This window comes from Desulfotomaculum sp. (assembly GCF_982386235.1).
The window spans coordinates 55,965-106,651 of the sequence record NZ_CEVWQM010000012.1 but is presented as its reverse complement, the minus strand read 5'-3'; the positions used below and the strand labels follow the sequence as shown (position 1 = coordinate 106,651).

Sequence of the window (50,687 nt, the reverse complement as noted above, 5' to 3'; positions counted from 1 at the left end):
ACCACCACAGTTTAGTTGTGAATCATGCGGTGGTCCAATGTATCCAGAGTATTATAAAGGGATACATGGAATTGAGTATAAAATTTCAGATGTTCTCTAGAAAAAGAAGACCGAGGCGCTTTTTGCCTCGGTTTATTTTATTTTCACCCCTTGACAACATTCCCGCCCTGGGCCTTGGGCTTTTTGTGCATATTTTGTTTAGGGGGTCTTAAGCTAACGGCTGAGGCTAAATCTTGACGACATACTATTATAGCATGATCGATTGTTTTTTGAAGGGAAAGGGTTTGAGTTTCGCGAATGATAGTATAAAAGCATTTGGGGGTGTTGTCATGATCTGCCCGAACTGTAAATGTGAATATAGAGAGGGTTTTTCCCATTGTGCTGATTGTAAGATACCATTGGTGGAGGAAGTAAGGGAAGAGCAAGATCGGATGGTCATCATAAAACCCGGTAAATTATACACGGTGTTTTCTTCGATGGACCTGGGACTTATTGCCATAGCTAAATCTCTTTTGGAAAGTTCCGGCATTCCATACTTTGCCAAGGGCGAATCTCTCCAAGGCTTATTTGGTGCCGGAAATATAGGTTTTAACCCCATATCCGGGCCTGTCCAGATACAGGTAAGGGAAGAGGATGTCCCGGATGCTAAAAGACTACTTGAGGAGCTAGCACCGTGAATGTAATTGAATGCATCAAGCAGCGAAGGAGTAGCCGTTCCTTTAAGGATCAGCCTGTACCAACGGAGGTTTTGCAAGAATTAATTACCCTTGGGACCAGGGCCGCCACCGGTTCCGGTAATCAACCCTGGGGCTTTGTGGTAATTCGTGATCAAGTGGAGCTAAAGAAAATCTCTGATTTATCCAGAGAGCATTGGTTGGCAAACCTGGAACATTACCCCCACATGAGGCAGTACCAAACCATGATGTCCAAGGAAAACTATAATATGTTTTACAATGCCCCCTGTTTGTTGATTATTTATGGAGATAGCCGTTCCCATTGGTATATTTATGACGCTTCCCTTGCCGCAGGCAATATCATGCTGGCGGCAAAAAACTACGGCTTAGGTACCTGCTGGATTGGTAATGCAGAAAATATTTGTGATACCGAAGCGTTTAAGGCAAAATACAATGTACCGAAAAGCTATAAGGTCGTCTGCCCCCTGATCATCGGTTACCCAAAGGCAGAGATCCCTCCCGCCAAACGCAAGCCAGCCTTGATTTTTCACATCTAAACTTTGGGCCATGGGAAAGAGCATCCGGCATAACGACAAAAGGCCCAAAGCCCAAGGCGATTAAGCCACAGCTATCATATTTTGACACAGCCATGGAAACGGAGATAAGACGATGGGAGTAAGCATACGCGATGCCTTGACCTTGGATGTTCTTAAAGACGCACAAATAATCGCGGGGCAAAGGGGTTTTGACAAGCTTATTAAGAGGGTCAGTGTGGTCGAATGTCCTGACTGTGAAGATTATAAAGGATTGTTGAGGGAAGGGGATTTCTTTTTAACAAGCTTTTATGCGGTTAAGGATGATCCGGCATGTCTGGCCATGACGGTCAAGACTTTGATCGAATCCGGTTCCAGTGGTCTTTGTGTGCTTGACCTGTACATGACGGATTTGCCCGAGGAAATTAAGGTCATGGCGGATCGAAAAAGGTATCCAATCTTAATGGTTTCCAGGGACTTGCCCTATGCAGAAATCATTACTGAAATTATGGATTTAATTATCCAAAACAAAGAGAATATCATTATCGAAATGCAAGTGGATAAACTTTTATTGGAGAAGGATATACATAACCTCAGAGGTTTAGCCCGACAGATTAATCCTAAATTCCAGGAGTATGTTGCAGCCGTTTATTGTACCGGGAAAAAAGGAATTTGCAGACTTACTTCGAAGCTAAGGGAAAGTTTTAAGGAACTGCCGGGCTGGTCACTGCTTTCTTATAAGGATGGTATTCTAATACTGATCAGTACACCCAAACAGCTGGAGCATAGCCATTTGATCAAAGAACAAAACTACCTAAGTCAAACCATCGAGGGCTATGTGAAGGAATTTAACCTGGGTATAAGCAGACATTATCGGGGACTGGAAAGTCTGGGTATATGCATTAAAGAAGCTCTTCATGCCAATAGCTTAGGTGAGAAGGTTCTCGGCCAGAAAATCACGAATTATAAGGACTTAGGCGTCTATAGAATTTTATCGGTTGTTAAGGAAGCTCCGGAGGTCAAGGAGTTTCATGATGAGATGATCTTACCCCTGCAGGAGTACGACAGTAAGAGCAATACCAATTTATTTAAGACAGCCCTCTCCTATATTGAAAATGATGGGGATGTTAATAAGACAGCCCAGGAGCTTTTTCAGCATAAGAATACCATTCGCTATCGTTTAACAAAGATCAAAGAGATATTGAATATGGAAGGTCTGGAAGGTAGTTTTTACGAACAGCTTGCGGTGGCGGTTAAAATTCATAAGATGCGATAGCACTTGTTTATTGTACAAAACAAGTGCTTTTCATTTTGTACTTTCGACAAAGGTTGCAGAATCATATTGTCGAAATATACCTAAGTGATCGTATATGTATAAGAAGATGTACATATTCATGCGGATGATGTAAAAACAGGATCAGAACCCAGGTTAATATTGGGGGTGACATCGGTTCGGGGTTGGTTCTGAGACTAGAAAAGGTACGGAGGTGGACTTGTGAATAAGAACAAAACAAGGTTTATAGCATTGATAATTTTTGCCATTTTTGCCCTAACCGTGATTACTGGTTGTGGTGGCGGTAATAAGGCTGATTCGGGAGCCCAGAAGGCTAAAATTGCCTATTATGCCTTTAACAGTGAACCAGTATTGGACTGGGACCCCAGTGTGGAATTTTCCAATGGTATTGTGGTGATGAACAACATTTACGAACCTTTGCTAAGGTTTGACCCCATGGAGAACAAGGTTACTCCCGTTTTAGCCGAGGAATACACCAAGTCCGAGGATGGCTTGACCTGGGTTTTCAAGCTTAGAAAAGGTGTTAAGTTCCATGATGGTACAGAAATGAAAGCAGATGCCGTTAAGTTTTCCATTGAAAGAACGAAGGAACTAAACCAAGGTGCTGCCTACATCTGGGATGCTGTCCAGGAAATAAATATTAAGGATGACTATACCGTAGAGTTCAAACTTAGTTACCCAGCACCCTTAGATTTAATCGCCAGCTGCGGCTATGCAGCATTTATCATGTCTCCCAAGGTGGCGGAACAGCCAGAGGATTGGTTCTCCCAAGGCAATGAAGCAGGCACCGGCCCTTATAAATTGCAAAGCACCAAGATGGGTGAAGAAGTGGTACTAACCAAGTTTGATGCGTATTGGCAAGGTTGGGAAGGTAACCATTTCGACAAAGTAATTATTAAAAAAGTACCTGAGACTTCTTCCCGTCGTCAGTTAGTGGAAAAGGGCGAAGCAGATGTAACCATTGAGCTGCCCTATGAAGATGTGGAAGCCCTAAAAAACAATGCCAATGTGCAAATTATGGATGCCCCGTCTTTCCAAAACCTGTTCTTCTGTTTTAATACGGAAAAGGAACCCCTTAACAATAAGCTGGTAAGACAAGCACTTTCCTATGCTTTCCCCTATGAAGATGTGGTCAAATATGCCATGGGAAGTTATGCTACCCAGGCCAAGGGACCGATCCCTTACGGTCATTGGGGACATGGGGAAAACCTGTTTCAGTACAAGTATGACCTTAATAAAGCCAAAGAGCTATTGGCCCAGGCCGGTATTCCCAATGGCGGCTTCAAACTGCTTTTGACTTATATGTCCGGGGATGAGGCAGAAAAGAAGGCGGCCGAGCTTTATAAAGCAGAACTAGCCAAGTTAAACATTGAGTTAGAGGTAAGGGGTATGCCCTGGGATAGTCAGTGGGAAATGGCTAAGAGCAAAGATCCCAAGAATAGACAAGACATTCTAGGTATGTACTGGTGGGTGGATTATGCCAGTCCCTACAGTTGGCTGTATAGCCTCTTCCATTCCGAAGAGGAAGTTTTATTTAACCTGAACTACTATAAAAATGACAAATTCGATCAGTTAATTGATGATGCCAATGCCAAGAGTGGTATTGATAGAGCGGCTGCAGAGAAAATGTATATTGATGCCCAACAAATGCTGATTGAAGATGTTCCGTCCGTTTTTGCCTACGATAAACAATATGTTTGGGTCTTTAACAAGCAGTTTAAAGGGCTTAAGAGCAATGCAGCCTACCCCAATACCATTTTCTTCTATGATACCTACCGTGAATAAATACCACGAACAAGGGGCTATTGAATAGCCCCTTACACTTTCGTTTTTCCAAAGGAGGGCAGCGAGGTGCGTTCATTTTTACTTAAAAGACTGGGTTTAGGTGTTTTGGTTTTGTTAGGTGTTATTACAGTAACCTTTTTTATTACCCGAGTCATTCCATCGGACCCCGCAGCAAAATGGGTGGGACCACGGGCCACCCCCCAGCAAATTGAAGCAGCCAGGGTAGAGTTAGGCTTGGATCAGCCCTTATACGTGCAGTTTGGCAAGTATGTGGTGGATCTTAGCCAGGGGGATTTCGGCAAATCCCTGCGCAGCCACCAGCCGGTGGCAGAGGAGTTAAAGTCCTATCTGCCGGCCACCATTGAGCTGGTTGTCCTATCAACGATGATTGCGGTTTTCCTTGGTATTCCACTGGGTGTGCTTTCTGCCAAGCGAAAGGATCAGATGGTGGATCACTTTAGCCGGATCTTTTCAGTGGGGGCGGTATCACTTCCCACTTTCTGGGTGGGCCTTTTCTTACAGTTATTGTTTTACCGCTATCTAGGTCTGCTGCCTCTGGGTGATCAGTTAAGCATGGATATTAAACTGTTGTATGAGATTCCGAATATCACAGGCTTTTTGCTTTTTGACAGTTTAATTACCGGTAACTTTGTTATTCTACAAGATGTCTTAATTCATATGATTTTACCCGGTATCACCATTGCCCTATATCCCTTGGGGCTGGTGGCTCGGATGACACGTTCCGCTTTGTTGGAGATTCTTAACGAAGACTATATCAGTGCCGCCAGATCCTACGGTTTGCCAGAGCGTTTAGTTTTATGGAAATATGCCTTAAAAAATTCCCTTGGTCCCACGGTTACAGTGGTTACACTGTCCATTGGCTATACCCTGGTGAACACCTTTTTAATTGAAGCCATTTTTAGCTGGCCAGGGATTGGCAGCTATATTTCTTCTGCTGTGATCAGTTTGGATTATCCGGCCATCATGGGTGTCACGATCTTTTCGGCCGTTGCTTACGTTATCTTAAATTTGGTTGCTGACATAATTATTGCCTTCGATCCAAGGGTTCGCACGTAAAAGGGGTGAAACAATGTCTTTAGCGATTGGAAAAGCTTTAAAACCAAGGATTAAGGAAATGAGATTTTCTTTATATCTATTAAATAGAAATAGGCTTACCAGGTTATCCCTGTTGATTGTGTTGGCCCTAATTGTCATCGCATTAGTGGCACCATTAATCGTACCCTATCCCCAACATATTAGCGTAGAGACCAACCCCCAGGATAAACTTCTGGCACCCTCTGCCCAATATTTTTTTGGCACAGATGAATTGGGCCGGGATATCTTTAGCCGTGTTTTGTATGGTACCAGGATCTCCCTGCAAACTGCCCTGTTGGCTGTTGGGCTGGCTTTGCTCATTGGCATTCCTTTGGGTGCCATAGCCGGGTATTTTGGTGGGTTTGTTGATGAACTGATCATGCGGGTTACCGATGTTTTTCTTAGTTTTCCGCCCTTGCTTTTGGCCATTACCATTGCGGCCTTCATGGGCCCCAGTCTGCAAAATGCCATGTTGGCCATTGCCCTATCCTGGTGGCCCTGGTATACCAGGCTCATTCGTGGTCAAGCAGTTTCCATCCGGGAAAGGCAATTTGTGAAGGCTGCCCGGGCCATTGGTACGCCGCCCTTTAAAATTGTTTTTCAGCATATTGTACCAAACTGTATTTCACCGGTGATTGTTCAGGCCTCCATGGATATTGGCGGCGTGATTTTAACCATTGCTTCCTTGAGTTTCTTAGGCCTGGGGGCGCAGCCGCCGACCCCTGACTGGGGTTTGATGGTGAGTACCAGTCGAAACTACTTTTTAAATGCCTGGTGGTACAGTATTTTCCCAGGCCTGGCCATCTTCGTTACGGTTTTAGTATTTAACCTGCTGGGAGACGGGTTAAGGGAAATAATGGATCCAAAAACCCGAAAGCTTTAGGAGTGGGGAATAAATGAATCATTACTTTGAAATTAAAGACCTCAAGGTGGGTTTTAAAACCTTTGAGGGATATAAAAGGGCCTTGGATATTGAACATCTAGCCATTAATAAAGGGGAGGCCTACGGCCTTATTGGTGAGAGCGGTGCTGGCAAAACAGTGCTTGCTTTAACCATTCTTAGACTGCTGGCCATGCCTCCCTCAGTGGTGGAAAGCGGCCAGATTATTTTTGCCGGGGAGAATCTCCTAACAAAAACAGAGCAAGCAATGAGGCTTTATCGTGGTAAAAGGATCTCCATGATTTTTCAAGATCCCATGTCCACCTTAAATCCGGTTTTCACTGTGGGTGAGCAGCTGCGTCAGGTGATTCAATACAATCGGGGGACTTCAAAAAGGGAAGCTGAAAGGATCGCTTTGGAGACGATCGATCTGGTAAAGCTGCCAGACGCCAAAAACATCATTCAGAAATACCCCCATGAACTAAGCGGCGGCCAACGTCAGCGGATTATTATTGCCATCGCCCTTTCCTGTGGCGCAGAGCTGCTGATTGCGGATGAACCAACCAGAAATTTAGATGTTACGATTCAAGCTGGCATTTTAAAACTGATTGCTGAACTGCAAAGGGATTTAAAAGTATCCGTATTGTTTATTGCCAATAACCCCGGCCTTATCTCTGCGGTCTGTCAGCAGGTGGCCATCTTGCACGAAGGGAGAATTGTGGAAAAGGGCACCGTAAGGGAAGTTTTGCGGGACCCTGTACATCCCTATACCACTGCGTTTCTTAGGGCCATACCAAAGAATAAGCAAGAAAAAATTGACCTAAAAAAATTGGTGGCCTTTGGTGAAGCGGTTAGGAATGGGGGATGTGCTTATTTCTCCAGGTGCTTAAAAAGGCAGGAGCCATGCAGCAGTGCAAGCCCCGCTCTAAAATTGCTGGGTGGCACCCATTTTGCTGCCTGCCATCTTGGTGGAGAAAGGGGTGAGCGATAAATGAGTACGCCTCTTTTATTGGTAAAGGATCTGAAAAAGCATTTTCCCCTTAGGGGTGGTTTTTTGTCCAAGCCAGTGTCCTGGGTCAAGGCTGTGGATGGGGTAAGCTTTGAACTGCACAAGGGGGAAGTGTTGGGTTTGGTAGGGGAGTCGGGCTGCGGCAAAACCACCCTGGTTAGTGTGCTGTTAAGATTGGCAGAACCGACCGCCGGTGAGGTTTTGTTCGAGGGCAAGGATATCTATCAGTTAAACCAGAGGGAATTAAGGGAAATCAGGGAACATTTGCAGATTGTCTTTCAAGACCCCTTTTGGTCCTTAAACCCCAGACTTTTGATCCGGGACATTGTGGGAGAACCCCTCAAGGTGCATGGCAACCCCACCGCCGAAGAAGTGGCTGAAAAGGTGGCCGAGCTTTTGGCCATGGTGGGTTTGCCCAAAGAAGGTGTCTATCGGTACCCCCACGAATTTAGCGGCGGCCAAAGACAAAGGATCGCCATTGCCCGGGCCCTGGCTTTAAAGCCAAAGTTTATTGTGCTCGATGAGCCCACCTCCTCCATTGATGTCTTGTCCCAGGCACAAATTCTTGATCTTTTAAAGGACATTAAGGAGAAATTTGGTCTAACCTATATCTTGATTTCCCATGATTTAAGTGTAGTTAACTACATGTCTGATAAAATTGCTGTCATGTATCTGGGCAAATTGGTGGAGTATGGCACCTCCGAGGAGGTATTTAACCACCCGGCCCACCCCTATACCAAGGCATTGTTTGCGGCTATCCCGGATATTGATACCGAGGGGATCGATTCGCTGGTGACCTTGGACGAGAATGTCCCCAGTGCCATTAATCCCCCCACTGGCTGCCGCTTCCATACCAGGTGTCCCGAAGTCATGGAAGTCTGCAGGGTTAAGGAACCTGAATTGAAGATGGTTGGCGAGGGGCATCAGGCGGCATGTCATTTTGGTGGTTAGTGGTTAGTCGTTGGCTATGTAGATTCTAGACTCAAGGGGACGGTTCTCTTGAGTCAGCAACCCCAAGTGTCTTAAGCCCAGAGACTCAAAAGAACCGTCCCCCTGAGTCGAAAGCCGATTAGAATGATCAGAAACGGAGGCAAAGGAATGACAAAATTATACGGATACGAGTTGCAGAGGGCAGCGGATGTCTTGATGAGGGATATGTTTCAACTTAAGAACGGCGAGACCATTGTTATTACGGCGGACACAGAGTCAGACGAAAGGGTGGTCAATGCTGCAGCCAGCAGTGCCTTTGTCCTGGGGGCAAAACCAATGGTTATTTGGCTGCCGGCACCTCAGGGTGTTGGTAAGGCAGCGGACCCCTTGTTGCCGGTGGAAGCATTGGCAGGGGCCCTAAGCCATGCCGATGCCTGGGTGGAGTTTAACAACCAATGGTTGCTGTACTCCAGTCCCTTTGAGATAGCCATGGAAAAAAACAAAAGACTGCGCTATATCTGTCTGGTAGGCATGGATGTTGACATGATGGTGAGAGTTATTGGCAGAGTGGATGCCAAGGCTTTGTCCGTATTTCAGCATAGGGTGACGGAGCGGAGTGCTCAGGCTAAAAAGATGCGTATTACCACTCCGGCGGGAATGGATCTGGCATTTGAGTTTTTGCCTACCAGAAACATCATTTGTGATGATGGGGATGTTTCACAGCCAGGGGTACATATGCTGGGCGGACAAATTTCCTTCTTCCCGGATTTTGATAGCATTAACGGTACCTTGGTCTTTGACGGCTCACTGGTTCCTCCTTGCGGCTTATTAAAGGAGCCAGTGGTGCTAAAGGTAGAAAAGGGCATGGTTACCGATATCAGTGGCGGGCCACAGGCAATGGAATTTAAAGCCTGGCTGGAGAGTTTTGATGACCCCAATATGTTCCGGGTGGCCCATGGTTGTTACGGCTTTAACCCTGGGGCAAAACTGACCGGCAATATTCTCGAAGATGAAAGGGTCTGGGGCTGCACAGAATGGGGTTTGGGTTATCTCAGTGCCGAAGATGGTCCGCCAGATGGTATTGATGCCAAATCCCACTGTGACGGTATTTGTTTGAATTCGTCCGTTTGGCTGGATGGCCAACAAATTATGGACAAGGGTGTCTTAATCGATCCAGAACTAAAAGAATTGGCGGATCGGATCAAAAAATAATAGAGGTGATGCTGCATGAAAAAGTTAACGAAACAGGATCTGTATGATATTTTATATGGCTGCACCATTCTGGGTACCGGCGGCGGTGGTGCCCTGGAGGAAGGCTTGGCCATGATTGATGATGCCTTGGCTAAGGGCAAGGAATTTATTCTGGTTGATCTCAATGAAGTGCCGGATGATGCCTATATAGCCACACCCTATATGTGTGGGGCCATATCTCCGCTAACGGAAGAAGAAGAAAGAAAATATGCCGGGCTGCCGGTGCTGGAAGAGGAATCTTCGGTTCGGGCCTTCCGGGCCATGGAAGAATACATGGGCAGGGAGTTTTATGGCGTAATATCCACTGAATTGGGCGGCGGCAATACGGCCAAGGCCTTTTATGTGGGAGCACTGACCGGTAAATACATCATCGATGCAGATCCGGCCGGCCGCTCGGTGCCGGAGCTACAGCACTCAACCTACTATATTAATGATTTACCCATCGCCCCCATGGCTGTGGCCAATGAGTTTGGGGATGTTGTGATCCTCAAGGAAGTTGTTAATGACCTGCGGGCGGAAGCCTTAGTAAGGGCCATGGCAGTGGTCAGCAAAAACTCCATCGGTGTGGTGGATCACCCGGCCTTGGCTAAAGACTTGAGAAAGGCTGTCATTCCAGGGGCCATTACCTATGCATTAAAGATAGGCCAAGCCTATCGAGAAGCCAAAGAGGAAAACAAGGATATAGCCGAAGCTCTGTGTCAGGCAGGAAAGGGTTATCTGTTATTTAAAGGAACGGTGAGGGATTTTGGTTGGGATACCATCGATGGTTTTACCGTGGGAGAGACTTTCCTGGAAGGAACCGGGGACTATGCCGGCTCCAACTATAAAATTTGGTATAAAAACGAGCATATTATCGCCTGGCGGGATGGGGAAGTAGATGTAACGGTACCCGATCTTATTTGCATGGTCTGTGAAGATACCAAGGAACCTGTAACGAACCCGAACTATCAAGCGGGTATGAATGTTTCGGTTTTTGCCCTGCCCGCCCCAGAGGAATGGCGCACCGAAAAGGGACTCCAGTGCTTTGGGCCGAAACACTTTGGATATAATATTGAGTATCTTCCCGTGGAGAAAAAATTTGGCTAGTTGGAGTGAGTACCGTGATGGATATAGAAAAAATTAGACCCGGTGTGATTTCGATGTTCAAGGTTAATATGGGGTTACAGGCTGGGGAAAAGGTATTAATTGTTAATGATGTACCCAACCCAGAGCAATGGCAACTTAGCTATGCTGAGATAAGCGATATAGCCACCCGATCCCTGTTTGCCAGGGCAGTGTATGATATTGCCCTGGAGGCATTCGCTGAAAACCAAATAGATTACCTGGTTTTCCCTTCCACCGGGCAAAATGCTACGGAGCCTGCCCCGGAGGTGGCCGAAAAATTCTTAGACTATGACGTTATTTTTCTGCTAACCAGCTTTTCCTTATCCCATACCAATACCCGTGAAAGGGCATCCCAAAAGGGCGCGAGAATTGCCAGTATGCCTGGCATAGAATATGCTATGTTCTTAGAAGATGGCCCAATGGCGGTGGATTATGAAGAGATACGCAGGGAAACCGAGGCCCTTGCTGAAAAATTAACCAAGGCCAAAATTGCCAGGGTTACGACGGAATGGGGTACAGATATTCGCTTCAGCATTGAAAATCGGGCAGGCGGACCGGACACTGGCATTTATGCTGTTAAAGGGGAATGGGGCAACCTCCCCGGCGGAGAAGCCTTTATTGCACCCCTGGAAGGAACCGCCAACGGAACCCTGGTAGTTCCTAAAGGATGGTATCCGGGTCTGGCAGAAGATATGACCCTGGCGTTTCAGGATGGTTATGTGGTATCCCTGGAGGGTGGCGGCAAAGTAGGAGAGGAATTTACCAAGCTATTCTCCTTCGGGGAGGCAGGCTATCAACACCGGAGAAATTGTGCGGAGCTAGGCATTGGCACAAATCCCAAGGCTAAAAAGCCCGATAATGTGTTGGAAGCAGAAAAAATTAAAGGAACGATTCATATTGCCGTGGGGGATAGTTCTCATATGGGCGGGTTAACGGAGTCGGATCTGCATGAGGATTTTGTTTTGCCTAAGCCGCGCCTATACCTAGATGGTGAATTAATTATAGGAAAATAAATAATAACCAGAAAAACTGTCGTCTCAGTGATTGGCAGTTTTTCTATTGTCCGGCCGGGGTTACTTGAGCAAAAAAGTTTCAGAATATACTGTCAGGCGAGTGACAACTTTGTGGCAATTATATATAATGTATGTATGTAATATAGAAAGAAGGTGCTGAAGAGAGATGTTATAAATAAAAAAATAGTTGCCCATGCAGCACTCTTTGGGTTCATCAATACCATAGGTGTTTCTAGCCTGCACTTTTCTCATAAATCATGGCTATTTTTAGCCATCGGTATGCTGTTGGTGCTTTTCAACGCTTGGTTCTATATGCTCTATTGCTACAAGCATGGATCCTATTTAAAGGATAAAGAAAAATACATACTAGGATCTCTTTTCGTTGGAATCCTTGCCCTTAGTAACATTATTTCAGGGAATAAGCTTTTTGCTGCTCAGGTTGCTGTAGACATGACACCCACGAATGTTCTTATGCAATTGATTTTAGGTCCAATCATATCTTGCATGGTAACTGTGCTGCTTTGCAAACAAGATTTTTTAATTAAGGACAAATAGAAGCAGGAGGGACTCAAGGGGACGGTTCTTTTGTGTCGTTGAAACGACACAAAAGAACCGTCCCCTTGAGTCCCCTTTTTGTTTACGATAAACAAAACTTTTCCTAGGGCATTTATCTATTGTATAATTAAGTTTATTGTTGGTATTATGGCTGCATAAATAAAAGAGCTCGTTCAAATGGAGGATAAAATTTCGCATGAATCAAGCAAGAAAAGAAATTCAAAGGCGCAGGACCTTTGCCATCATCTCTCACCCTGACGCCGGTAAAACGACGATGACCGAGAAGCTTCTCCTGTACGGTGGAGCACTGCGCTTGGCTGGAACAGTCAAATCAAGAAAATCCAAGCAACATGCTGTGTCTGACTGGATGGAGTTAGAAAAGCAGAGAGGTATCTCAGTAACCTCCAGTGTACTCCAGTTTGATTATAAAGATCATAAGATTAATATTTTGGATACCCCGGGTCACCAGGATTTTAGTGAGGATACCTACCGAACCCTAATGGCAGCAGACAGTGCTGTGATGCTTATTGACGCGGCCAAAGGGGTAGAGGAACAAACCAAAAAACTGTTCCATGTTTGCCGCAAGCGCGGGATTCCTATTTTCACCTTTATCAATAAAATGGACCGTCATGGTAAAGAGCCTTTGGATCTGTTGGATGAGTTGGAAAAGGTGTTGGATATTAAATCCTACCCGATGAACTGGCCCATTGGCCGGGGCAGTGAATTTAAGGGCATCTATGAACGGGCCACTTCAAAAATAGAACTGTTTACTGGCACCGGTCATGGCAGTACGATCGTAGCAACAAAGGTTGGTGACCTTGGGGACCCGGCCATTGTCGAGTCCATGAGTGAACCGATTTACAATTTACTAAAGGAAGATCTGGAACTTTTAGATTTAGCCGGGGATGCCTTTGATATGGAGCTTGTCTCCCGGGGAGAACTAACACCCGTCTTTTTTGGCAGCGCACTGACTAATTTCGGGGTAGGGGCCTTTTTAGACTCCTTTATCAAAATGGCCCCGGCACCCCATGAAAAGGAATCCAGTGTTGGCTTAATCCAACCTGAACAAGCGGAATTCTCTGGTTTTGTCTTTAAAATTCAGGCCAATATGGACCCGGCCCACAGGGACAGAATTGCCTTTATCCGCATTTGCTCAGGGGTCTTTCAACGGGGTATGACCGTAAAACACGTTCCCACTGGTAAGACCATTCGATTGGCCCAATCAAAACAATTTATGGCCCAGGATGCCACCACCATCGATGAGGCCTACCCAGGTGATATTATTGGTATTTTTGATCCGGGTATATTTAGTATTGGGGATACCCTAACAGAAAAAAGTATTTTTTCCTATGAAGCCATCCCCAAATTTCAACCTGAGCTGTTTGCCCGGGTAAACCTCCGGGACGCTATGAAACGCAAACAATTTGTCAAGGGTATTGAGCAGCTTACCAATGAAGGTGCGGTTCAAAGATTTCGCAACCCGGACATTGGCTTTGAATCACCGATTATTGGGGCGGTAGGCATCCTGCAGTTTGATGTTCTGGAATACCGTTTGACCCATGAGTATGGTGTGGATATTAGCCTGGATCACTTATCCTTTACCTTAGCCAGATGGGCGGTGGGGGAGAACCTAACCGTCCAATCCTTGAAAAGTATGGATAACCTGGTTTTACAGGATGATGATGATAACTTTGTGGTCCTTTTCCGCAACGAATGGGCCTTTAACTGGGAAGCCGAACGGAACAAACAAGTAACCTACCTGGAACATCCTCCTGCCAAAGGAACCGCCATGGCCGGTTAAAAAAGGCATCAGGAAACCCTGCCGTTGGAAATGACGGTAGGGTTTTCTAATGTGACAAAAAGAATCGTTCCGCTGTCGCAAAATGCATGAAAATAACTGTTGATATATGGGCAATAAGTTGATATTCTCATTTTAAGTTGTGGCTTTTCAGTCACCACGCGGAGCAGGATAGGATCAACTAGCCTGAGTCAATGATAGCAAAAGCCGCCTTCTGCTTTGGTGTTAAAGCATGAGACGGCTTTTATTCATTTGTTGTTGTTGTCATTCTCATTACCACAATTTTTCGCCCAGTGTCATGGAGCGATTCTTTACGACCGTATTTTTCAATTTGCTTAAAATAGACAAAATATTCAATTAAATTGATCCTAAAAGCATTTTTGAGGGGAGGTAATCGGCCATTCATAATTTAAATAATCGAAAAAGGGTTGAATGGGAATTACGGGAGAATCCCGAACTTGTGAGGGTTCTTATCGATAACCCCTATGAAGGCTTTATTGCTGTAAATAAAGGTGGTTTTGTAACCTTTATTAGTGACGTTTACCTTGATACGTTAGGCTTAGAAAAAGAAGATACCATCGGCAAACATATTACCGAGATACATTCCAATACGAAGCTTCTCCAGGTGCTGGAGACGGGAAAAGCGATTTCATATGATTATTGGGAAGTTAAAGATATGACACTGATCGTGGTGCGTTTTCCCATATTTAACAATAAAGGTGCGATAATTGGGGCAGTGGGCAAGGCAGTTTTTGTTGATGTACCCTCGGGAAAAAACCTGGGCAAGAAGTTACAGCAGCTGGCCAGGGAGGTGGAATTTTATAAGGAAGAGCTATATAAATTCTACAAAGCAAAATACACCTTTTGCGATCTGATCGGGGAAAGCGGTGCAATTAAAAAAATAAAAAGAATAGCCCAAAAGATTGCCTTATCTGATGCAACGGTATTAATAACCGGGGAGAGTGGAACCGGTAAGGAGTTGTTTGCCCAGGCCATTCATAACGCCAGTTACAGGTCAAGTCATCCCTTTGTACGGGTAAATTGTGCGGCTGTACCGGAAAACCTGCTGGAGACAGAGTTATTTGGCTATGTTGAAGGGGCCTTTACCGGAGCTAAAAAGGGTGGTAAGCAGGGAAAATTTGAATTGGCCCAGGGTGGGACAATTTTTCTGGATGAAATCGGCGAATTGCCCTTAACGATGCAATCTAAACTGCTTAATGTATTACAAGAAAGAGAAATCGAAAGGGTAGGAGGTATCCGAACCGTAAGGATCGATGTGCGGGTTATTACAGCAACCAACCGTAATCTCGAAGACATGGTAAAGCAGGGGACTTTTCGTGAGGATCTTTATTATCGATTAAATGTAATTTCTTTAAAATTACCTTCCCTGCGTGAACGTCAGGAGGATATCCCTCTTTTGGTGAATTATTTTATCGGTAAACTGAATCAAAAACTAAAGTGCAGTGTGGCGGGCTTTACGAAAGAAGCCATGTTGCTGCTTGTAAAACACCACTGGCCTGGAAACATTAGGGAACTGGAAAATACCTTGGAAAGAATTTTTATATTGGCAGAGGATAAAACCATAGCGGTGGATCATTTGCCCCTTTCTTTAAAGGTTAAAAAACGTCATGCGATCCAACCGAAAAACCTCACGTTAGACGAGCTGATCAATCAAACGGAAAAAAGAATTATTTTAGATACATTAAGCAGTGTAAAAGATGACCGTATTGCTGCTGCCGGACTCTTAGGGATACACCTTTCCTCCCTCTATAGAAAAATGAAAAAACATGGTATTAAAAATGGTTTCACCTCCTAGGGGTGAGACTTTTTTTATGATAGGCGAACCCCTCGCTTCTCAATAATAAGAATATTCCCAAAATTAAGAATGCTGTCTGAATCGAAGCAAGGGTACTTTTCCTTTGCAAAAATAAGAATATCTAAATAAATATTCTGAATTGACGGACATTTGGTTTTGCAAACATAGTGTTAAATTCCTTCTGATTTCTTGAGATTCCTTCATAATTTTAGGGATGCACGATTTCGGGCACAAAAAATGCGATTAAGGATTGTCATACAAGCTAATGGACCATCCATTCAATCAGGAGGGGAGGGTATTTGATTATCAACGATGACGTTGCCGATGGTCTAAACAGTAGCGTTTATATCACCTTTGTAAATAAACAAATATGAAGGTCAAAGGGGGAACAAGAGGATGAAGCGCAGCATTAACAAGGCCGCAGTACTTGGTGCCGGTGTAATGGGGGCAACCATTGCTGCACATTTGGCCAATGTGGGTATCCCCACATATTTGCTTGACATTGTACCAAATAACCTTACGCCGGAGGAGGAAAAAAATGGGCTTACGTTGGCAAGCCCCCAGGTAAGAAATCGTTTTGCTGTCAATGGCTTAAAGGGTTTGCTAAAGTCAAGACCCGCAGCCCTTTATGTACCGGAAAATGCAGCATTGATTACGCCGGGTAATTTTGAGGATCACCTGAATGTACTGGCGGAGTGTGATTGGATTATTGAGGTAGTTGTTGAAAGGCTTGATATTAAACAAAGTTTATTTAAGAAGGTCGAAGCCCACCGGAAACCTGGGTCAATTGTATCCACGAACACTTCCGGCATATCCATCAACCGGATTTGTGAGGGCATGTCACAGGAATGCAAGGAGCATTTCCTAGGGACACACTTCTTTAATCCTCCCCGGTATATGAAATTACTGGAACTCATTCCGAATGATGAAACGTTAACGGAAATCATGGGTTTTATGGCAGGGTTTTGTGAACGTGTCTTGGGTAAGGGCGTTGTTATCTGCAAAGACACCCCAAATTTTATTGCCAACCGCATTGGTGTTCATAGCATGTACTCGGTTATCAATGCCATGGTGGAATTTGGCCTGACCATTGAAGAGGTAGACAGCCTAACGGGTCAAGCCCTTTGCCGCCCCAAGAGCGCGTCCTTCCGTACCTTGGATATGGTTGGTTTGGATGTCATGGTACATGTGGCAAAAAACGTCTATGACGTTGCGGTAGAGCCAAGTGAAAAGTCCGTTTTTGAAACGCCTGAGTTTCTAGGGAAAATGATAGAACAGGGCTTATTGGGTGATAAGACCAAGCAGGGTTTTTATAAAAGGGTTAAGACGGATAAAGGTCGTGAAACCTTGGTCTTTGATTACCTAACCTTGCAGTATAGGCCCAAAGAAAAGGTTGCCTTTGACTCCCTTAAGGCGGCCAAAATGGCAGGAAAACCAATTGATCAAATGAAGGCCTTGCTGTTCGGCAAGGACAAGGGAGCACAATTTGCTTGGCGTGTGCAAAGGGACACCCTGGTTTATGCAGCCAACCTGTTGGGTGAAATTGCCGAGGATATCCAGTCCATCGATAAGGCTCTGAGATGGGGCTTTAACTGGGATTATGGTCCCTTTGAAATATGGGATGCCCTTGGTGTTAAGGAGGTTGCCGAACGCATTAAAGCAGAGGGGATCAGCGTGCCACAGGTGGTTGAAGATTTATTGGCATCTGGCAGGACCAGTTTCTACAGCCGGAAGGATAGTAACCGCTATTACTTTGATCGTAACACCAAGGAGGATGTGCAGGAAGAGATCCCGCCGGGGGTTTATTTCCTGAAATCGCTCAAAGAACAAAATAAGGTTATTAAAGCCAATAAGGGTGCCAGCTTGATTGATATTGGTGATGGCGTGGTTTGTCTGGAATTTCATAGCAAGGCCAATGCCATCGGTGATGATATTTTAGCCATGATCAATTACTCCGTAGCCGAAGTGGAGAAAAACTATGAGGGTCTCGTTATTGGTAACGATGGCAAGAATTTCTCGGTTGGAGCAAACCTATTTTTTATTCTAATGGAGGCTGAGGAAGAAGAATACGAAGACCTGGGGATGATGGTGCATTTATTCCAGCAAGCCAATATGCGTTTGAAGTATTGCCATAAGCCGGTGGTAGCTGCCCCGCACGGGATGGCCCTGGGTGGTGGCTGTGAGGTCGTGCTGCATGCACACCGGGTTAACACCGCTGCGGAAGCCTATATCGGACTGGTGGAAGTAGGTGTTGGTCTCATTCCCGGGGCGGGTGGCTGTAAGGAAATGGCTTTTCGGGCTGCTGAGCTGGCGACACCAAAGAGTCAGATTCCGACTGGCGGTACCAACAGCAGCCAACCCATGCTCAATCGTGCCTTTGAAAATATTGCCCTGGCGAAGGTGTCGACAAGCGGTCCCGAGGCCATCAAACTGGGCTATTTACGGTCGGACGATCGTTTTAGCACCAACCGTGAGCGGGTCATTGGGGATGCCAAACGAATGGTACTGGAAATGGCAGCGGCCGGGTTTAGGCCAAGACAGCCCAAGAAGGTGCAGGCTCTCGGTGATGCCGGTTATGCTGCCATCGAATTAGGCATTTACTCCATGCTTTGGGGCCGCATGATCTCCGAACATGATGCCAAGATTGCCAAAAAAATTGCCCATGTTCTAACCGGCGGTGGTGTAACAGCCGGTACAGAGGTAACGGAGCAGGATTTGTTAGATCTGGAAAGGGAAGAATTTTTAAGTTTGCTGGGCGAGCCTAAGACCCTCGACCGGATGAGACATATGCTAAGGTTTAACAAACCACTAAGAAACTAGGGGGGAGAAAAATGAGAGAGGCAGTCATTGTCAGTGCCGTGCGTACTGCCGTAGGCAAGGCACCACGGGGCAGGTTAAAAAATACGCGCCCGGAATATATGGGGGCCGAAGTATTAAAGGAATTGGTCAAAAGAACACCCGGCCTTAACCCGGCTGAGATTGATGATGCTGTTATTGGCTGTGCCTTTCCGGAAGCAGAGCAGGGCATGAACCTGGCGAGATTACTTATCTTAAAGGCCGGTCTACCCGTCGATGTTGCTGCTCTTACCATTAACCGCTATTGTTCTTCCGGCTTGGAGTCGATTGCGATTGCAGCCACTCGAATTATGGCGGGCTTGGCAGATGTTTATATTTGCGGCGGCGTTGAGAGTATGAGTGCCGTTCCGATGGGCGGCAACAAGATTGCTCCGGAACCGGAACTGCTGGCAGCATATCCGGAAGCTTATATGGGTATGGGCTACACGGCTGAAAACGTGGCAGAGAAATACGGCATTAGCAGGGAAGAGCAGGATCGCTTTGCAGTGGCTAGTCATGCCAAAGCGGCCAGGGCGATTGCCGAGGGACGCTTCAACGATCAGATTGTTCCCCTGACGGTTCAGGATAAGGCTCGCTCAAAGGGCAAGCTGATTGTAAAAGAAAGTGTATTTGATATCGATGAGGGCGTGCGGGCCGATACAAAAATCGAAGGACTGGCAAAATTAAAGCCGGCCTTTAAGCAGGGTGGCAGTGTAACGGCTGGGAACAGCTCCCAAACCAGTGATGGGGCGGCCGCTCTCATGGTTATGAGCAGTGACAAAGCCAAGTCCCTGGGACTTAAACCCATGGCCATATTCCGTTCCTATGCGGTGGGTGGCTGTCCGCCGGAATTAATGGGCATTGGGCCAACCGTGGCCATTCCCAAGGCACTAAGGCTGGCGGCAATTACCAAAGAACAGGTGGATTTGTTTGAATTAAACGAAGCCTTCGCTGCCCAGGCCCTTGCCTGCATCAAAGATTTGGCACTGGATCCGGCAAAGGTTAACGTTAACGGTGGAGCCATTGCCTTGGGGCACCCGCTGGGTTGTACCGGGGCCAAATTAACAACCCAACTTCTGTATGAAATGAAGCGTCAGCAGGCCCGTTACGGCGTGGTTAGTATGTGCATCGGTGGTGGCATGGGAGCCGCGGGTGTATTTGAAAGAGTTGACTAACCGATCAACAACGAAAGTCCGTGCAGGTATATAAAATTCAAAGGGGGTCCGTAGGATGGAATTGCAAAAGGGAGCGATGTATTTACTTGAAAATATTGATCCAGAGAAGATCTTTATACCGGAAGACTTTTCGGATGAACAAAATATGATTGCCAATATGGTGGCTGACTTTACCGCAAATGAAATTATTCCGAAGCTGGAGGAAATAGACCATCAAAGGGCAGGATTAAGTAGATCCCTACTTGTTAAAGCAGGTGAATTAGGCCTGTTGGCCGCTGATGTGCCGGAAGAATATGAAGGCGGTGAAATGGGTAAGATTACCTCCGCCATCATCACCGAATACATCTCCTCTGCCGGTAGTTTTTCTGTAAGCTTTTCTGCCCATACCGGGATTGGTTCATTGCCGATTGTGCTTTTCGGTAATGAAAAACAAAAGAGCAAGTATCTACCCGACCTTGCTACGGGCAGAAAGATTGCCGCCTATGCCCTTACCGAACCGATGGCCGGTTCGGATGCTTTAGCCGCCAAGACAAAGGCGGTTCTTACGGAGGACGGAAAATATTATGTACTGAACGGGGAAAAAATTTTTATCACCAATGCATCCTTTGCCGACGTGTTTATTGTTTATGCTAAAATTGACGGGGAAAAATTTACGGCTTTTATTGTGGATAAAGATACGCCGGGCTTTTCCATTGGTCCCGAGGAAAAGAAATTGGGTATTAAAGGTTCCTCAACTTGTTCGCTGATCTTTGAGGATGCCAGGGTGCCGGTTGAGAACCTGCTTGGTGAAATTGGTAAGGGCCATGTAATAGCCTTTAATATTTTGAACATTGGCCGCTACAAGCTGGGCTTGGGTAGTGTTGGTGCTGCCAAAGCAGCCATTGCTAACGCAACGAAATATGCCTTAGAACGCCAGCAGTTTGGTATGCCCATTGCTAAGTTTGGTATGATTCAAAATAAACTTGCCCAAATGGCTGCTAAAACCTATGCCTCTGAAAGCTTAATCTATCGTTTGGTAGGCAACATTGAGGAGTCTTTACAGGGTAAAGGGAATGGTCGGGAAATTGGTGCCGCCATTGAGGAATATGCGGTTGAGTGTTCCATTGCCAAGGTTCATTGTTCCGAGAGTCTTGGTTATGTTACAGATGAAACCGTGCAAATTTACGGGGGTTACGGCTATACCCAGGAATTCCCGGCTGAGAGGATGTATCGGGATGCGAGGATAAATCGGATCTTTGAGGGTACCAACGAAGTAAACCGTCTGATTATTCCGGCCACATTGCTGCGTCTTGGCATGAAGGGGAAGCTGCCCTTGCTTCAAGCGGCTCAAGCCTTGGCCGGTCAACTGCTGTCACTTCAAGTGAAAGCCCCTACAGGGGAGGAAGCCCCTCTTGAAGCAGAGTTTGATATGGTAGATCGGGCGAAGAAACTATTCCTCTTAATAGGTGGCTCAGCAACCCAGAAATATATGAAAAAACTGGCGAAGGAACAAGAAATCATCGAAATAATGGCGAATCTGTGTATTGAAATCTACGCCATGGAAAGTGCCCTATTACGGGCTCAGAAAGCTTTAGCGAAGGATGCAGCAGGTGCCGAAACGAAGCTTGAACTGGCCAGGGCCTATCTTTATGATACCTTCCCGAAGCTGGAGATTTGGGCCAAACAAGCAATTGCCTATATGTTTGACGGTGGTGAAGAGCTGCGGACAAACCTGAGCATCGTTAAACGCCTGAGTAAATACCAGCCTGCCAATATACTTGGGATCAGGCAAAATCTTGCTAAAAAGATACTGGAAGCGGGCAAATATGTAGTTTAACGGATCGCAGTCGTTTTTCAGCTAGGTTATCAGTGAATTCGCTGAGTCGAAGGACTCACGAATTCACTCACCTGTAAAAAAGTTACGGTTAACGCTGTCAGAGGATACGTTTAAGTAAAATTTATAGAATATTCTTGCAAATTGTCCGATTAAAGCCTGGGTAATGAAGTAAATGAATGGGGGCTGATTTTGGATGAGCATGTATGGTGATATGTACAAAAGTAAACTGGTTTCGCCTGAACAGGCAGTCGGTGTTGTGAAATCCGGGGACTGGGTTGAATGGGGCTCCTTTGCTTGTCGTCCTCTCGTATTGGATCGAGCGTTGGCTCGGAGAAAGGAGGAGCTGCAGAATGTAAAAGTTCGGGCTGTATGTACTGTTTATGGCGTGCCTGAGATCGTAAAGACCGATCCTACCAGGGAACATTTTTGTTATAATAATTGGCATTTTAGTGTGATCGATCGTAAATTATCCGACAAAGGGCTATGTTCCTACATTCCGCAGCTTTATAGGGAAGCGATCGGGTATTTAAATAACTATTGTCGGATTGATGTAGCGATGCTGCAGGTTGCACCGATGGATCAGCACGGGTATTTTAACTTTGGTCCAGCTGTTTCCCATGCCTATGCCTGTTGCGAAAACGCTAAGATCGTCATTTTAGAAATCAATCAAAACATCCCCCGGGCCTTGGGGGGGAATTCGGAAGCAATCCATATTTCTGAGGTGGATTATCTCGTTGAAGGTGAAAATACGCCGCTGCAGCAGGTGCCAACGATTCCGTTTTCAGAGGAAGATCGTATCATTGCCAACTATGTGATGGAAGAAATAGAGGATGGTGCCTGTATTCAGCTGGGCATTGGTGGGATGCCAAATGTAGTGGGGAAAATGTTAGCGGAATCGGATTTAAAAGATATTGGGGTACACACGGAAATGTTGGTGGATGCTTTTGTGGATATGTATGAAACAGGTGCATTAACCGGTCGCAAGAAGAAAGTAGATCGCTGTAAGATTGTCTATACCTTTGCTTTAGGCTCACAAAGATTATATGACTTTATTAATAATAACCCGCTGTGTGCAGCATACCCGGTAAATTATACGAATAACCCCAATATCATCGCCCAAAATGATCGGGTCGTGTCGATTAATAACGCTGTGGAAATCGATTTATTCGGGCAGGTAAATTCAGAAACATCCGGCAATCGGCAAATCAGTGGCACAGGCGGGCAGGTGGATTTTATAGAAGGTGCCTATAATTCAAAGGGCGGTAAGAGTTTTATTTGCCTTACCTCCACTTACAGAGATAAAAGTGGGAAGAATATTTCACGGATCAAGCCCCATTTGTCGAGTGGTTCAATTGCCACTACCCATCGGGCGGCTGTTCAATATGTAATAACCGAATATGGCAAGGCGATATTGAAGGGAAAAACAACCTGGCAGCGAGCCGAGGCCCTGATCTCGATTGCCCACCCGGATTTTCGGGCTGAGTTGATCCAGGAAGCGGAAAAGGTTGGCATCTGGCGAAGAAGCAATAAGAGGTAAGCCCCACGATGTAATTGGAAGGTTAAGGAAGAGGCATCCGGTACCTACAAATCCCTACCATGTTCGATGTTCATGGCAAAGGTTTCATGATGCTGAAAAATACCCTGAGCTTTGGTTTTACAACCAAAATTCAGGGTATTTTCTATTGGCTGAGAAATTGTTAACGATGACTGCAATAACCACCAAAAGAAAGGCTCCTAGTCCAACCGGGGAGAGTATGTAGCTAAAACTTTGGCCGGTATATACTGCGATAAATGCGGTTGCTCCACCGGGTGGGTGCAAGGTTTTGGTTACGTTCATGGCAAAGATTGCCAGTGTAACAGCCAGTGCAATGGTCCACCATTGATTACCGAAGAATTGGTATACCATTACGCCGGCGGTTGCTGAAACAAGGTGACCGCCAATAACATTTCTCGGTTGAGCCATGGGTACCTGACAGGCTGCAAAGATAAGAACAGCGGATGCACCCAGGGATGGGAACAAAAGAGCAATATCATAAAAGGAATTTAACCAGGCAATAAGGCCAACACCAAGAAAACTGCCCAGGGCGGTAAAAAGATGATTGGTCAGGTTTAAGCTGTTAACGGTTGGCGCGTTTCCCCCCCGCATCTTAGTGAAATAAGATGATAGAGTCTCAAGGGACGAAGAATGAACATGATTTTCCAAGGATCTGGTTTTTTCCAAACTTACCACCTCCAATTCGATTGTAAGTGAGGTGTACAATAAAAGCTGTTAAATTTATCACAGAAACGATGTCTTTCCCCTGACATTGTCAAAATGTAATCTTTTCCTAAGGTATTTGTAATAATTCTGCAAACTTTACCTGTTATTATAAACCCAATATGGGGCTAACTCAATATTACTAAGAAAATAGAAAAATTAACCTAATAATAGATAAGTTTTTAATTCATGGGAATGATAATAACTAGTTTAAGCAAAAATGAGGTGGATGGAATGTTTCAAATTAAGGAGAAAATTTACTGGGTTGGTTATAAAGATTGGGAGCTTAGAAGATTTCATGGCGAAGAGTATTCTACCCATAAGGGTTCTTCGTATAATTCTTATCTTATAAAAGATGAGAAATTAGCCCTCATTGATACGGTATGGACCCCTTTTCATGAAGAATTTGTGGACGAGCTGGATCATAAGGTCGGTATTGATAAAATTGATTTAATTGTGATCAATCACTGCGAAGTAGACCATGCCGGGAGTCTGGCACACCTGCTGGAGAGAAGACCGGATATCCCCATTTATTGTACGAAAAAAGGCTCTGAAATGATGCAGAAGAGCTATCACAAAAACTGGAATTTCAATGTCGTAAAGACCGGTGACAGTGTTGAATTGGGCCAGTATAAACTAATTTTTGTGGAGGCCCCCATGCTTCACTGGCCCGATACCATGCTGACATATGTTCAAGGTGCTAATCTTTTAATATCCAATGATCCCTTTGGCCAGCATTTAGCATCACCCCATTATTATAATGATCAGGTGGATCAGGGTGAGCTGTTTTACGAGGCAATAAAATACTATGCCAATATCATCACACCCTTTAATAAACTGGTTAAGGCAAAGATTAAGGAATTAAAAGCCCTTAACCTGCCGATCGACATGATTGCACCCAGCCATGGTATTATCTGGCGTGATAACCCCATGCAAATTGTCGAGAAGTATGAAAAGTGGTGCAATAACTACCATGAGGGTTCTGTGACCATATTATATGACACCATGTGGGGAGCAACCAAGAAAATGGCCCTGGCAATAGCCAAGGGATTGGAAAATAAAGGGGTTCCGGCTAAGGTCATCAATACTGCCAAGTATGATAAGAATGACATCATTACAGAAGTCTTTCGTTCAAAGGGAATTATTGTAGGCAGTTCCACCATAAACAACGGGATATTGTCTTCCATGGCGTCTATTTTAGAAATGATTAAAGGTTTAAAATTTAAGGAGAAGGTGGCGGCTGCCTTTGGTTCCTATGGCTGGAGCGGTGAATCGGTAAAGATTATCGAAGGCTGGCTGAAGGACAGTGGCTTTGAACTTGTTCAAGATGGGAAAAAGATTAACTGGGATCCCACCGGAGACGAGTTAAAAGAATGTATCGCCTTTGGGGAGGCCTTTGGTGAGAAGATAAAATCCGATGGGAGTATACAGTAGGTGGTGAAGTAAATTGGCTTCTGATTGCCTAAATTTATCAATGATTTTTGATCTTGCGGTTAAGAACAGTGAGAAGGGTGTCAGCTACTACCGAAAGATGCAGGAATTAGCCGAGGATAATATTGCTAAGGAAGTTTTTCATCGTCTGGCGGAGGAAGAAGATGAGGAGAGACGAGCACTGATAAAGGTAGCTCGGGCAGAGGCCAATGAGGGGGAAATAAACCTTGATGAGCAAACCTATTGTTACCTATGTGCCCTGGGGGATGAACTGAGTTTTCCCTATGATCAAACCAAGGAATTTAGGGCCTTAACGCCACGGGATGCCTTGGAAATTGGGATTGAGGCGAAAAAAGATGGTATTTTGTTATATCACGAACTTCTAAATCGATGTGCAACCAAGGAAGCTAAGAATATTTTGCTGCATTTAATAGAAAATGAACAGCGACATCTCTTGGAATTGAGGGACTATATGTATGAGTTATGTCCCACAGGATGTAAGTATTACCGTAAAATTGGTAATACTGGTGTTAGCTAGGATTAGCAATGGATATAGGGAAATAGGAGGAGAACAAGATGTCTAAATATGAATGTGTATGTGGGTATATTTATGACCCTGCCAAGGGTGAAGGAGATATTGCACCTGGCACAGCCTTTGAGGCTTTACCAGAAGACTGGGTATGCCCTGAATGCGGCTTAGGCAAAGATGCCTTTACCGAAGTAGAATAAAGTATAGGCAGAGGCTGTTGCACAAGGACCGAATGGTTCCGGTGTAACAGTCTCTTTTCTTTTCATACGAATAACCTCTATCATAGGCTGTAGGGGGCTATTGCATCAGCGGGGGAGCATTTCTTAATGGAGTGGAACAAAAAAGAAGTGCCGCTATTTACGGCACTCCCTTAATATTAACCCAACATCTTAGTTAGATCAGCCTGTGCATCTCCGCTAATCAGTTGTAAATTAAAGGTCTTTTGCAGAACTTCTACAACACCAGGGGTCAGAAACTCAGGAGCCTTTGGACCGATATACATGTTGTTAACACCCAGACTAAACAGACCTAACAGAATGGCAACTGCTTTTTGTTCGAACCAGGATAGAACAATGGTTAAAGGAAGATCATTCACACCGCAGTTGAAGGCTTCAGCCAGGGCCAGGGCGATTTTTACGGCAGAACCGGAGTTGTTGCATTGCCCTAGGTCTAGGAAGCGGGGAATGCCCGTACCTTCGATGGTGCCAAAATCAATATCATTGAATCTGAATTTACCGCAGGAAGTGGTCAAGATGACACAGTCCTTGGGAATAGCCAAAGCCAGTTCCCTGAAGTAATCCCTGCCCTTGGTAGGGGAGTCACAGCCTGCAATAACGAAGAAACGTTTGATTTTACCAGCCTTTACAGCTTCCACAATCTGAGGAGCCAAAGGCAATACGTTTAAGTGATGGAAACCAGTGGTCAGGGTTTTAACTTCTTCGTTAGAGCCGTTTAATTTGCCGACGATTTTCTTCCAGAGACCATCTGTTGGGGCACCAGGCAGAGAAAGGGCTTTCTCGATGACCGGGGTAAAATCCAGATCCTCTATTTTCTGTACGCCTTCTAAACCAGTAACACCGAAGGAAAACATACGATCGCCATAGGTTGCATCTTTGCGAATTGGCATGACACAGTTGGTGGTGGCCAGGATAGCACCTGGGAAAGCTTCAAATACCTGCCTTTGATCAAACCAGGCTTTTCCTACATTGCCCTTTAGATGGCTGAATTTCTTTAATTCAGGGTAACCATGGGCAGGCAGCATTTCAGAGTGGGTATAGATGTTAATGCCTTTGCCTTCTGTTTGCTTAAGCAATTCTTTTAAAGCTAAAAGATTATGGCCAGTAACGATGATGCATTTACCTTCCACTTTGTCTGAAGTAACAGCAACAGGGGAGGGAATTCCCAGGTTATCCAGGTGGGCTTTGTCCAGCAAATCCATTACCTTAACGGTAGCGGTACCTACTTTCATAGCCATGTTGATGGTTTCTGTCAGGTTAAAGTTAACGTTCGTTAAGGTAGAGTAGAGAGCCTCCTGGGTAATAGCGTCCACTTCCGGGTCTGCATAACCAAGTTCCTTCGCGTGGGTAGCGTAGGCTGCTACGCCTTTGAGAGCAAAAATAATGGTATCCTGTAAGCTTGCAATATTTTCATCTTTACCACATACACCGATTTTAGTGCAACCGCCTTTGGGAGTTTGTTCACACTGATAGCAAAACATATTAGAATTCCTCCTTTTATTGGTTAACGACCTTCGTCGCTTTTGTTTTCTGCAGTAATCATACCGAAAACAATGGTAGGAGGATGTGATTGGTGTCATGACAAAGCTGTGATATTGATCACAGTTTCGGTCGTGGCGGACGTGGGCCGAGGTATTGGTAGTAGTTGCATTCTACCCGGCCATTGTAAAGCTTACGCTTTTTATCTGCTTTTTTACCAAAGTAATGTTCAAACTGGTCAAAGGCAGAGATAACAAAACAAGACCAGTTTTCCAAGGTAGGATAGGTTTTGCCTAATTCTTCGGTTAGTTTTCTAACTTCTGCTAGTTCTCCTAATCTTTGACCATAGGGTGGGTTGGTAATAATAAAGCCATATTTTTGTTTGGACCGAACATTGGCAACGGGTACCCGCTGAAAGTGAATAGAATCTTCCACATTAGCTTGTTTTGCGTGGTAGCGCGCCAGGCTTAGAACCTCATCATCAATATCCGTACCATAGATCCGCAACTTAGCATCCCGGATCTCTGATTCCAAGGCCTCCTTACGGGCGGCTTGCCAGATTTCCTTTGGTAGGATGGGCCATTCCTCCGCTGCAAAGTTTCTCCCAATACCTGGGGCAATATTATGTCCAATTAGTGCTGCTTCAATAGGGATGGTTCCCGAACCACAGAAGGGGTCCAGGAGGGTACGGTCTGGATACCAACGGGCAATGGAGAGTAGACCCGCAGCCAAGGTCTCCTTTAAGGGTGCTTGGGCGGATAATTTGCGATAACCCCTTTTATGTAAGCCTGCGCCGCTGGTATCAATGGTGATGGTGGCAATATCTTTCAGCAAAGCCACCTCGATGGTATAGCGGGGACCTGTTTCCTCAAACCAATCCTTTTTATAGGTTTGTTTCATCTTTTCCACGATGGCCTTTTTGACAATGGCCTGACAATCCGGCACACTGTGCAGCTGAGATTTTATTGATTTTCCTTCCACCGGGAAATTGGCATTTTCAGGCAGCCAATCGGGCCAGGGCAGGGCCTTGGTTTGTTGGAAAAGTTCTTCAAAGGAAGTGGCTTTGAATTCTCCCATCTTGACCAAAACTCGATCAGCCGAGCGTAACCAGAGGTTGGTGCGGCAAATGGCCATTTCGTCACCAAAAAAGGTGATGCGACCATTCTCCACCATTACATCATAACCTAGCTTTTTTACTTCGTGAGCCACCACCGATTCTAAACCAAAGGTGGCGGTTGCAATCAATTCAATTTTTTTTGCCATAGTGACTCCTTATACATCTTTATCCATTAAGGGTTAATTTACCACGTCAGGCGATGTTTTATCAAGTTTTTCTATTCCGGAAGCTTGATATACTTTCCCAGTACAAAGAAGAGGTGGCATGAAGGCCACCTCCCCTGGTATTTATTTAGTTTCTCCTAACATTCTGGCTAAGTCTGCTTGGGGGTCGCCGCTAATTAGAGTTAGCCCAAAGTTCTTCTGCAGTACTTCAACCACTGTGGGATTGAGGAATTCAGGCAGTTTGGGGCCAATGGTGATATTCTGTACATTCAGGCTCAGCAGACCCAGCAGAATGGCCACAGCCTTTTGCTCGAACCAGGATAAAACAATGCTAAGGGGTAAATCATTGACGGTACAATCAAAGGCCTCCGCCAGGGCCTGGGCAATGTGAACAGAAGAAACAGAGTTGTTGCACTGGCCTAAATCCAAATAACGAGGAATATCGGTTCCTTCAATATTCCCGTATTCAACGTCATTAAATCTGAATTTACCACAGGAAGTGGTGATGATGACACAATCTTTAGGAATAGACGTAACCAGCTCACGGAAGTAGTCCCTCCCCTTGGTGGGTGCATCACAACCGGCGACCACGAAGAAACGACGGATCTTGCCGGCTTTTACTGCATCTACAATTAGGGGAGCCATCGGCAGTACGTTCTGGTGATGGAACCCTGTGAGCAAGGTTTCCTGAGAATCGATAGTAGTCTTCGGTAAGGAAAGGGCTTTCTCAATCAGAGGAGTAAAATCCCGGTCTTTAATTTTTTGGGCACCTTCCACACCGGCAACCAAATAAGTAAACATCCGATCGCCGTAGGTTTTATTGCGTATGGGCATCACACAGTTGGTCGTTACCAAAATAGCACCAGGGAATTTTTCAAAAACCTCCCGTTGGTCATACCAAGCCTTACCCACATTCCCCTTTAGATGAGCGAATTTGTGTAATTCTGGATACCCATGGGCAGGCAGCATTTCGGAGTGGGTGTAAATATTAATACCTTTGCCCTCGGTTTGTTTTAATAGTTGCTTAAGGGCCAGTAGATCATGTCCGGTGACTAAGATGCAATGACCCTCTACCTTGTTATTGCTAATCTTAACTGGTTTGGGGATACCCAACTCTGCAGTATGGGCTTGGTCCAACAAATCCATGACCTTAACACAGGCTGTACCAACCCTCAGGCACATATCAATATGATCCTGTAAGTGAAAATTAGAGTTGGTTAAGGTTAAAAATAAAGCTTCGTGGGTAATGGCATTGACATCGGGATCGTCGTGACCGAGTTCCCTTGCATGTACAGCATAGGCAGCCACTCCCTTTAAACCTAAAATAATTGTGTCTTGGAGGCTGGCGATAGCAGGGTCTTTGCCACAAACACCTACCTGAGTACAGCCCCCGGGAGGTGCATATTCACATTGATGACAATGCATCTTATTAACTTTTCCTTCCTTTTCAACCTGGGGCTTGGCTTCGGGTTTTTCTTTTCCTAGCAGCCGATCAAAAAAACCTGTCAAATGATATCACCTCAATTATTTTTTTTTATTATTCTCGAATCTTTCGAACCTATACAGATGTAAAAAACAGTCTTGTTCTCTAGATCAAGATAAAATTATTAAAAACATTAAAAAAATCAATTTAGATATTGAAACTGGACAAGGGTTCAAGCATAATTAAATTAACCCAACTAATTGATGAATGGGTATCAAAAAGTAGAGGGAGGAACTAAAAACTATGTACGTTGTATCTATCGACAGAGATAAGTGTGATGGCTGTGGTGCTTGCGCTGACGCTTGTCCCGCTGGTATTCTTGGAATGCTGGATGATGGTAAAGCCGATATTACCGGCGAGCCTGATGAGTGCATGGGCTGTGAAACCTGCGTAGCTACCTGCCCCAACGAGTGCTACACCATTACCGAAATGTAATTAAAAATAAAAACCGCCCTAGGCGGTTTTTATTTTTTTATATACTTTTATTGAACTTTATGTAAAACATAGGGAATCCGAATAGAAAACCTGTTTTTAAAACTCAAATGATGACAGCCCCTAAGATTTGTTGTCGGAATTAAATGCTACAATTGTTAAAAATTTACTGGTATAATTTAGCAAGACAAATCATAAGAAGGGGTGCCTTACATTGGGAAAGAAAGTAACATTCGCTGAAGGAGCTGAAATCTTAGGGGTGCCAATCAGTATGGTAAGTAAATGGTTCAGCCAGGGATTATTTAAACATGTAGAATTGGATAGAAAAAGTCCCAGTGGCCCGACATATTTATTGCGACTTGAGGAATTACTGGCCATTAAAGATGCAATGGAAGCTGAATCCCGGGGGCAGGAATTGGCTCAGGCAGAAATAGCTGCAGCAAAGGAAAATACCTGTGAAGCGGAGGTTAAGGATATTAACAAAAAAAGACTTAGCCTAGTGAAAAGTAACAGTAAAAAACAGGTATTGGATACCCCAGTTGATGAACCAGGTAAAGAGATTATTTTAAAAATAGAAGAAGAAACAGCGGCAGGATTGATAAACTCTTTAACCACTTATTTAAACAACTTTGAACAAAAATTTATACAACACATGGAAGAACAAGCGGACAGAAATGCTTTAAAGTTTAACACCATGGCCATTGAACATTTGGAAACATTAAAAGAAATGTCCTTTAAGATGGAGAGGGTGGTTGACGTACTAATTACCATGCCTCAAAAGGTTAGTGACGATACGGTTAAAGCGGTTAACGAAATCAAAGACATGATGCCAAATATGACGGAATTATCAGAGCTTAATCAAGGAACCACGGAAAAACTGGAATCTGTGGGGAAAAAATTAGAGCAGTTAAGTGAAGAAATAAAGGATACCAAATGGGCGGTTGTTAAAATGGCACGGGAGAATAATAAGAATGGCAAAAGGGATAAAAGTAAGAAAAAAACAGGGTCTGGCTTTACCAGCAGTATCGGTAAATTTTTTGGCCTAGGAAAGTAATTATGCGACCAGGGGGACGGTTCCTCCGGTCAAAAAAAGACTGCGACCGGAGGAACCGTCCCTCTGGTCGCAGTCTTTTTTGAACAAAAAACTAAACAAAAAATGACAGGTAAAGTTGTCCATTGTCAAACTACACTTGTCCATGAAAAAGTTAGCTACAGGAAAGAAATAGTTAGAAATAAATAAAAATTGCTAAAAAATTATTTATATGGACAAAAACCAAATTGATTATTGACTAAAAACATAATAGTATACCCTATAGGGAGATGTACCCGTTTTTTAGGGGACGATTATCCCATACATTTTTGGGGGAGGTAGAAGGAGTCTTATGTTTAAAAAGAGGTATTTTACAATTGTTTCCCTCCTGCTAGTTGCAGCATTAGTCCTGGCAGGATGTGGCGGCGGTGCGGAGAAAAAGGATGCCGCCGAGAATACTGAATCTTCTGATGTAATTAAAATCGGTGTTTATGAACCCTTAACCGGTACCAACGCCGCCGGCGGAGAAATGACTGTTGAAGGTATTAAACTGGCTAACCAGTTGTTCCCGGAAGTATTAGGTAAGAAGGTAGAATTATTTATCGTAGATAACAAGAGTGAAAAGCAAGAAGCTGCTAACGCCGTTGAAAGACTCGTAAGCAAGGACAAGGTTAATGTAATCATTGGTAGTTATGGTAGCTCCCTTTCCATGGCTGGTGGTCCGATTGCGAATGATGCAGGCATTCCTGTGATTGGTTGCTCCCCCACGAACCCTGCGGTGACCCTTGGTAATGACTATTACTTCCGGGTTTGCTTTATTGATCCTTTCCAGGGCACTGTAATGGCGAACTATGCAGTTGGAACATTAGGTGCGAAAACAGCGGCGATCATTCAGGACGTTCAGCAAGACTACTCGGTAGGCCTCAACAACTACTTTGAAAAGTCCTTTAAACAACTGACTGGTGATGAAAACGCCATTGTAGCCAAAGTCAACTACAATACCGGTGACAAAGACTTTTCTTCCCAATTAACCTCTATTAAAACCAAAAATCCCGATGTTATTTTTGCCCCTGGTAACTTCCTTGAGTCTGGTATTCTAGTACAAAAGGCCCGCGAACTTGGTATTACCGTACCCATTCTGGGTGGCGATACTTGGGAGGCACAGGAGTTCCTAGATCAAGTTAAAACCACCAAGGATATTTATTTCAGTACTCACTTTGACTCTACTCAACCTGTAACTGAAATGTCCCAGAAGTTTATGGAAGAATATACAAAGGCCTTCCCCGACAAGCAGGTCAACGCCTTCGGAGCCCTTGGGTTTGATACCTATATCCTAGCTCTTGATGCGATTACCAAGGCCAACTCGGATGACCCTAAGGCTATCCGCGATGCACTGGCTGCAACCAAGGATTTCCAAGGTGCAACTGGTATTATTTCTTTGGATGAACATGGTGATGCCACGAAGACGGCTATCATTAAGAAAGTAGCAGATGGCCAGTTTGTGTATGAAGGAAAGGTTGACCCTAAATAAGTAGGGGATAATTGATGCTACACGACTCCCCACCTGCTCAGCAGGTGGGGAGTTGGTATTCTTATTTACATGCTGGAATTTGTACCCAAAGAGTCATTACTAGCTTTTTTGGAAGGGGTTATATCATGACCGGAGAACTATTACTACAAAGTTTAGCAAACGGCATTTCTTTGGGAAGTTTGTATGCACTAATTGCCATTGGCTATACAATGGTTTACGGCATCCTGCGTTTAATTAACTTTGCCCATGCCGATCTATTAATGGTGGCAGCCTATGGTGCTTTTTATGGCATTATGATTTTTGCTCTGCCCTGGTGGGCTTCCTTTGCAATTGCTATTATGATTACAGCCTTTTTGGGAGTTAGTATTGAGAAAATAGCATACCGTCCGTTGCGCAATGCTCCCAGAATTTCTGTTTTGATCTCTGCTATTGGTGTATCATTTTTATTAGAGAACCTAGGAATTGTGGCTATCGGTGCCAGACCCAAATCTTTTCCTCGTCCGGAGGATATTGTTTGGAACATTAATGTAGGTGGCATTTCCTTCCTGTCCTTGACGGTCATTATTCCCGTAGTAACCATTCTGCTGCTGGTGGCAGTAACATATATGGTCAACAAAACCAAGACAGGTACAGCCATGCGAGCTGTTTCCAGAGACTTTGAGGCAGCAAGTTTAATGGCTGTTGATGTAAATAAAGTAATAAGTACTACCTTTGTGGTTGGTTCTAGTTTAGCTGCAGTGGGGGGGATCATGTGGAGTCTGCAGTATCCCCAGATTGATCCTCTGATGGGTGTGTTCCCCGGTTTAAAGTGTTTTATTGCGGCGGTTATGGGGGGGATAGGAAATATCCCAGGGGCTATGCTTGGCGGATTTATCCTTGGCATGGGAGAAGTTTTCCTGGTGGCCCTCATGCCTGAACTTTCCGGCTATCGCGATGCCTTTGCCTTCATACTTTTAATCTTTATTTTGTTGTTCAAACCCACCGGCATTCTGGGTGAAAATGTAGTGGAGAAGGTGTAGACATGGACAATCGACAGAGATTAAAAACACTTTTAACCATCGGCTTAATTATCGTATGCTGTGTTTCACTCTTTTTTGCAGAGAGTTACTTAGACAATTTTAAAGCCAGGGTACTTAACTTGGCTGCTATTTTTGTTATTTTAGGTGCCAGTATGAACCTGGTACTTGGGTTTACTGGTATGTTTTCCTTGGGACATGCCGGTTTCATGTGTGTGGGAGCCTATGTTTCTGCCATTTTAACCATGTCACCGGAAAGTAAAGAAATGATTTATTTTATGGAACCCATTGTACCTGCCCTGGCCAATATACACTGGCCTGTTCTGCCGGCAATTTTTATGGCGGGTTTGGTGGCGTCATTTTTTGGTTTTCTTATCGGGTTCCCGGCCTTACGTCTGCGGGATGACTATTTGGCCATCGCCACGCTAGGGTTCGGTGAGATTATCCGGATTATTGTGACCAATACCATTACAATTACCAATGGTTCCCTGGGACTGAAGAACATTCCTTCCATTAAAAGTATGTACCTTTACTGGGGTGTTGCTATCATCACCATCCTGGTTTTAAAACAACTGATTAATAGTAGTTGGGGCTACGCCTTCAAGGCCATCCGGGATAATGAAATCGCTGCTGAAGCGATGGGTATTGATGTTTTTAGGCACAAATTATTATCCTTTACCGTGGGAGCTTTTTTTGCCGGGGTAGCGGGGGCACTGATGGGTCACTTAATTACCTCCATTGACCCCACGATGTTTAGGTTCTTATTTACCTTCCAAATCCTGCTTATTATCGTCTTGGGCGGCTTAGGCAGCCTAACCGGGTCTGTTATCGCCGGCTTAGTGATAACGATTATGATGGAAGTATTGCGTTTTGTGGAGCAGCCCATGAACCTCTTTGGGTTGGTCATACCAGGCATCCCGGGAATGCGCATGGTAATCTTCTCACTGCTGCTGCTGATGGTTATCCTCTTCTACCGCCAGGGTCTGATGGGAACCAGGGAATTTAACTGGGATTGGATTCTGAACAAGCTTGGCGTTAAACCCGACAAAGGAAAGGGGGTTGGGGCAAATGGCTAACACCCAGTCACTTTTAGCTACAGATAATATTACGATGCAATTTGGTGGGCTCAGGGCGGTTTCCAACCTGGCTTTAAAGGTAGCTCCCAAGCAAATCGTTGGCTTAATTGGACCCAACGGGGCTGGCAAAACCACTGCTTTTAATATGATTACCGGTGTGTACAAGCCCACCTCGGGACGCATCGTATTTGATGGTAACGATATTACAGGTCTTAAACCCAACAAGATTACCGAATTAGGCATTGCTCGAACCTTCCAAAACATCCGGCTCTTCTCGAGTATGACGGTGTTAGAAAATGTGCTGCTAAGTAAGCATGTTAGGCTCAAGGCCAATTGGCTCGAAGCTATTTTTGCCTTACCCAGGTATACCAGATCCCGCAAGAAACACATTGAGGAATGCATGGATTTACTGGATCAGGTTCAACTGGCCGATCTAGCCCATGAACAGGCCACTTCCCTACCCTATGGCAAGCAGCGGCGGTTGGAGATTGCCCGAGCGATGGCTACGCAACCTAAAATGATTCTGCTGGATGAACCTGCGGCCGGGATGAACCCCCAAGAATCTCTGGAACTAATGGATTTTATTGCGAAGATTCGAGATCAATTTAATCTTACGGTCTTAATGATTGAACACCATATGGAGGTTGTTATGGGCATTTGCGAGCATATTGTGGTATTAGACCACGGCGAACCCATTGCCCAGGGAACACCAACAGAGATCCAGAATAATCAGCAGGTTATCGAAGCTTATCTTGGGGCGGTGGATGAAAGTGCTTAAAATTGAGGACTTACATGTATACTACGGTGGTATCCATGCACTAAAGGGTATTACCCTGGAAGTACCGGAGAATAAAATTGTTACCTTGGTTGGTGCAAATGGTGCCGGTAAAAGTACCACCCTCAGGGCAATCAGCAACCTAGTACCAGCGGCCCAGGGTAAAATTAGCTTTCGGGGAGAAGATATCACAAAAACGAAGACAGCAGAGATCGTCAAGAAAGGTATTACCCTGGTACCAGAAGGACGGCGTATTTTTGCCAACCTTACGGTGTTAGAAAATATAAATATGGGAGCCTTTTCCCGGAAGGACAAAGATGGCATCAAGAAGGACATCCAGAAAATCTATGAAATGTTTCCCCGACTCAAGGAAAGGGAATGGCAGGCAGCGGGCACACTTTCCGGAGGGGAGCAGCAAATGTTGGCCATTGGCAGAGCCCTCATGTCTCGGCCGGCTCTTTTAATGATGGATGAACCTTCCCTAGGTTTAGCACCTTTGCTTGTAAAAGAAGTGTTTCGGATTATCAAAGAGATCTATAACGATGGGATGACCATCCTATTAATTGAACAAAACGCCACCGCGGCCTTAAAAGCCGCAGACTATGGTTATGTATTGGAAACAGGAAATATTGTGCTGCAAGGTCCCGGTAAGGAATTGGCAGACAATGATGAGGTAAAACGAGCATATTTAGGCAAAGCATAAAAAATGCGACAGGGGCGGTTTCCCTGTCGCATTCATTTTATTCAAGAATTTTTTCAATATATTTAGGCAAAACAAAAGCGGCTTTGTGAACTTCGGGGGTGTAATATTTTGATTCTATTTTTAACATCCGTTGCGGATTAATATTGTCCAATTGATATTTCTTGGAACCAACTGTAAAGCTCCAGAAACCGGCAATATAGGTGGGTTCACAGGTTAAGTATGGCCGTGCCAATGGGAACACTTGCATGATATTTTGGACTGCCTGACGGTAGTGAGTGCTAAAGCTGGGTGAACCAGTTTGGGAAACAAATACGCCATCGTCTTTTAAAGCCTTAAAAATGTCCTGATAAAATTCCTTGGCAAACAGATTCATAGAGGGACCACTGGGGTCCGTACAGTCCACCAGGATAACATCATAACAGGCAGCACATTGTTTAACAAATTTTAAACCGTCCACGGTCATAATGTTAACCTTATGCGAAGACAGGGCCTGGCTGATTTCTGGCAGCCATTTTTTACTTACTTCTATGACACGCTCGTCTATTTCGATGAGGTCAACCGTTTCTACGGATGGGTGTTTGAGAATTTCCCGTACCGCCCCGCCGTCCCCACCACCAATAATCATCACCTGCTTCGGTTCTGGGTGAATCATCAGGGGAATATGAGCAATCATTTCATGATAGATAAACTCAAACCGGGTTGTGGTTTGTACAATGTTATCCAGCAGCAGGGCACGTCCTAATTCCGGTGATTCAATGACGGCAATTTCCTGATAGCGGGATTTCTCTGCATGTAAAATGTTATTCACTCGCCAAGATACCTTATAGCTGTCTGTGTGCTGTTCGGTAAACCAAAAGTCTAGCATTGCAATACCTCCTTAATTAACTCTCCTGGTCATTCGTCACCTCTCTAATGAATATTCAGAAAAACACGATTAACATTATAGCATGAATGGGGCTATTTTAAAAGGCTACAGGAGAGCCTTCGGACACAGACAGGTAGAGACAAAATTGTGCCCAAAAAAAGGGTCCTCAAAGAGGACCGTTCAGAGGAGGGTAGTTGTCTAACATAATTTTACCGGATAGATCTCACGGTTTAATTACAAAAATATTACAAAAGTATAAATAATACCCAAGTAGGCATTTAAATGATAAAATAACGTCATCCCTAATAAAATAACGGGGTGATGTGATGTCTAACATAAGGGAAGAGGTTAATCATTTATTAAAAGAAGGGCGCTATCAGGAACTGGTAGCCAAGGCCCTTGAGAGTCCGGGAATACTGCGGTATTTGTTTCGATTACTATATCATCCCTATGGACTGACCAGATGGCGTGCCATTGAAGGTTTAGGCTGCATAACCCAAGCCCTGCAGCAGCAAAATCCTGAGGCAGTGCGGGAGGTTATTCGAAGGCTGCTGTGGTCCATGAATGATGAGTCTGGTACCACTGGTTGGAGTTCCCCGGAAGCCATCGGTGAGATTATCCGTAGGAATCCGGAGGAATATAGGGAGTTTATTTCCATTGTAGTAAATGCCTCCGAGGAGGAAATTTTTCACCGGGGCATTGCCTGGACTCTGGGGCGGGTTGGTTCCCTGCGACCGGATTTGGTACAGGAATTTATACCGTTGCTTAAGGACTTTCTCTTACATCCGAGACCAGAAGTAAGGGGATATGCAGCAAGGTCCTTAGGGCAAATAGGGCCAACGGCCAAGGAAGCACTGCCGACTTTGCAGGGTTTATTAAAGGACCACCGGGAAATTGAGGTTTATCAAGGAAATGAGCTTGCTAATGTTAAGCTAGGAGATTTGGCACAGGTCGCAATTCATAGTATTAGCGGTGAATCATACAAACCGACTTAAACCCGGTGTTTCACGCCGGGTTTGTATTTGTATTCGGAGATTATGCTTGCTTGAACTGTGGCTGAAATCGTGTTTCTTATTTTATTTCAAAAAAACTAAGATTTAGTGTAATAATTAGTCGACTTAATACGTCATAAATAAAGAGAAAACTTTTGGGGGGAAGCTTGTTGGAAGTAGAGAAGAATGAGTTAAGCAGGTTCAAAAAAATGCAGTTGCGTTTCAGGGGACTTCCCCGCTGGCTAAAATGGCTGTTGGGGGTCGTTATTTTATTTTCTATTATTGGCTTGACGGTGCTGCAAAGCCTCGGCAAGGGAGGAGTGGTGGTACAAACAGCCAAAGTAGAAAAGAAAGATATTGAACAAAGTGTGATGGCTACGGGGAAATTGGAGGCTGCGGAAAAACAAGAATTTTTCACACCGGTGGACAGTACTTTAATGGAGCTTTCGGTAAAAGTTGGGGATAGAGTTAAAAAGGGTGATGTCTTAGGGCGTCTTGATACCCAGGAATTGGGACGACTTTACCAACAGGCCCTGTCCCGGCTGGCTGGTTTAGAGGCACAGCTGGCCAGGGCTAAAGGCAGTAATGACCAACTAAACTTGGACTATAGCAAAGTTGCCCATGAGAAAGCAAAAAATGACCTTGATAGAATTACCAAGCTATATCATGAAGGGGCTGTGGCTATAACAGAATTGGAACAGGCTAAGGTGTCCTTTGCCCGGGCAGAGACGGATTACCAAGAAATTTTGCTTAGGGTGCAACAGGGGGCCACGGACAAGGAAATCTCTTCCCTGGCAGCCCAGGTGGCCCTGGGGCAGCAGGAAGTGGCCCAGGCTAAGGAACGTTTGGATTTAGCTAACTTTATTGTACAGCAGGATGGTGTGGTGCTTTTTGTAGGAAAAGAGAAGGGAAACCGTGTCCTAGAGGGTACACGGTTGCTGGAGGTTGGCAGTGATAGTAAGCTGGAGGTTAATGCCAACGTTAACGAAATCGATGCCGGAACCCTTAAGGTTGGACAACCTGTAACCATCACCTGTACATCTTTGCCCGGTAAAGAATTTAGCGGGGAGGTTACCAGGGTGGCTGGCATAGCGATCCCAGAGAATGGTACCGGTGGCAGCGGCAATACATATGTACCAGTAACGATAGAAGTAAAGGGAGAAACAACCGGTCTTAAACCGGGTTATACAGTAGACATCAGTATCGTAACCATGGAGGGGAAAAGAGTAATCGCTTTACCCTTTGAGGCATTGGTAAGCCAAAATGGGGAAAAGTATGTCTTTGTAGTGAAGGATGGGGTTGTAAAGAAGCAAAGGGTTAAAACCGAAAGAGGCAATGAATTGTATGACATCGTAGTTAACGGATTAAAAGAGGGGGAAGAAATTGTTCTTAGTCCGTCACCAGCTTTAAAAGATGGCCTAAGGGTTGTCACGGGAGTAAAAAATGATAAAGGTAAATAATTTAAGAAAAGTATACAGGACTGGCTCTATTGCTGTGGAGGCCCTCAAGGATGTGACCTTAACCATCGGGAAGGGTGAGTTTGTGGCCGTAATGGGACCGTCGGGATCAGGCAAATCAACCTTTATGAATCTGCTGGGCCTATTGGACAGCCCTTCCGAGGGCTCATACTGGCTGGAGGGACGCCAGGTCTCGGCACTGGACACAAATGAATTGGCCAGACTTCGCAACCAAAAGCTAGGTTTTGTTTTTCAAGCCTTTAATTTGATACCGGCTCTTTCCGCCCTTAAGAATGTAGAATTACCCATGCTTTATGCCGGGGTAAAGCCTGAAGAACGACGGCGGAGGGCCAGCTTTGCCTTAGAAAGGGTGGGCTTGGGAGAACGTTTGCAACATCGCCCGAATGAACTTTCCGGGGGACAAAACCAACGGGTGGCCATTGCCAGGGCCATTGTCAATAGCCCGGCGGTTATTATGGCGGATGAACCAACGGGTGCCCTGGACACGAAGACCGGTGAGGAAATCATGGGGATTTTTAAAGAACTTCACCAAGAAGGAACAACGATTGTTTTGGTTACCCACGAACCGGACATTGCCAGGCATGCTAAACGGATTCTGCGTTTTAAGGATGGATTATTAATTAGTGATGAAGAGGTACCCGAGCATGCCTCTGCAGCAGAGGTGAGTTATGAACCTTAAGGAATTTATTTTAGTTGGGCTGGAAGGCCTGCGCAACAATAAACTACGGACCTTTTTAACCACCTTAGGCATTGTGGTGGGCATTGCTGCGGTTATTTCGGTAATTGCCATTGGTGAAGCCGGCAAAGCAATGATCATGACTGAAATGGAGAGTTTTGGTACCAATCTATTTCAGGTCTATCCTAACTATCGGGAGGGAGAGGTTGTCCGACCAGTTGAGTTTACCAAGCAGGATGTGGCGGTAATTAAAAAGCTGGCACCGGAAGTGAAGTACTTAGCACCGGTTAAGTACGACCGAGGTGAGGTAAGGGCTAAAACAGGTAAAAAGACCACGCGTATCATTGGTACCACAGCCGATTACAAGGGGATCCGAAATATAGAGATTTTATATGGCAGGTTCTTTAGTGAAGAGGATGATGCAGTAGGTAAAAGGGTTGTGGTTTTAGACGAGATGCTGGCAAATGAAATCTTTGATGTAGAAAACCCGGTGGGGCAGCCAGTGATCCTGCAAGGTAGTGCTTTTGTGGTTATTGGGGTGATAAAAAAAGCAGAATCGGCTATTCCCGGTATGAACCCGGATAACTATGCCTACGTACCGATATCAGCCACGCCCGGGGGCACCCGCTGGGAATATGTTAGTTCCCTGATGGGCAGTGCTGCCAGCAGAGAAGAGGTCTACCAAGCAATGGATCGGGTCAAGCTGATACTGGAGCGGCGGCATAATGCCCCGGATCATTATGCCTTGTATAGTATGGAACAAGAGATGCAAACAGTAGGAAAGGTTACTGGTATTATTGGTTTGGTGATCGGTTGTATTGCGGGCATTTCCCTGCTGGTGGGAGGCATCGGGGTCATGAATATCATGCTGGTATCGGTTACTGAAAGAACGAGAGAAATCGGCATACGCATGGCCCTGGGTGCCCAACGGAAGGATATATTATTGCAATTTTTGATCGAAGCCATTGTCCTATGTGCCGTTGGCGGACTGATTGGTATTCTAGTTGGTTACGGAGGTGCGCTGCTGGTAGCTTTGGTACTTAAGCTGCCGCCACTGGTTTCCTGGTGGGTAGTGCTCGCTGCTTTCCTGTTCTCAGCCTTGATTGGCGTGTTCTTTGGTCTTTATCCTGCCAATAAAGCTTCACGGCTAGATCCGATTGTGGCATTACGCAGGGAGTAATTAAGGGGTGTCGTTCGCTGCTAATAAGCAGTTTGACGACACTCCTGTTTTTTTAGATAATTTAAACCTCCCTCTTAGAGGGGGGTAGCAGCGAAGCTGACGGGGGAGTCCTCAGTCAGGCCCAGGCAATAAGATACCTGACACCATCAAATGGCAGCTATTTTCAAATAAGGACGGCAGGAAATAGAGTGGGTTTCGCAGAAAAGTAACACGTTATGTAAAAGGAGATGTAGCTATGTATGCAGACAGGCCTAAAGTAAACCCCTATTTGGTGATCCTGTTGGGGGTTTTGACCATGGGCTTATCCAGTATTTTTACCAAATTGGCCGAGGCCCCACCCTTAATCATCGCGGTATATCGGCTGGGGTTTACACTTTTGCTGATTGCTGCCCCAACCTATTTTTCAGGTCGTAAGGAATTAGGCCGGATTCAAAAAAAGGATTTCCTCTTTGCTTGCTTATCCGGAGTATTTTTGGCCCTGCACTTTGCTGTTTGGATTAGCTCTTTGAATTATACCTCAGTGGCCAGCTCCACTGTGTTGGTTACCATGCAGCCTCTTTTTGTTATTACAGGGGGCTACTTTTTATACAAAGAGCGGATAGGCCGGGCCGGTCTTTTAGGAGCTGGCCTAGCCCTTGGGGGAAGTATATTGATTGGCATCAATGATTTCCAGGTGGGCGGACAAGCCCTGTGGGGAGATATGTTAGCCTTTGCCGGTGCTTTTTTTGTGGCTGTCTATGTACTTATTGGCAGACACCTGCGAACCAGAATGTCGGTTCTGCCCTACACCTTCTTGGTATATGGTGCTGCCACCCTGGTGCTGCTTTTGCTGAATATGGTTTGGGGTTCATCCTTCTACCCATACCCTGCCATGACCTGGGTCTGGTTCCTTTGTCTAGCCATTTTTCCAACCATCTTTGGCCATTCCCTCTTTAGCTGGGCGCTTAAATATGTCAAGGCCGCAGTGGTCTCCGTTAGTATTTTAGGTGAGCCGGTGGGTGCCACCATTTTAGCCTACTTTGTCTTTCAGGAAGCTCCCACGGTCATGCAGCTTGCCGGGGGTTGTATAATTATTTGCGGGTTGTATATTTTTATTAATTCCCAAAGAAAGGCACAATTGCAAAGCGGGGAAGCTTAAGACGCAAGTTCAATTAATTGAGGTTTGCCAGGGTATTGCCGCTGCGGCTTGGCAAAACGGGCACCTGGTATCACTTACACTGCCTCAGGCCAGCAAAGAAGAGGCCATTGCCTAGCTAAAAATGGATCAAAACAATTTGAAACCCTGTACGGATCTGAATTTTTACCAGCGGCTGTAAATAGCCGCTGGTTTTTATTTGTGACAGAATAAAACAATATAAATGGTAATAAATACCAAAAACCAAGCATAATATTGGTAGAAGAACATATACTTGAGGGGTGGTTTTTGTGCCAAGGAGATTGCTAGTTGTTTTGGTGTTTTTTATTTTTATGAGTGGATCGTTTTCTTCTGCCTATGCGGAATCTTCAGTTGCCCTAGATGGTAGGCTGCTTAAGGACTGTCAGTTAATAATAGTGGAAAAACAAGTCATGCTGCCCCTACGACCAATTTTTGAGGAGGCTGGGTATAAGCTAGAATCAAACCTGCCAGAGGGGATTATTATAGGGCGCAAGGGACAAAATTTTGTTCAGATTAACCTAAGGCAGCCGGGGGTAGTCCTAAATCAAACCGACCTGAATTTAAACACAGCACCCCGATTAATTGCAGGAAGGGCCTATCTATCCGTTCAGGATATTTGTCATATTCTTAATTTGGAAAATAGGGAGGAATCCGGTCTGAAGTTTATTTCCCTATCTCATCGTCCTGAGATGACCAAAGAGGGAGTGATTGGCCACCTATTATCCGCTGACAGGCAAATGTTACGGGTAGAATATTATAATAACCCCGAGTTTTTAGCTCAACATCAGATTGCACCTTCTCCTAAAATACAGAGCAAAGAGGATTTAATAAAGCACCTAAGCAATTACTGGGATCAAACCTTTATAGACAGCATCTGGCAAGAAGCCTCTCAAGATGGTCGATATATAGGTTTTTTCACCGAGGGGTCCATACCCCTGCTCTATAATAAGGAATTAAATGTAACGTACTTATCTCCAGCGGAGGCTAAAATTCATGCCCTAATGCCTATCTGGGGCGAGGATAGCCTTACAGAATTTGAGGAGATTGTTTATACCTTACACAAAAATGAAGGGGGTAAATTAATTATTACAGATATTCAGTTCCCATAAAAGGTTAAAAATAGTAAAGGCCCGCGCGGGCCTTTACTTAGTTATTCCGGTTACGGATTCCTCTTTGTTGATTACATAGGGAGAAAGCCCTGCCCACCTGTCGCCCCATTGGTGCCCCCATGAAGGTTGCTAAACCCAATCCAAAGGCAATGGCGGTGGGAAAAACCCACCAGGCATGATGTTGCTTTTCTGAAGCAAAGTTCATGGTTCATCCCTCCTGGGATTATTGTACCTAGAAAGGAGCCGTTTATTCCAATAATATATTTTTTTAATCAAAAAAACTGCCGCCCCGGAGGTGAGGGCGGCTGTTAGAGGAGGAGGCTGTTGGTATAAAAATTTTAGTACTTAATAATGTGCAAGAATTCTGTAATTTAGAACAGGAAAAAATAGTAGATATAATAGAGAGAGCCTGGATTGCGAGTTCCCTATGGTTCGCTATCTTGAAAAATACATGGAATGGATGTATACTATTGAGTATATTGGCTTGAAGCCAATCGAGAAGTGCAGAAGTACTTCGTAGTTTCGTTTCGCGCATAATAAATCTGAAATGTATACTCATGAAGGTATACGGTTTTTCTGTAGACAAACCGTATGCCTTTTTTGTATTCCGGTAACACAAACAAACCAGGGACAAAAGGCATGGTTTTGAGTGTAAATCAAAATCTTTAGGAGGGCAACGAGGAATGAAGAGAGCTCTTTCCCTGATTTCAGCGGTTTTACTACTGCTGACAGCTTTAGCTGGCTGCGGCCAAAAAACTCCCGATGCTCCTAATTCCGGAGCGGTTAAAAAGGATTCGGTCATCATAGCGATGGGAACAACCTCTGAGCCTGAAGCTGGCTTCGACCCTGCTTATGGCTGGGGAGCCGGGGAACATATGCATGAGCCGTTGATTCAGAGCACTTTAACGGTTACGACCCAAGATTTGGAGATTGCATACGACCTGGCTACGGATGTATCTGTAAGCGGGGATGGACTCCTGTGGACGGTCAAGATCCGCAAGGATGTATATTTTACCGACGGCGAGAAGCTTACAGCCAGCGACGTAGCCTTTACCTACAATACCGTCAAGGCAGAAAGCTCTGTCAACGACTTTACCATGCTGGATAAAGCAGAGGCTGTCGATGAGGTTACGGTTCAGTTTCATATGACGAAGCCCTATTCTATCTGGCCCTACACGATGGCTATTGTTGGGATTATGCCGGAGCATGCCTATGGCCCGAATTACGGTCAGAATCCCATAGGCTCGGGTCGGTATATACTTAAACAGTGGGACAAAGGACAGCAGGTCATCCTTGAAGCCAATCCGGAGTATTACGGTAACGAAATACTCATGAAAAAAGTAACCATTGTGTTCATGGATGAGACGGCTGCTTTTGCTGCGGTAAAATCCGGTCAGGTGGATTTGGCATATACCGCCGCCTCCTACTCTGACCAGGTGATTGAGGGATATGAACTCTTAAATTTTGCAACAGTCGACAACCGTGGTTTTAATTTGCCGACAATTCCCGCTAACGGCGAAATCGGTAATGACATAACAAGTGATATTGTGATTCGCAAAGCAATTAACATGGGGATAAACCGCAAGCAGATGATCGACAATGTACTGAATGGTTATGGTACACCGGCTTATAGTGTTTGCGACAAGATGCCTTGGTTTAACGAAGACACGGTGGTCGAATACGATTTTAAGGGAGCTCTCACCATACTTGAGGACGCCGGTTGGGTTGCAGGCGAGGACGGCATTCGCGTTAAGGACGGGCTTCGCGCAGAAATCAGCATCATCTACCCGGCAAGCGACTCTGTAAGGCAGGCCTTAGCCGCAGACGCAGCCAATCAGATCAAGGCATTGGGCATTGACGTTACCGTTGAGGGTGTTGGCTGGGACGTGGCCTATAGCCGCGCTCAAAGCGAACTTATGACATGGGGTTGGGGTGCACATACGCCCATGGAGCTCTATAATATCTATCACACCATGCCGGAAACGGGCTTGGCGGAATATTCCCCCTATGCCAACCGTACTGTTGACGCTTATATGGATGAAGCACTTTCCACAAGCGATTTGAGTGCTTCCTATGAGCTGTGGCAAAAGGCGCAGTGGGACGGAACAACCGGAACTGCTGATGACGTTGCATGGGTATGGCTGGTCAATATCGATCACCTGTATTGGTCTAATGAAAACCTGCAGGTGGCTGAGCAAAAGCTGCATCCGCACGGTCACGGGTGGTCTATTGCGAACAATGTCGATCAATGGAGTTGGAAATAATATTATGAATTGAGGCGTTATAAGAGATGGCCTCCATGCGGCCTCCTCTTATAGGGGTTTTTGTGGATGAAAAAAACGACAGTTTTTCTTTTAAAAAATTTCATGCGACTGATACTGCTTTTGCTGTGTGTAAGCATACTGGCATTTTTTCTGGTGTCGGTATCTCCTATTGACCCTTTGCAGGCCAACATCGGACAAACCGCCCTTGGATCGCTTAGCCAAGAGCAAATCGCAAAACTGGAGGGCTATTGGGGTGTTAACGATCCCCCGGTCGAGCGTTATCTTTCTTGGGCGGGGGATTTCATTCGTGGTGACATGGGTGTTTCATTGCTGTATCGTCAGGATGTTTCCTCTGTCATCGGACAGAAACTCTCCAATTCGCTGCTGCTGCTGGCCTTTGCGTGGATCATTTCGGGAGTTGTTGGGTTTATCCTTGGCGTGGTTGCCGGAGCCAACAGAAACAAGCCGATAGATAAAATCATAAAAGGATATGCCCTAATAACTGCCAGCATCCCGGCGTTTTGGCTCGCACTGGTTTTTTTGTTGTTATTCTCTGTCTGGTTAGGAATGCTGCCCATTGGCTTGAGTATCCCGATCGGTGCGGATGCGGCTTCTGTAACGCTGCTTGACAGATTACGGCATGCCATTCTTCCGGTGGTCGTATTAAGTATGACAGGTATATCCAATATTACCCTGCACACCCGAGAAAAAATGATTGATGTGATGGAAAGTGAATATGTGTTGTTTGCCTTTGCCCGTGGCGAAAAAAAGAGAGCCATTATTTTTCGCCACGGCCTTCGCAATGTTATGATTCCCGCCATAACGCTGCAATTCGCTTCAATTAGTGAGATATTTGGCGGTTCTATTCTTGTTGAGCAGGTTTTTTCGTATCCCGGTCTCGGCCAGGCGGCAGTATCAGCCGGACTTGGCGGAGATATTCCGCTCTTGATGGGGATTACCGTCATCAGTGCCGCAATTGTCTTTGCGGGGAACTTTATCGCAAATTTGCTTTATGGCGCAGTTGACCCCCGGATCAGAAGGGGGATGGAGGGATGAGGTGGAATCGCAGAAAAACCGCTCTGATACTGCTTATCCTAGCCAGCCTGTTCATTATAACCATTCTTGTTTTAGGAAATGTCCTTATGGCTGCGGCAACGGAGACGGACTTTAGCCGAAAAAATCAAGCGCCCTCTTGGCAGTTTCTTTTTGGAACGGATTGGTTAGGGCGCGATATGTTTTTCCGTACCTTGGTGGGGCTTTCTATGAGTATTCGAATCGGTTTGCTCACAGCGACAATAAGTGCGTTGATTGCTTTGGTGTTGGGCTCTTTGTCAGCCATGATGGGAAAAGCAGTTGATTCATTTGTCACTTGGCTGATTGATCTGCTCATGGGAATTCCCCATATGCTGCTACTAATTCTTATTTCTTTTGCCTGCGGCAAAGGATTTTGGGGCGTTGCCGTAGGCGTGATGCTCACACACTGGATGTCCCTTGCGCGTGTCATGCGAGGGGAGATTCTACAGCTTAAACAAAGCGGCTATGTACAGGTGGCAAGAAAGCTTGGTTCCGGGAGATTAAAAGTTTTGGTTTTGCATATGTTGCCTCATTTATTGCCGCAGTTTGTCGTGGGATTGATCTTGCTTTTTCCTCATGCGATATTGCATGAGGCGAGCATTACCTTTTTAGGATTTGGCTTATCACCCGAACAACCGGCTATTGGTATTATATTATCCGAAAGCATGAGATACTTGGTTACCGGAAACTGGTGGCTTGCCGTTTTTCCCGGAATTTCCCTTGTGCTTTTAGTCGTTCTATTCGACTATATCGGGAACACGCTGCGCAAGCTGCTTGATCCGAATACCGTACATGAGTAGGAGGGTATAAATGGATAAGACGCCGATTCTCGATGTACGCAAACTATCTGTTTCGTTCTCTCAATACACCACTGCATTAATAAAGCACCGGTTACAGGTGATTAGTGACTTGCGTGTAAAGCTTTATAGCAACGAAATTGTCGCAGTAGTGGGGGCAAGCGGCAGCGGCAAAAGCCTGCTCGCCCATGCTATATTAGGATTATTACCTTATAATGCTTCTCTTGGCGGTGAAATACTCTACCAAGGGAGTCCGCTGACCCCTAAGAGGATCGAACAGCTTCGAGGCAAAGAAATTGTACTTGTTCCGCAAAGCGTCTCCTATTTTGATCCCCTTATGAAAGTCGGCACACAGATTCGCAACGGCAAGACAGATCAGGAGACCCAGAGAAAAGCAACAGCGACCCTGCAGCGTTATGGCCTTGGGGCAGAAACGGAAGTGCTGTATCCCTTTGAGCTTTCCGGCGGTATGGCGCGCAGAGTGCTTATTGCCACAGCTGTGATGGCAAGTCCCAAACTAGTAATCGCTGACGAGCCAACACCGGGGCTGCATAGCAGGGCGGCCAAGGGTGTTCTTGAGCACTTTCGTGAGATTGCCAACGAGGGTGCTGCGGTACTTCTTATCACGCATGATTTAGAGTTGGCTGTAGAGGTGGCTGACCGTGTGGTAGTATTTTACGCCGGAACGATCCTTGAAGAAGCCAGTGCCTCTGATTTTAGAGACGTATCAAGGCTGCGGCATCCGTATACAAAAGCATTGTGGCACGCCATGCCGCAAAACGGGTTTAAAGCAATAGAGGGGATGCAGCCCTATGCCTCAGACAAGCCACGCGGTTGTCCATTTTTCAACAACTGTAGCTTTGCACAAAAGAACTGCGATGCGGAAGTACCCTATCGCAAAATGAACGGAGGCTATGTGCGTTGCATCAGGGGGGAAAGCTGTGCTACTTAAAGGTGAAAATTTATCCTTTCATTATCAAAGCGGAAATCGCCAGATTTTGAATGACTTCTCCCTTGCTATCGAAAGCGGTGAGATTGTCGGCTTGAGAGCTCCCAGTGGCTTTGGCAAAACAACGCTGTGCAAAATCCTTGCAGGATATATTATGCCGGAAAGTGGTCAAGTCACCTTAGACGGTAAGCCACTGCAAGCTTATTCAGGCTATTGTCCTGTGCAGATGATTTGGCAGCACCCTGAGTTAGTGATCAACCCCCGGCTTCGTATGTCTCAAGTGCTCAAGGAAGCGGGCGATATTGATGATCGCGTCATACAGGGTCTCGGGATTCGAGAAGGATGGCTGTGCCGTTATCCGATTGAGCTTTCCGGAGGCGAACTGCAGCGCTTTTGCATTGCCCGTGCATTAGGGAATAAAACCAAATTCCTGCTTGCTGATGAAATCAGTACAATGCTTGATTTGATAACGCAGGCGCAAATATGGAAGTTTCTCGAAGAAGAAATGGCTTACCGCAATTTAGGCGTACTGATCGTCAGCCACTCAGAACCCCTGTTGCAGAAACTGTGTTCGCGTCACTTGGATATGTCGACAGACGCCTGTTGGGAACAAGCACATAAACGCCGCAAAACGCAAAAAGCCCCGGTGTAAAACAATCACCGGGGTTGTGCTTTTGCCCCGCAACGGGGCGGAAAGCTCTGATATAGGGGGCTTTTTGAGTAAAAATTAAGATAGCCGCCTTCGTAATAAAGGCGGCTATCTTATCTGGCGGAGCTGACGGGAGTCGAACCCGCGTTCTCCTGCGTGACAGGCAGGCATGTTAGGCCACTACACCACAGCTCCATTATGGTGGGCGATGACGGGATCGAACCGCCGACATCCTGCTTGTAAGGCAGGCGCTCTCCCAGCTGAGCTAATCGCCCTCGTTCACTGACAATTGATATAATAACAAAATTATAACACTAAGTCAATATTTTTTTACATATTTTTTATTAGGATACAGAGTACCCAAAAGTATGGGAGACAAGCAGTATTTGGTGAAAAAGATATAGGTAAGGTAATATTTTTGATGATTAGAAATAACGCGAAAAGAGATATTTAAAGAATAATCGTTTGAACTCCGGGGTTAGATGAGATAATGGGAATGTAAAGCACGATTTTAAATGATAAAATAGATATTAGTTGAGTGTTTCAATCGTATTTTAATGCCCAAAATTTTGAGGTGTTTATATGCATACAGAAGATATTTTATTATCGACAAAGTATATTCAAAAATGGTGCGAATCGGCCTCGATTTACCAACGGGGGGTCTCTTATTTCAGAC

At 45.2% G+C, this 50,687-nt stretch carries 46 protein-coding genes and 2 tRNA genes (1 of these 48 only partly in view); 40 read left to right on the top strand and 8 right to left on the bottom strand.

The window, feature by feature from the left end:
- The first annotated feature begins 329 nt into the window (after nucleotides 1–329).
- The 18 genes from AC1U9Z_RS09215 to AC1U9Z_RS09130 all read left to right on the top strand — a co-directional run bounded on the left by AC1U9Z_RS09215 (nucleotide 330) and on the right by AC1U9Z_RS09130 (nucleotide 23,100).
- Nucleotides 330–677 carry a putative signal transducing protein gene (locus AC1U9Z_RS09215; RefSeq protein WP_479957171.1) on the top strand — a complete coding sequence of 116 codons (348 nt, stop codon included), beginning with the start codon at nucleotides 330–332 and terminating at the stop codon, nucleotides 675–677.
- The gene (locus tag AC1U9Z_RS09210) at nucleotides 674–1,231 is read left to right on the top strand and encodes a nitroreductase family protein (RefSeq protein ID WP_479957169.1); all 558 of its coding nucleotides are present in this window, start codon (nucleotides 674–676) and stop codon (nucleotides 1,229–1,231) included. The genes AC1U9Z_RS09215 and AC1U9Z_RS09210 overlap by 4 nt, the downstream gene beginning before the upstream one ends.
- Before the next feature lie 112 nt (nucleotides 1,232–1,343).
- Entirely contained in the window at nucleotides 1,344–2,483 is a 1,140-nt protein-coding gene (locus AC1U9Z_RS09205) for a PucR family transcriptional regulator (protein ID WP_333532431.1), read from the top strand.
- A gap of 219 nt (nucleotides 2,484–2,702) precedes the next feature.
- Nucleotides 2,703–4,286, top strand: a complete 1,584-nt coding sequence (locus AC1U9Z_RS09200; protein ID WP_479957167.1) for an ABC transporter substrate-binding protein — start codon at nucleotides 2,703–2,705, stop codon at nucleotides 4,284–4,286.
- 66 nt (nucleotides 4,287–4,352) lie between these two features.
- Nucleotides 4,353–5,363, top strand: coding sequence for an ABC transporter permease (locus AC1U9Z_RS09195; protein WP_479957164.1), 1,011 nt, complete (start codon nucleotides 4,353–4,355; stop codon nucleotides 5,361–5,363).
- 13 nt (nucleotides 5,364–5,376) lie between these two features.
- Entirely contained in the window at nucleotides 5,377–6,264 is an 888-nt protein-coding gene (nikC, locus tag AC1U9Z_RS09190; RefSeq protein ID WP_333532428.1) for a nickel transporter permease, read from the top strand.
- A gap of 13 nt (nucleotides 6,265–6,277) precedes the next feature.
- Nucleotides 6,278–7,252 (top strand): ABC transporter ATP-binding protein, encoded by a 975-nt coding sequence (locus AC1U9Z_RS09185; RefSeq protein WP_333532427.1) that lies wholly within the window; start codon nucleotides 6,278–6,280, stop codon nucleotides 7,250–7,252.
- Nucleotides 7,253–8,221, top strand: coding sequence for an ABC transporter ATP-binding protein (locus AC1U9Z_RS09180; RefSeq protein WP_479957162.1), 969 nt, complete (start codon nucleotides 7,253–7,255; stop codon nucleotides 8,219–8,221).
- A 147-nt stretch (nucleotides 8,222–8,368) separates the two neighbouring features.
- A complete protein-coding gene (locus AC1U9Z_RS09175) occupies nucleotides 8,369–9,412 on the top strand; it encodes a 2,5-dihydroxypyridine 5,6-dioxygenase NicX family protein (protein WP_479957160.1) in 1,044 nt (347 codons plus the stop codon).
- Nucleotides 9,413–9,427: 15 nt separating this feature from the next.
- Complete coding sequence (locus AC1U9Z_RS09170; RefSeq protein ID WP_479957158.1) at nucleotides 9,428–10,537, top strand: DUF917 domain-containing protein; 1,110 nt, start codon at nucleotides 9,428–9,430, stop codon at nucleotides 10,535–10,537.
- Between the two features lie 17 nt (nucleotides 10,538–10,554).
- Nucleotides 10,555–11,568, top strand: a complete 1,014-nt coding sequence (locus AC1U9Z_RS09165; RefSeq protein ID WP_479957157.1) for an aminopeptidase — start codon at nucleotides 10,555–10,557, stop codon at nucleotides 11,566–11,568.
- 153 nt (nucleotides 11,569–11,721) lie between these two features.
- Nucleotides 11,722–12,123: a hypothetical protein gene (locus tag AC1U9Z_RS09160; protein ID WP_479957155.1), complete on the top strand. Its 402-nt coding sequence runs from the start codon at nucleotides 11,722–11,724 to the stop codon at nucleotides 12,121–12,123.
- A gap of 196 nt (nucleotides 12,124–12,319) precedes the next feature.
- A complete protein-coding gene (locus AC1U9Z_RS09155) occupies nucleotides 12,320–13,924 on the top strand; it encodes a peptide chain release factor 3 (RefSeq protein ID WP_479957152.1) in 1,605 nt (534 codons plus the stop codon).
- A gap of 457 nt (nucleotides 13,925–14,381) precedes the next feature.
- Nucleotides 14,382–15,737, top strand: a complete 1,356-nt coding sequence (locus AC1U9Z_RS09150; protein WP_333532421.1) for a sigma-54 interaction domain-containing protein — start codon at nucleotides 14,382–14,384, stop codon at nucleotides 15,735–15,737.
- 396 nt (nucleotides 15,738–16,133) lie between these two features.
- Nucleotides 16,134–18,557 (top strand): 3-hydroxyacyl-CoA dehydrogenase/enoyl-CoA hydratase family protein, encoded by a 2,424-nt coding sequence (locus tag AC1U9Z_RS09145; RefSeq protein ID WP_479957150.1) that lies wholly within the window; start codon nucleotides 16,134–16,136, stop codon nucleotides 18,555–18,557.
- A gap of 11 nt (nucleotides 18,558–18,568) precedes the next feature.
- On the top strand, nucleotides 18,569–19,747 hold the full coding sequence (locus tag AC1U9Z_RS09140; protein ID WP_479957148.1) for an acetyl-CoA C-acyltransferase: 1,179 nt from the start codon (nucleotides 18,569–18,571) through the stop codon (nucleotides 19,745–19,747).
- A 55-nt stretch (nucleotides 19,748–19,802) separates the two neighbouring features.
- Nucleotides 19,803–21,563: an acyl-CoA dehydrogenase family protein gene (locus AC1U9Z_RS09135; RefSeq protein WP_479957146.1), complete on the top strand. Its 1,761-nt coding sequence runs from the start codon at nucleotides 19,803–19,805 to the stop codon at nucleotides 21,561–21,563.
- Nucleotides 21,564–21,756: 193 nt separating this feature from the next.
- Nucleotides 21,757–23,100, top strand: a complete 1,344-nt coding sequence (locus AC1U9Z_RS09130) for an acetyl-CoA hydrolase/transferase family protein (RefSeq protein ID WP_333532417.1) — start codon at nucleotides 21,757–21,759, stop codon at nucleotides 23,098–23,100.
- A 117-nt stretch (nucleotides 23,101–23,217) separates the two neighbouring features.
- Here the strand turns inward: AC1U9Z_RS09130 and AC1U9Z_RS09125 are convergent, their stop codons facing one another.
- Nucleotides 23,218–23,784, bottom strand: coding sequence for an HPP family protein (locus AC1U9Z_RS09125; protein WP_479957144.1), 567 nt, complete (start codon nucleotides 23,782–23,784; stop codon nucleotides 23,218–23,220).
- 270 nt (nucleotides 23,785–24,054) lie between these two features.
- Between AC1U9Z_RS09125 and AC1U9Z_RS09120 the strand changes: the two genes are divergently transcribed.
- The 3 genes from AC1U9Z_RS09120 to AC1U9Z_RS09110 are packed head-to-tail and all read left to right on the top strand — an operon-like array spanning nucleotide 24,055 to nucleotide 25,980.
- A complete protein-coding gene (locus AC1U9Z_RS09120; RefSeq protein ID WP_333532415.1) occupies nucleotides 24,055–25,254 on the top strand; it encodes an anaerobic nitric oxide reductase flavorubredoxin in 1,200 nt (399 codons plus the stop codon).
- Nucleotides 25,255–25,267: 13 nt separating this feature from the next.
- Nucleotides 25,268–25,789: a ferritin family protein gene (locus tag AC1U9Z_RS09115; protein ID WP_479957142.1), complete on the top strand. Its 522-nt coding sequence runs from the start codon at nucleotides 25,268–25,270 to the stop codon at nucleotides 25,787–25,789.
- A gap of 38 nt (nucleotides 25,790–25,827) precedes the next feature.
- Nucleotides 25,828–25,980 carry a rubredoxin gene (locus AC1U9Z_RS09110; RefSeq protein WP_333532413.1) on the top strand — a complete coding sequence of 51 codons (153 nt, stop codon included), beginning with the start codon at nucleotides 25,828–25,830 and terminating at the stop codon, nucleotides 25,978–25,980.
- A gap of 176 nt (nucleotides 25,981–26,156) precedes the next feature.
- Here AC1U9Z_RS09110 and hcp (AC1U9Z_RS09105) read toward each other — a convergent pair whose 3' ends face one another.
- The 3 genes from hcp (AC1U9Z_RS09105) to hcp (AC1U9Z_RS09095) form a co-directional block, all read right to left on the bottom strand.
- Nucleotides 26,157–27,497, bottom strand: a complete 1,341-nt coding sequence (gene hcp / locus AC1U9Z_RS09105) for a hydroxylamine reductase (protein WP_479957140.1) — start codon at nucleotides 27,495–27,497, stop codon at nucleotides 26,157–26,159.
- Between the two features lie 118 nt (nucleotides 27,498–27,615).
- Nucleotides 27,616–28,758, bottom strand: coding sequence for a THUMP domain-containing class I SAM-dependent RNA methyltransferase (locus tag AC1U9Z_RS09100; protein WP_479957138.1), 1,143 nt, complete (start codon nucleotides 28,756–28,758; stop codon nucleotides 27,616–27,618).
- Between the two features lie 141 nt (nucleotides 28,759–28,899).
- Nucleotides 28,900–30,201: a hydroxylamine reductase gene (gene hcp / locus AC1U9Z_RS09095; protein WP_479957177.1), complete on the bottom strand. Its 1,302-nt coding sequence runs from the start codon at nucleotides 30,199–30,201 to the stop codon at nucleotides 28,900–28,902.
- A 301-nt stretch (nucleotides 30,202–30,502) separates the two neighbouring features.
- Between hcp (AC1U9Z_RS09095) and AC1U9Z_RS09090 the strand changes: the two genes are divergently transcribed.
- The 7 genes from AC1U9Z_RS09090 to AC1U9Z_RS09060 all read left to right on the top strand — a co-directional run bounded on the left by AC1U9Z_RS09090 (nucleotide 30,503) and on the right by AC1U9Z_RS09060 (nucleotide 36,822).
- The gene (locus tag AC1U9Z_RS09090; RefSeq protein ID WP_333532410.1) at nucleotides 30,503–30,694 is read left to right on the top strand and encodes a 4Fe-4S binding protein; all 192 of its coding nucleotides are present in this window, start codon (nucleotides 30,503–30,505) and stop codon (nucleotides 30,692–30,694) included.
- Between the two features lie 211 nt (nucleotides 30,695–30,905).
- Nucleotides 30,906–31,745: a hypothetical protein gene (locus tag AC1U9Z_RS09085; protein ID WP_333532409.1), complete on the top strand. Its 840-nt coding sequence runs from the start codon at nucleotides 30,906–30,908 to the stop codon at nucleotides 31,743–31,745.
- A 328-nt stretch (nucleotides 31,746–32,073) separates the two neighbouring features.
- Nucleotides 32,074–33,252 (top strand): ABC transporter substrate-binding protein, encoded by a 1,179-nt coding sequence (locus tag AC1U9Z_RS09080; protein WP_333532408.1) that lies wholly within the window; start codon nucleotides 32,074–32,076, stop codon nucleotides 33,250–33,252.
- Nucleotides 33,253–33,377: 125 nt separating this feature from the next.
- Nucleotides 33,378–34,271: a branched-chain amino acid ABC transporter permease gene (locus AC1U9Z_RS09075; RefSeq protein ID WP_479957135.1), complete on the top strand. Its 894-nt coding sequence runs from the start codon at nucleotides 33,378–33,380 to the stop codon at nucleotides 34,269–34,271.
- A gap of 2 nt (nucleotides 34,272–34,273) precedes the next feature.
- A complete protein-coding gene (locus AC1U9Z_RS09070) occupies nucleotides 34,274–35,344 on the top strand; it encodes a branched-chain amino acid ABC transporter permease (protein WP_333532405.1) in 1,071 nt (356 codons plus the stop codon).
- Nucleotides 35,337–36,122 carry an ABC transporter ATP-binding protein gene (locus tag AC1U9Z_RS09065; protein WP_333532404.1) on the top strand — a complete coding sequence of 262 codons (786 nt, stop codon included), beginning with the start codon at nucleotides 35,337–35,339 and terminating at the stop codon, nucleotides 36,120–36,122. Before AC1U9Z_RS09070 ends, AC1U9Z_RS09065 begins: the two co-directional genes overlap by 8 nt.
- Complete coding sequence (locus tag AC1U9Z_RS09060; RefSeq protein WP_479957175.1) at nucleotides 36,115–36,822, top strand: ABC transporter ATP-binding protein; 708 nt, start codon at nucleotides 36,115–36,117, stop codon at nucleotides 36,820–36,822. Before AC1U9Z_RS09065 ends, AC1U9Z_RS09060 begins: the two co-directional genes overlap by 8 nt.
- A gap of 37 nt (nucleotides 36,823–36,859) precedes the next feature.
- On the opposite strand, the gene speE is transcribed toward AC1U9Z_RS09060, so the two are convergent.
- Entirely contained in the window at nucleotides 36,860–37,687 is an 828-nt protein-coding gene (gene speE, locus AC1U9Z_RS09055; RefSeq protein ID WP_333532403.1) for a polyamine aminopropyltransferase, read from the bottom strand.
- A gap of 326 nt (nucleotides 37,688–38,013) precedes the next feature.
- Between speE and AC1U9Z_RS09050 the strand changes: the two genes are divergently transcribed.
- The 6 genes from AC1U9Z_RS09050 to AC1U9Z_RS09025 all read left to right on the top strand — a co-directional run bounded on the left by AC1U9Z_RS09050 (nucleotide 38,014) and on the right by AC1U9Z_RS09025 (nucleotide 44,278).
- Nucleotides 38,014–38,682, top strand: coding sequence for a DVU0298 family protein (locus AC1U9Z_RS09050; RefSeq protein ID WP_333532402.1), 669 nt, complete (start codon nucleotides 38,014–38,016; stop codon nucleotides 38,680–38,682).
- Between the two features lie 167 nt (nucleotides 38,683–38,849).
- Complete coding sequence (locus AC1U9Z_RS09045; protein WP_479957133.1) at nucleotides 38,850–40,139, top strand: efflux RND transporter periplasmic adaptor subunit; 1,290 nt, start codon at nucleotides 38,850–38,852, stop codon at nucleotides 40,137–40,139.
- The gene (locus tag AC1U9Z_RS09040; protein ID WP_333532400.1) at nucleotides 40,123–40,836 is read left to right on the top strand and encodes an ABC transporter ATP-binding protein; all 714 of its coding nucleotides are present in this window, start codon (nucleotides 40,123–40,125) and stop codon (nucleotides 40,834–40,836) included. The genes AC1U9Z_RS09045 and AC1U9Z_RS09040 overlap by 17 nt, the downstream gene beginning before the upstream one ends.
- The gene (locus tag AC1U9Z_RS09035) at nucleotides 40,826–42,013 is read left to right on the top strand and encodes an ABC transporter permease (protein WP_333532399.1); all 1,188 of its coding nucleotides are present in this window, start codon (nucleotides 40,826–40,828) and stop codon (nucleotides 42,011–42,013) included. The genes AC1U9Z_RS09040 and AC1U9Z_RS09035 overlap by 11 nt, the downstream gene beginning before the upstream one ends.
- Nucleotides 42,014–42,248: 235 nt before the next feature.
- Complete coding sequence (locus AC1U9Z_RS09030; protein WP_479957130.1) at nucleotides 42,249–43,151, top strand: DMT family transporter; 903 nt, start codon at nucleotides 42,249–42,251, stop codon at nucleotides 43,149–43,151.
- Between the two features lie 287 nt (nucleotides 43,152–43,438).
- On the top strand, nucleotides 43,439–44,278 hold the full coding sequence (locus AC1U9Z_RS09025; RefSeq protein ID WP_479957129.1) for a stalk domain-containing protein: 840 nt from the start codon (nucleotides 43,439–43,441) through the stop codon (nucleotides 44,276–44,278).
- 37 nt (nucleotides 44,279–44,315) lie between these two features.
- Here AC1U9Z_RS09025 and AC1U9Z_RS09020 read toward each other — a convergent pair whose 3' ends face one another.
- Nucleotides 44,316–44,483, bottom strand: a complete 168-nt coding sequence (locus AC1U9Z_RS09020) for a hypothetical protein (RefSeq protein WP_333532396.1) — start codon at nucleotides 44,481–44,483, stop codon at nucleotides 44,316–44,318.
- 478 nt (nucleotides 44,484–44,961) lie between these two features.
- Between AC1U9Z_RS09020 and AC1U9Z_RS09015 the strand changes: the two genes are divergently transcribed.
- The 5 genes from AC1U9Z_RS09015 to AC1U9Z_RS08995 all read left to right on the top strand — a co-directional run bounded on the left by AC1U9Z_RS09015 (nucleotide 44,962) and on the right by AC1U9Z_RS08995 (nucleotide 50,014).
- Nucleotides 44,962–46,542, top strand: coding sequence for an ABC transporter substrate-binding protein (locus AC1U9Z_RS09015; RefSeq protein WP_479957127.1), 1,581 nt, complete (start codon nucleotides 44,962–44,964; stop codon nucleotides 46,540–46,542).
- Between the two features lie 66 nt (nucleotides 46,543–46,608).
- Entirely contained in the window at nucleotides 46,609–47,598 is a 990-nt protein-coding gene (locus AC1U9Z_RS09010) for an ABC transporter permease (protein WP_479957125.1), read from the top strand.
- The gene (locus AC1U9Z_RS09005; RefSeq protein ID WP_333532393.1) at nucleotides 47,595–48,416 is read left to right on the top strand and encodes an ABC transporter permease; all 822 of its coding nucleotides are present in this window, start codon (nucleotides 47,595–47,597) and stop codon (nucleotides 48,414–48,416) included. The genes AC1U9Z_RS09010 and AC1U9Z_RS09005 overlap by 4 nt, the downstream gene beginning before the upstream one ends.
- Before the next feature lie 10 nt (nucleotides 48,417–48,426).
- Nucleotides 48,427–49,365: an ABC transporter ATP-binding protein gene (locus AC1U9Z_RS09000; RefSeq protein ID WP_479957122.1), complete on the top strand. Its 939-nt coding sequence runs from the start codon at nucleotides 48,427–48,429 to the stop codon at nucleotides 49,363–49,365.
- A complete protein-coding gene (locus AC1U9Z_RS08995; RefSeq protein ID WP_479957119.1) occupies nucleotides 49,355–50,014 on the top strand; it encodes an ABC transporter ATP-binding protein in 660 nt (219 codons plus the stop codon). Before AC1U9Z_RS09000 ends, AC1U9Z_RS08995 begins: the two co-directional genes overlap by 11 nt.
- A gap of 115 nt (nucleotides 50,015–50,129) precedes the next feature.
- On the opposite strand, the gene AC1U9Z_RS08990 is transcribed toward AC1U9Z_RS08995, so the two are convergent.
- Nucleotides 50,130–50,206: transfer RNA gene (locus AC1U9Z_RS08990), tRNA-Asp, on the bottom strand.
- A gap of 4 nt (nucleotides 50,207–50,210) precedes the next feature.
- Nucleotides 50,211–50,286, bottom strand: a tRNA-Val gene (locus tag AC1U9Z_RS08985).
- A 307-nt stretch (nucleotides 50,287–50,593) separates the two neighbouring features.
- Between AC1U9Z_RS08985 and AC1U9Z_RS08980 the strand changes: the two genes are divergently transcribed.
- Nucleotides 50,594–50,687, top strand: the 5' portion of a protein-coding gene (locus AC1U9Z_RS08980) for a DEAD/DEAH box helicase (RefSeq protein WP_479957117.1). The gene runs 3,173 nt beyond the window's last position; 94 of the gene's 3,267 nt are visible here — the first part of the coding sequence; the start codon lies at nucleotides 50,594–50,596; its stop codon lies beyond the right edge, outside the window.

What these genes read in the sequence shown, in the direction of transcription:
- AC1U9Z_RS09215 (WP_479957171.1), top strand. Translation starts at nt 330, where the DNA reads ATGATCTGCCCGAACTGTAAATGTGAATATAGAGAGGGTTTTTCCCAT.
- AC1U9Z_RS09205 (WP_333532431.1), top strand. Translation starts at nt 1,344, where the DNA reads ATGGGAGTAAGCATACGCGATGCCTTGACCTTGGATGTTCTTAAAGAC.
- nikC (WP_333532428.1), top strand. Translation starts at nt 5,377, where the DNA reads ATGTCTTTAGCGATTGGAAAAGCTTTAAAACCAAGGATTAAGGAAATG.
- AC1U9Z_RS09185 (WP_333532427.1), top strand. Translation starts at nt 6,278, where the DNA reads ATGAATCATTACTTTGAAATTAAAGACCTCAAGGTGGGTTTTAAAACC.
- AC1U9Z_RS09180 (WP_479957162.1), top strand. Translation starts at nt 7,253, where the DNA reads ATGAGTACGCCTCTTTTATTGGTAAAGGATCTGAAAAAGCATTTTCCC.
- AC1U9Z_RS09175 (WP_479957160.1), top strand. Translation starts at nt 8,369, where the DNA reads ATGACAAAATTATACGGATACGAGTTGCAGAGGGCAGCGGATGTCTTG.
- AC1U9Z_RS09170 (WP_479957158.1), top strand. Translation starts at nt 9,428, where the DNA reads ATGAAAAAGTTAACGAAACAGGATCTGTATGATATTTTATATGGCTGC.
- AC1U9Z_RS09165 (WP_479957157.1), top strand. Translation starts at nt 10,555, where the DNA reads ATGGATATAGAAAAAATTAGACCCGGTGTGATTTCGATGTTCAAGGTT.
- AC1U9Z_RS09155 (WP_479957152.1), top strand. Translation starts at nt 12,320, where the DNA reads ATGAATCAAGCAAGAAAAGAAATTCAAAGGCGCAGGACCTTTGCCATC.
- AC1U9Z_RS09145 (WP_479957150.1), top strand. Translation starts at nt 16,134, where the DNA reads ATGAAGCGCAGCATTAACAAGGCCGCAGTACTTGGTGCCGGTGTAATG.
- AC1U9Z_RS09140 (WP_479957148.1), top strand. Translation starts at nt 18,569, where the DNA reads ATGAGAGAGGCAGTCATTGTCAGTGCCGTGCGTACTGCCGTAGGCAAG.
- AC1U9Z_RS09135 (WP_479957146.1), top strand. Translation starts at nt 19,803, where the DNA reads ATGGAATTGCAAAAGGGAGCGATGTATTTACTTGAAAATATTGATCCA.
- AC1U9Z_RS09130 (WP_333532417.1), top strand. Translation starts at nt 21,757, where the DNA reads ATGAGCATGTATGGTGATATGTACAAAAGTAAACTGGTTTCGCCTGAA.
- AC1U9Z_RS09120 (WP_333532415.1), top strand. Translation starts at nt 24,055, where the DNA reads ATGTTTCAAATTAAGGAGAAAATTTACTGGGTTGGTTATAAAGATTGG.
- AC1U9Z_RS09110 (WP_333532413.1), top strand. Translation starts at nt 25,828, where the DNA reads ATGTCTAAATATGAATGTGTATGTGGGTATATTTATGACCCTGCCAAG.
- hcp (WP_479957140.1), bottom strand. Translation starts at nt 27,497, where the DNA reads ATGTTTTGCTATCAGTGTGAACAAACTCCCAAAGGCGGTTGCACTAAA.
- AC1U9Z_RS09100 (WP_479957138.1), bottom strand. Translation starts at nt 28,758, where the DNA reads ATGGCAAAAAAAATTGAATTGATTGCAACCGCCACCTTTGGTTTAGAA.
- hcp (WP_479957177.1), bottom strand. Translation starts at nt 30,201, where the DNA reads ATGCATTGTCATCAATGTGAATATGCACCTCCCGGGGGCTGTACTCAG.
- AC1U9Z_RS09090 (WP_333532410.1), top strand. Translation starts at nt 30,503, where the DNA reads ATGTACGTTGTATCTATCGACAGAGATAAGTGTGATGGCTGTGGTGCT.
- AC1U9Z_RS09080 (WP_333532408.1), top strand. Translation starts at nt 32,074, where the DNA reads ATGTTTAAAAAGAGGTATTTTACAATTGTTTCCCTCCTGCTAGTTGCA.
- AC1U9Z_RS09075 (WP_479957135.1), top strand. Translation starts at nt 33,378, where the DNA reads ATGACCGGAGAACTATTACTACAAAGTTTAGCAAACGGCATTTCTTTG.
- AC1U9Z_RS09070 (WP_333532405.1), top strand. Translation starts at nt 34,274, where the DNA reads ATGGACAATCGACAGAGATTAAAAACACTTTTAACCATCGGCTTAATT.
- AC1U9Z_RS09065 (WP_333532404.1), top strand. Translation starts at nt 35,337, where the DNA reads ATGGCTAACACCCAGTCACTTTTAGCTACAGATAATATTACGATGCAA.
- speE (WP_333532403.1), bottom strand. Translation starts at nt 37,687, where the DNA reads ATGCTAGACTTTTGGTTTACCGAACAGCACACAGACAGCTATAAGGTA.
- AC1U9Z_RS09050 (WP_333532402.1), top strand. Translation starts at nt 38,014, where the DNA reads ATGTCTAACATAAGGGAAGAGGTTAATCATTTATTAAAAGAAGGGCGC.
- AC1U9Z_RS09040 (WP_333532400.1), top strand. Translation starts at nt 40,123, where the DNA reads ATGATAAAGGTAAATAATTTAAGAAAAGTATACAGGACTGGCTCTATT.
- AC1U9Z_RS09035 (WP_333532399.1), top strand. Translation starts at nt 40,826, where the DNA reads ATGAACCTTAAGGAATTTATTTTAGTTGGGCTGGAAGGCCTGCGCAAC.
- AC1U9Z_RS09030 (WP_479957130.1), top strand. Translation starts at nt 42,249, where the DNA reads ATGTATGCAGACAGGCCTAAAGTAAACCCCTATTTGGTGATCCTGTTG.
- AC1U9Z_RS09020 (WP_333532396.1), bottom strand. Translation starts at nt 44,483, where the DNA reads ATGAACTTTGCTTCAGAAAAGCAACATCATGCCTGGTGGGTTTTTCCC.
- AC1U9Z_RS09015 (WP_479957127.1), top strand. Translation starts at nt 44,962, where the DNA reads ATGAAGAGAGCTCTTTCCCTGATTTCAGCGGTTTTACTACTGCTGACA.
- AC1U9Z_RS09010 (WP_479957125.1), top strand. Translation starts at nt 46,609, where the DNA reads ATGAAAAAAACGACAGTTTTTCTTTTAAAAAATTTCATGCGACTGATA.
- AC1U9Z_RS09005 (WP_333532393.1), top strand. Translation starts at nt 47,595, where the DNA reads ATGAGGTGGAATCGCAGAAAAACCGCTCTGATACTGCTTATCCTAGCC.
- AC1U9Z_RS09000 (WP_479957122.1), top strand. Translation starts at nt 48,427, where the DNA reads ATGGATAAGACGCCGATTCTCGATGTACGCAAACTATCTGTTTCGTTC.